Here is a 57,671-nt window from a genome sequence, read left to right as displayed (position 1 = left end):
AAACCGGTTAAAAATGCGGTAATTAAATCGGTACGAGGGAAGTTTGTTGGTGCTAATGTTTCAAGGTTAGCGCCAAGTGTTGTATTAACAGCATCTTTAAATAATATGTTTAACAGTTCAGGAAGAGCAGGATGCGACACATAATCTAAAAACTGACCATCATCCTTAGGATGTGCTGTAGAGAACGTATCTTTATCTTTTATACCAATAACAAGCTCATTAACCAGTGGATTACCTAGACGTGATACTTGGGTAAGTGCACCACCATTAACTGCATTATTAGCAAATTTAGCATTCGGGTTTAGTATGCGAGCTTGCGGCAAGCTTGCAGTGGTCCACGAACCAACAACGCCATTACCTTCGCCTACAATACAGCTTTTTGGTACTTCAATCGCAATGGATGTTACGTTTTTATCTGCCAGGTCGTCATTGTCAGCCGATTGAGTAATGCCTCCAGGAAAACCGCCTGCATCGCCAGCACCTGGTGCACTGTCGCCCTCTACCGGTACGTAGTTTACTAAATCGAACGTTTTACCAAGGTTAACGACAAAGGCGTCTTTTCTTTGGCCAACAAACACTTGTGCCATGCTTTCACAACCGGGAATAGACACGTTATATACAAATTGATCCGCATAAGTTTGATAGTCAGCTTCAGAGGTAAATGTTTTATTACCAATATAATCAAGTGGTTTGCTAAATGTAGATGTGCCAGTGGTTGTATTATTTAATAAGGTTGCAGCGCCTGTACGTTGTGGCCCATTAATCATACTCAGTGTGTAAGATTCACTAAAATTAGTTGCGCTGTTATCACCCGCGGAAACGCCGCCCACATTTTTAAGCGGAACAGAAACGGTACGCTTGTTGCCTTCAGGGCCTACAGCTAACTGCACACCTTGATTATCATTTGGTAACATGCTTTGAAAATTAAAAGCAAAGGTAATGTCTTCAATTGCATCACCATCGTTATCTATGTGTATGTTGTAAGTTGCATCCGGGTCCATAGCAAAATAATTAGGGCCGCCGTAGGCATCCTGCAATGGAATGTAGTTAGCAATTAGTGTGACGTACTCTTCTTTTCCTTGTTCATAGCTATTAAATACATAAAAATCGGTAGAGTCTAACGTTGGGAAGCGACTGATATTAGGTGCTTCTCGATGGCTTGATGCGTTAATTGGTGCGCTTATAAAAGTGCTGCATATTACTACTGCGAGTATTGACGGTGTTAAAGCTTTCATGACTTTTTCCTTTAGTTTTAAATAGAAGTCATAGCTAATAACGGCGGGCAATTTAGATTGGATGCAAAAAAGTTAAATTTTATTTAAATAAAAAATGGCTGCTTATAAAAGCAGCCATACAGGAGATTATAGTAACACCAGCTCGGTCGTATAAAGTACCTCGGTAGGTAAGCCATTCGGCGAACCACCTAAAGGCTCTAAACTGACTGCTAGCAGTGAGATATCATCCGCATTAAAGCGTTTATCTTTTAACAAAAATTTACCACCTTGTTTAGGTAATATCCCTAACGAAACCGGTAAATCTTGTCCTTTTAAGATCATCCATAGTTGATAATCTTTGTCTCTTTGGGCAACTAATTGACTGCTGGCTTTTATAGTTAGTGCATCTTCGTTTACTTCAATAATCCATAATGACTGCTTATCTTGATTTTGTACGAGTGCAATTTGCTGATATTGCGATGCCTCTTCGGTCGGCTTAACGACTAAAAATGCTAATACAATACACGCGGCGGTCGCTATAAACGACCATGTCTGCCAAAGCGACGGCTTAGTTTGCACCACTGTTTTACTTGGCTGTGGTTTAGACTCAATGCCTTGCAAAATGTTTTCCCAAACAGAATCGCTAGGTGCTTGAGGTGTAATTGCACTTGCTAAATTATTGAGGTTTTGTTCCCACATAAATATTGCCTCACGTGCTTTGCTTGAGCTAAGTAATAAACGCTGAAAACGCTTTCGTGCCAGCCCTTTAAGTGTGCCCAATACGTATTGCCCTGCGAGCGCATCTAATAAGTCGGGTTTTGTATAATTCATAATGTTAAACAGCTTTGAAGTTGCGTAAGCCCGCGCCTGATCCAACTTTTTACTGTGCCCAATGGCGACTCTATATGGTCAACTAGCTCACTGTGACTAAGCCCCTTGTAGTAAGCTAAATGAATAGCCTGCTTTTGTTGAGGTTCAAGCTGCTCTATACAGTTTACTAATTTAGTATTTTCGTCGTAGTTAACATCGACGCTCTGAATATCGAAGTCATCATCTCCCATTGCTTGCTCTTTTCTTACTTTATGGTAACGCAACGCATCAAGACTTCTATACCTGACTATACTTATCATCCAACTAATAACCGTGCCTTTAGAGGCATTGTATTCTGAGGCGTTATGCCATATTTTAATGAAGGCGTCTTGCAGCACTTCTTCGGCATGGGCTCGATTAGAAAGCATATTTAAGCTAATGGCAAAAAGCTTTCCGCTTGTTTGTTGGTACAAGGTTGAAAATGCATGCTTATCGCCTTGCGACGTATCGTATAACAAAGACAGTAAATTATCGTTTTCCATAAATATCCTATTTATTTTTATTCTCTTTTTATAAACGTGTGTGGCCTAAATTTGGATGCAAAAAAGTTAAGTAGCATGTAACAGTATACTTTTCGTCCTTTTTTGCAATAAATGTATTCGTTATAGTTAAAACTGATTGAGTCTTTAAATCTTCTGAGGGTAAACATGCGAGGCCCTTTGAACTCAATCGAGAAGCGACTTATAAATTCTCAAAGGGGGCCGATAAGGAGCTAAGCAGGACGCGAAAGCTTTGAACAGCTTTTATTTAGCTCACTAGCTTATAGATCACGCGCCGCAATTAAGTTGCCTTTAGGTAAGATAAATTTAATCCTTAAAAATAAACAAGCTCTAGTTAGTTCCTTTAATAGTCATTATAAAATCAGATTCGTTTTAATATTCTAAGTGTGAAAAATTAACATGCTTGTTGTGTAAAAAACGCAAAATAAAGTAATTTAAAATACGTAAATAAAAATAGCTCTATAATTCAATGTATTAAAAGTGTTGCGAGTGCCTTTTTATGGCGTGTTAATTGCAACTATACCTATAAAAGCTGCTTGCTATAGAGTGAACAGCAATAAATATAAATGGAGATTTTATGTGGGCTGCAATTAGTTATTTGATACTGGCATGTATACTGATTTTGATAGGGTGGGAAATAAACTCGATTTATTTTTCACTATTTTTTTACTGGACCGCGCTTTCGCTTTTTTTGGTCAGTGGGGCCTACATTTTTAATATAGGTAAAATTTTTAGAAAACGTGAAAGTGGTGTTATTCCATTTTATATACGTTGGGCGTTCATTCCTTTTCTATTAGGTGCACAAGTTTATAACGCGTGGTCACGCAAGCACGATAAGGTACCGCCTATCCAGCAAATTAACGATAACCTTTTTTTAGCATGCCGTTTATTTCCCTCAGATATAGACACATTAAAAAGCAACGATATAACCGCTATTTTAGATGTTACCTGTGAGTTTGACGGTTTAGAATGGAGCTCTACACAAGAGCGTATTAATTATTTGAACATTCCAGTGCTTGATCATAGCGTACCAACGCATTCACAGCTCAATCAGGCAATAAATTGGATCCATCATCAAATTCAAAAAAATAATAAAGTCGTTGTCCATTGTGCGTTGGGTCGAGGCCGTTCAGTGTTTGTTATGGCCGCTTACTTGCTAAGTCAAAACAAACACGCCGATGTACACGATGTGCTTGCCCAAATTAAAGAAACGCGTGAAACCGCTAACCTAAATAAGCGCCAATTACGTCACTTAGCAAAGCGACATAAAAATGGTGAGTTGACGATTAAAAATCGTGCATGTTTAATTGCCAATCCCGTATCGGGTACAAAAATATGGCAAGACAAAGAGCAATTTATAATTGCCCGTTTGTCTACTTATTACGATTTAACCGTAATGACCACAAGTCCAGACATTAACGGGATAGAGCTTGCCAAACAAGCGATTGCAGAAAAGCCTGATATTGTTATTGCTTGTGGTGGCGATGGAACAGTAGCCGAAGTCGCGAGCGTATTAGTTAATACACCATGTAAATTAGGTATTATTCCACTGGGGACCGCAAATGCGCTAGCCCATGTATTGATGGGAATAAGTTCAAAATTTATACCTGTAGAGCAAGCATGTGATTTAATTATTGATGGTCAATCTACGTTAATCGACACCGCTTATTGTAACGACGAGCTAATGCTACTTTTAGCAGGCATAGGTTTTGAACATGCGATGATTGAAAAAGCAGACCGTGAATTTAAAAATAAATTTGGACAACTCGCTTATTTAACGGGTTTTTTTCAGGCATTTTCTGAACAAAAATCGCAACAGCTTAACGTTAAGTTGGACGATAATGACTCGATGACTATAACCACAAGCAGCTTTGTTGTCGCTAATGCCGCACCGTTTACAACGCTGCTTGCTCAAGGGGGAGGGCAACCCAATCATAGCGATGGGCTTCTTGATATAAATTGGCTTATACCCAATAAAGAAAACTCCACCACGGTATTGAGTATTGCGGAGCTTATGTTCAGCAGCATAACGCAAAGTCACTTAGCGATTAACTCCCAACACACAAATGCTAAAAAAGTCGAAATATCTTCAGAGAATGGGATTAAATACGTCATTGATGGCGAAGTGAAAACGGCTGATAGGCTTGTGATTGAAATACAGCCAGCATCGCTTAATGTGATCAGTAAAGAAATTTAGTAAAACTAAAATATAAAGGCGCATTAAACTGCGCCTTTATTTATATTTTTACTTTTTTATTGATGGCCAAACAAAGCCAGTTGTATCTGGAGCCTTGTTTGTTGTTTTACGAGGTGCGCTTTTTGGTTTACGAAGTGGTTTGTTATTTATTGTATGAATATATAACGCTTCAACTTTGTCTCTTGCCCAAGGCGTTTTTCGTAAAAATTTTAAACTAGATTTTATGCTAGGCGACTCTGTAAAACATTTAATTTTTACTTGTTCTCCCAACGTTTTCCAGCCCAGTCGCTGCTCTAACTCGACCAAAATTTGTTCTAGTGTGATCCCATGTAATGGGTTTTTAGGTTGATTATCCATAGCCATACTGCTTATTTAAACTGTGTGTATTGTAGCTTAAATAAAATTTGTAGGCTAATTCACTGTAATTTTTTTAGGTTGCTTAGGGTAAATAATTTTCCCTTGTTCATTAAGCTTAAGCCACATTAATGCGCCACTGGTCTGATTGGGATTTTTAGCACTGCATAGTAAAGTAAACGTCTTAACGCTAATTAATGCGCCTTCACTGAAACGTTTGTCATCGTACCAACACGTTGTTTGATGTTGAGTCAACTGATTGGCGTTTACAAATTTGCGGCTGTTATGTGGCTCTGCATTACAAAATAACGATAGTGATAAGCTTAAAAAACAGACGGATAGAATAATTAACGTACGCATAATATTCTCCTACAATAGACTCTAAAAATAGTACGTAATGCTAAAAAACATGCTAGTGTAATATTACACACTAAGAAATACACAGAACAATAAGAAGGTGAACACACATGAAATTTAACCAAATGATGATAGATGAATTCACATTACTTGCAAAGTTTCCGCTCGATAGCAAAATGCAGGGGATTAAATTGCACTCTGACGCAGAAGCAAGTTTAATTGATGCTGCACAACGATTATTTGATAAAGGCGTTATAGATAGCCCTGATGGCGGTTACTTGACTGATTTGGGTTTAGATTTAATTGAGCACGTTACGGTTATTCATAGCGTGCTCAAAAGTTAAGCTTAGCGGTACTCAGTTCGCATCGGGTTGATTTTGCGGTGCGGCATCATTAAACGCAGCTAATTTATTACATCGCTCATAAATGGCTGCGATTTTTGGGTAGCGACTCATATCCACATTAAAACGAATAGCATTAAATACCTGCGGTACTAAGCAAACATCAGCAAGGCTTGGTTCGTCCCCAATACAGTAATTATCGTCTGTGAGCATTGTTTCTATTTTATCAAAACCAACTTCAACCCAATGCCTGTACCAGGTGTTTTTAGCGTCATCGTCTACGTTTAATTTATTAGATAAATACTTGAGTACACGCAAATTATTAACAGGATGAATATCACACGCTATTGCAAAGCTTAAATTTCTAATTTGTGCTTTTCGCCAAGGTGAGCCGCTAATTAATGGTGAGTGTGGGTATGTTTCATCAAGCCATTCTAAAATAGCTAATGATTGACCAAGCACGCCTTCGTCTGTTTCAAGGGCTGGTAAAAGCCCTTGTGGGTTTAATGCCAAGTAGTTCTCATCAAGCTGTTCTGATTTTAATAAGTTAACAATTGCCAGCTCGTGATCAATTTTTTTTAGATTTAACGCAATGCGTACACGGTATGCAGCAGATGAGCGAAAATAACTGTATAGCTTCATAATTAATCCTTGTTGCCTGAATAGTGTTTTTCGATTGTTCGCCAACAATCCGTGTAATTATGCTGACGCTCTTCACCTTCTAATGCGTATTTAGTCGGTGAAATGATGAAGCGTGATTCGAACATGAAGGCGAGCGTATTTTCATATTTTTGTGGAATAAGCTCTGCGTTTGATGCTTTTTCGAATACGTCAGCTTCTGGACCGTGTGGTGACATACAATTATGTAAACTGGCGCCTCCTGGTACAAATCCGTGCTCTTTAGCATCATATACGCCTTCAATCAAGCCCATGAATTCACTCATGATATTTCTATGGTAGTAGGGAGGGCGAAAAGTGTTTTCAGCGACCATCCAACGGGGTGGAAAAATAACAAAATCAACATTAGCCATCCCTTCAGTGGCTGACGGCGAGGTTAAAACGGTGAATATAGAAGGATCCGGATGGTCAAAGCTGACTGTATTCATGACATTAAATCGCGATAAATCGTACTTATAAGGGGCGCTATTCCCCGTCCAAGCAACAACATCGAAAGGAGAGTGTTTTATTTCACAGCTGAATAAGTTGCCATTAAATTTTGATATCAGTTCAAAATCACCTTCTTTGTCTTCAAAAGCAGCAACTGGATAGTGAAAGTCACGGTCGTTAGCATAGCCGTTTGCACCAACCGGGCCCCGCTCTGCAAGCTCCAAAGCATGACCATAGTTTTCGCATATATAACCACGGGCGGTTGATTGTATTAAATCAACTGAAAATTTCATTCCTCGCGGTATGACTGCAATTTCACCTGGCTTTACAAAAAGCTTACCGCACTCTGTATGTAATAGCAGCTCGCCTTGTTGTGGTACAAATAGCATTTCACCATCAGCGTTATAAAAGTAGCGATCAACCATCGATTTATTAGCAACATAAACATGAATACCAATGCCAGATTGCCCATTAGCGCTGCCGTTTGCAGCCATTGTTATAAGGCCATCGATAAAATCAGTTGGCTTTGTAGGAATTTCAACGGGGTTCCAGCGCAGCATAGTAGGAGGAGTTACGGCTTCTGTAATAGGCGCGGTTCTTATCAGGCCGTTATCAATTGCTTGGTAGTCACCTTGTACTACCGAAGGGCGCAAGCGGTATAGCCAGGTTCTGCGGTTAGCTGCGCGAGGTGCGGTAAATGCTGTAGAGCTAAATTGTTCAGTATAAAGATCATACTTAACTTTTTGAGGAGTAAACTGCCCTATCGGCAAAGCACCGGGTAGCGCTTCGGTTTCAAATTCATTACCAAAACCGGTCATATAGTTTAATTGTTCTGCCATTGGTGACTCCTGTGAGAGAAGGCTAGTTTTATGTTTTATTTATTTCAGTTAAGATACTCTCAAGTGAGAGTAATTTCAAATTACTCTCTGGAGGCGTTTGTAAATAAAAATGAACAGTCAGTAAATCTATTTAACGGAACAACAATGAAACTCGATTTAGATACTTTTTTAGCGTATCAACTAATTAATGTTGCAAGTTTGGTGAGTAATGATCTTGCAAAGGTATATCAAGCCAAATTTGACTTAACAATACCTCAATGGCGAATTTTGGCTAACTTAGCGCAATTTGGTCAAAGTAATGCTAAAAGCTTATGTGAGCAGGCAAATATGGATAAGTCGACCGTGTCGCGTGCAATAAAAATATTAGTAGAAAAAAAGTTGTTAATAACTCAAATAAATTCAGAGGATAAGCGCGCAGCAATACTTTCATTAAGTGAATCGGGAAAGGAGTTGTATAAAAAAATAGTACCCGAAGCGCTAAAGTGGGAAAAAGAATTATTGGCTTCGTTAAACACTCATGAACAGAGCTTATTAGTAAGTGTACTTAATAAGCTAAAAAATAACTTACAGGCATAAAAAAGCCCATCAAATGATGGGCTTTTATAATTTTGACTAATCTAACAAGTTAGATTAGAAAGTGTAACGTACACCTACACGCATTTCCCATAATGACGCACCAGTTTGCACTGAAGTATTTGCGTTATTACCGTTAAAGCCTGAGTAAACGTAACGACCTTGGTCATCAATAGATGTTGAGATCATGCTTGCGCCTACGAAAGGACCTTTCTTAAGTACGCCCCAGTCATCATTTAGCATGTTTGTAAGGTTGTCGATTACGAAGAATGCTTCACCTTTATGGCCTTCCATAAAGCCTGGTAGTTCTTGTGTAATCTTAAAGTTAAACTTAACAAACCAATCTGAATTTTGCTGGTTACGACCTGCAATTTCACCGCGTTTAAGTCCTTCAGAAGCAATGAAGTCATTGAATTCATTGATTTCATCAGCCGACATGTTGTAAACAACGTTTGGATCGTTTTCAAGTGGTACGTAAAGTAATTGGCGATCACCATTCCAGTTACTATCACCGAAGGCACCATCGCTACCGTCAAACGTAAAGCTGTAAGGTAGGCCTTTGTATGCTTCACCGTAAAGGTTAAAGCGTGTTTCAAAGCCATCTACAAATTCGTGTTTGTAACCAAGCGTCATAGTGAAGCGATGCGGGATTTCATAATCTGAAGACGCAACACCTGGGTTACCAGGGTTAGTAAGTGCGATGTTACCGTAGTTAGACCCGGCTACAGAACTAGTCATTGGGTTTACATCGTCTGAGTCAGTGTATGCATAACCAAAGCTAAAGTTGATGCCATTGTCATACATTTTGCTGATTGCAGCAGAGATAACAGAAGAGTCACCACTATCACCACTAACGTTAGTTAATAGATACTCATTATCGCGACCTTCGATTGATTCGTAAATAGGACGGCCATCAAATGTAGTTTCGCCTGAATCTTGAAGTGCGATGTCGCGCACTAACGCAGCATCTTTCTTTTTAGAGTATAAGTAGTCTACAGAAATTACGTATTCGTCTTCAGTTGTGTATGTTGCACCAAGTGAATATTTCCACTCTGAAGGAATTTCAAAATCTGGGTCTACTGCATTTACATCACCATCACCACTACCAGGAACAACAGCTGCTACTTTATCAAATTGAGACTGAGGGATTTCAAAACCAGGAGAACCACCATTTACATTAGGTGTAGCAAATAAGTCGATAGCACCAAACTGGTTTGCACTAATATTAGTAATACCATCATTTGAGTACGAGTTAGACAGCCATACGTTCGGGTTACCACCAGAGAATAAGCCAACACCTGCGCGTACTTCTAGCTCGTCTGTTGCATACCATTGGAATCCAACACGTGGTTGAAGTAAATCAATACCGTCAAACGTACCTTGGTTACTAAAGCCGTAGCGTTCAGTGAAGTTCTTGTTAAGGTTAGGAACGTCATCGCTTGTGTATTTGTCATAACGTAAACCAAACTGAATGGTTGCATCTAAGTCAGTAAACGCGTATTCATCTTGAACATAAAACGTATGCTGAGCGTATGAGAAACTTGCAGCAGCATCGTTTGGATCGTTAGTTGTTGCAGCATTATTATAGAAAATGGCGCTTGCTATACCGTTTTCAAAATCATCGACTGAATTAAAACGATACTCACCTTCTGTATGCTGTACGAACAAGTTGAAAACAGATAGCTCTTCGAACTCGTAACCAGCAGTAATTGTGTGTTGATCTAAGTAATAAGTACCAGCAACTTTAAATGTAGTTGTGTCGTAATCAAGATCGTTTGATTGACGAGAATCATCTGGACCAATGAATACAGTACCGCCATTATCAGTACGAATCTGCATTTCACCAAAGCTGCTTGCAGCATCTAGTGACTGAACCGTTGCATCTAGCTCTGATTTACCTAAACGAATTTCAGTAGAAAAATCGTCTGACCAATCAGAATATACAGAACCAATGATTGAAGTAAACTCAGCACTTTGATTGTAGAAGTGATTTGATAAAGAAACACGGCTAGAACCAGTATCAGACTGAGAAATTGTATTACCGTCGTTGTAGTTATAAATTAAGTTTGCACGGTGATCTTCGTTGATGTTCCAATCTAGTTTTACTAAGATTTTTTCATCTTCAACAGGCATACTAGATGGCATACCGCCAACATCGTAACCATATAAAGATTGAGCGATGTTAGTGATGCGTGTGATGTCATCAGCTGTTACGCTACCAGTGTTTAAACCGTCGTAGTTAAACTGGCGAACACCTTCAAGTTTTTCATATGAAGTGTACAAAAATAATGTATCTTCAATAAGCGGAAGGCCTACGTTGAAACCGTAACGTTTTTCAGTGTAGTTACCGTTATCAACTTCATCACCTTCAATTTCGTCGCCTTTCATTGAATCGCTTGTGTAATCGAAGAAAACACCACCGTGAACGTCGTTGCCACCCGATTTAGTTACAGCATTGATGTTACATGATGTAAAGCCACCGTATTGAACGTCAAAAGGAGCTAGCTCAGCTGAAACTTGTTCAATAGAGTCGAAAGAGAAAGGGGCACGGATAGTTGGGTAACCGTTTGAGCTTAAACCGAAGTTATCGTTCATGCGAACGCCGTCAAGCGTTAAGCTGTTGTAACGTGGGTTACCACCACCACAGTTGATTGAGCCACGGCTATCATCGATTGTGATACGTGGGTCAATACGAATAATATCTTTTAAATCACGGTTAATAGCTGGTTGGTTTTCAAGATCAGTTAGCGTAAAAGTAGACGCAGGACCTGTACCACCAGACATAGCACTGATAGGAGCACCTGTAACTACAATTTGCTCAATGTTAGAGATATTCTCTAAAGAAGCATTTACAGGGTAATCGTTACCAATATTAAGAATAATATTATTGAACTCTTGGTCTGCATAAGTGTCAGAATCTACAACTACTTTATATGGACCACCAACACGCAGGCCTTTAGCTGTGAAATAACCAGCGTCATTAGTTTCAGTTGTTTTAACTGAGCCTGAAGGAACGTGTAAAATTGTAATTTTAGTGCCAGCAGCAGGATTGCCGTTAGGACCAGTGATTTGACCTTTAATTGCAGATGTTGTTTCATTTGCAATTGCAGCGCCACTAACACCAACACATGCTGCAATAGCAAGTGATAGGGCCGTTTTGCGTATTTGAGTTTTCATTTAATTTTCCCGTGTAGTTAATAATTAAATTTTTATATTTTTATTTTTCGGTTTTCAAAAAATAAACTAAATGCAGGTTTATAATTTAAAAACCATTGCTATTGTACCCCAATTGTTTGTTACAAATAAAATACAACTGCAATGTTTTTTTAATAAATAGTACAAATTTTGACTATTTTTTACGTTTTTTTGAGTAATCACTCTATTAGCGAGCTCATACTACCGATGTTTTATGACAAACTTGTGAAATGTAAAACAAGCCTTTACAAAAAATCCCCGTGTGTAGGTTTTATGTGTCACAAATTACATAGATACTTTTTTTAACGCTGTTTCCAGCTCTTTAGCTGAAGGGTCAAACAGTGCGTTTAACAAGCCAGCCAATCGAACACCTGCCTGCAGCAGGCGTGTTTTTACAATAGGTGTATTTTTGTAGACATAGCTGTAGCCAACTTCTTCATTTGTAGACTTATAAAGTGCATTTGCTAAATTGTGAGACTCTTCAATCCACGTAGTTGGTGTACTTTCTAAATATTCTGCGATTAGTTCGCTGTTGTTGGTGTTTATAAACTGCGCGTATTCAGTAAATGATAAGTTTTCGTTTTCAACTAACTTGGTATCCCACAAGCTGTGTAAGTTTGTATCTTGACCAAAAAACGACACTTTAATACGGTTTCCGCCTCTATCTTCGCTTCTTCCTGCATGGAAGGGTTGATGGCTATCACCGACCAAGTGAACTAAAAAACGTAAACTGAACTGTTTTGAGTCTAAACTACTGTTTTCGTCTTTGAGTGTTTTTATAGAATAGTGGATGCCTTCAAGAATATTGCTAACCGATTCTTTATTATTGGTATGGTCGTGATTGATTGTGAAAGACTTATTGGGTGCGGCATTAATATAGTGCCAACGAGAAGATTGCTTTTGCCAAAACTTGCCTGGATTTGAGCGCATTTCATCAGGCCAAGTTGAAACTTGTGCGAGTGATTCTCCCGCTAAAAATGGTTGAATAGCTGATTTTGTGGTGTCTGTTATATGGGATTCAGCAATTTTACCTACAACACGGTGACCGTTTTGGCCCCAAGCAAGTGAATCGCTACTTGTAAAAATGGCACTTATTAAAAGCGCTGACGTTACCGAATATTTTACATTGCTACGCATTAAAGATCCCTTAATGATTTTGTAGTGGTGTACTGCGTTGTAATGAGGTCAATTGTCCTTACTTTTTCAGTAATTAGGAAGGACTCAATAAAATTCATAATTTCTTATTCATATTTATTATTAATCAGTAGTTTAGCTATTATAGGTAAAATTACTTGTTGTAATAAGTAATTAATATTGTTCAAATGAGAGAGTGATCTACTTTAGGGTGTCTTTAGTTTGGATATTAAAAATAAGCTGTTGCATAAAACTACAATTGTTACATTTTTGTTTACAGTGATGGTTTTTGCTTGGATGTGTGGTCAATTAATTGTAAACGATGACGAATTAGTATTTCCTATACTTATTGAAACATCAACAGTATGTAGTACCTCGGCGACCGCAAACGACAATGAGTTGATTGTATTTACACCGTCTAAGAACATTGCAGCTGAGCTTTCACAGAAGTTATGTGGTGATAGTGTGGTTGCTAAACAGTACGGATCGGTTATTGGTTATTGGGGGTACAAAACATCAGACAGCTTAGAGTTTGTAGGTAAAGGAATTGCAGATCTTATTCTCGCAAAAAACAACATCATGACGGCTTTTAAGGCTGAATCTACCTATAATTATATGCCAGTTGTCGGTTTTTCTGATTACACCGCATTTTTCATATCTTCAAAAGAAAAACCCATCATTTCAAAATCGTATTTTTTAGACAAAAAAATAGGACTGCTCGATTACCCAACGAGCCGCTCTGGGCATATTCTTCCAAAGCAAGTGTTTAAAGATCTTGCTATAAATATTGCAAATTTAAATATAACATACGCAAGTTCTCACAATGAACTGCGTGACTTATTAGCCAATGGTAAAGTAGATATTATTGCGTCGTTTTGGAAAGAAAGCGATAAAGACCGTTTCTCAAAAAACTATATAACCCCACTTAGCAATAATATAACAGGCACACGTTGGTATTTAAAAATGCAACAAAATAATACTGATTTGTTGTGTTCGGTGCAAAATCACTTAATGAATATGTCTAAAGGGCAAGCCCTACATTACTATCAAAATGTAACCGCATTTTGGCTGTGTGAAAATAATACTGCTGTTTTTAAAGTAGGGGAAAATAATGAGTAGGCGTAAGTTTTTATTAACGTTCTCGTGTATATTTTTAATGATATCGTTTGTGTTTTATATATCTGTAGTGAATAAAACCGAGCGTGCCACTAAACAACAAAAGGCTCAAATTGAAAAACAAATTGCACTGGATTTAACATTACTCGATTTGCCCAATGAGCTTTATAAGCATGCAGGAAATAAAGAGGCGGTTGTAGCTTATATAGACTCGCTGAATAGTTATTTAAAAACAAGTAACTTGAAAATCGACAACATTACCTCAGGCGTGATCAATGACAACGAGTTAAGAAAAGCTCAATTTACAAGCCGTTTAGCGACAAGCGAAGGTCCTGTGATAATTGTTTTTAGTATAAACGAGCATTACTTCACGCCTAAAAATAAGATGTTTTTTTTATTTTTTTTACTTATCAGTCTTTTTGCAACTGTGTGGTTAAAAGTTGTAGAGAGTAAAAAAAGCAGTGTAAACTTAAATAAGAGCATTAACCCCGTTGCATCAATGCCGATGCCTTTAGCGCTCATTATTGACTTACGCAATAAAACACTTTCACATAGTTATGATAAAGAACAAAGTGTTCAATTAGCTAATAAACCATTGTGTTTTTATCTCGCCCTTGTTGAATACTGTTCAGCGAATAGTGAGGTTACGTTGAATCACAACAAAAATGTCCCTGATGAGCTGATTGAACTTGCTAACAAGTATTTCTACCGTTTAACAGAGCTTGGACATACGATCAGGAAACGCCCGAACTTTAATAATAGCCTTGAGAAAACGTTGAGTGAAATAAGAGCGGGGCTTGACGATGTATTGAATGAATACCCTGAGGAAAAAGAAATTTACTACCCACCTAAAGCGTATGGAGAAGGTTCACGCTCTCGTTTGCACAGTTACGGGCTTATAAATATAGCGAAGGGAAATATTGAAATAATAGGGAAGTAATTATGCTTCCCTATTATTATAGGCGTTTATTTAGGGGCAAACTCAGCCGCTTTTATTGGGCTGTGTTGCGATATAAACGTTTTAAGTGCTTGGGCGTCCGTTTCGTCAGTACTTACAAAGCCTTTTAACGTATTTATAGTAGGGTAACCATCACCACCAGAAGCGTTGTAACTATTTAAACTCATACGGTATGTTTTGTTTTTATCAAACGGTTTACCATTAATAAATACGTTTGTAAGCTTGCCATCTTTGCGTTCAAACGAAAGCTTGTGATATTGCAAGTAAGCGCCAGCGTCAGCAGGAAAGCTTGTAACTGTGTTTAAGTAATCCCATAGCTCAGCGCCTTGCCAGTCCATATAGGTTATACGATTTTTAAAAGGGTGAACTTTTAATATGTCTTTATAACTTATTTCACCCGCATTGATTGAACTGCGAATACCGCCACCACTTATTAACCCAAAATCTGCACCCACAACGTTCATCTGTGCTTGGATAATAACGCGAGCAAGGTTAGTTTGTTGATAGCGTACTTTGTTTCTATCGCCTTCTAATCTAGCATCTACCGAGCCAATAGTGCCTTCAATTTGCTTTGCGCCAATCGCTTGGTACTTAGCTAAAAACGATTTTAATTCAGGGTCTGGCTCAATATATTCGTTCGCAAGGACTTCTTTTAATGTGCCGTCAGCTTGTGTTTTTTCAACATATAAATTAACTGGCATTAACTTATAATCCAGTAGGCTCAATTCACCATTTTCTAATTTGAACTCAGCTTTACCAACGTACTTACCCCATTCATGAGCTTGCATGATCCACGTGCCATTTTGCTGATCGGGTTTACACGCTAGACCAGGTTTAAAATTATCATCGTTTACATTGTTTGATGCCATACAGACGGGTTCTTGAGAGTGACCACCGATGATCATGTCAAGCGTGTTAGTAGGTAATGAGCGGGCAAGTGTTACATCCCCTGGTGCATTGATACCATGGTTAGCATCAATAAAATGGCCCATGTGCGTTACAGCAATAGTAATATCTGGGTTGTACTTTGCTTTTATTTCTTCAGCTAATTTAGCAGTTACTGAAACGGGGTCTATAAATTCTAAATGACCAATATATTGAGGGTTACCTATTTTGGCTGTGTCGGTTGTCGTTAGGCCAATAACAGCAATTGACAACCCATTTTTTTTAAATATTTTGTAAGGGGTAAAGGCATTTTTACCAGATGATTTTTCAATTATATTTGCTGATAAAAGAGGGAAGTTAGCCCAAGTTTGCTGTTTTTCTAATACACTCAGCGGGTTATCAAATTCATGATTACCTAATGCCATTGCATCGTATCCAAGTAAAGACATACCTTTAAAGTCAGGTTCTGCATACTGTAAATCAGATTCTGGTATACCTGTATTTATGTCGCCACCTGATAGCAGTAAAACGGCATGACCTTTCTTTTTAGCTTCACTGCGTAATTGATCCAGTAGTGTTTTGCGAGCAGCCATACCGTATTCGCCTTTTTCGTTATGCCAAAAGCGACCATGATTATCGTTAGTATGAAGCACGGTTAAGTATTGTGTAGAAGATGTTTTTTCATTAGTTGTGGCAGATGTGCATCCCAGTACACCCAAAATGATCGAAAAAATAAAAATTATGCGCATAAAATACCTGTGTATTAAGTTGTACTTAATGTTGTAGGTGGCTAGTTTAAACTAGTTTGAAATATAAAAAAGGCAGATATTTATATTTTTGGCTAATTACGGCTCGTAGCCGCATTTTCCCTGCGTTTGAGTTCTTGGCTAGCGTAATGTGACTTTTCGTGTTTTGTAGCAACCATCCAATTTAAAAAGCTTGCTGGGAGTTTGGTGTATGCTTCGCCTTTGTGTAGGCCAAAGTCGCAAATTGTGTGTGGTGTGTGTGTCATGTGTATCCGTTATCTCTGTTATTTAATAATTAACAATGAGCAAAGTTAAACATTTACTCGGTTTACATATTCATAGAAAATATAAATCAATATTGTGTAATTGAAATGTTACCAGAACGGTCTAATTTGTATCAACTATCTTAATGCTATCGATTTTTTGAGTCAGTAACCTTAACCTAAACAAAACTTATTTTAAAAAATATAATAATAGGATCTAACATGAAAAAACGTTTACTGGGTTCATTGCTCGCTTCATTAAGCTTTGCTAGCCATGCAACCATAGTCGAAATGCAAACCAGCCAAGGCACAATTGAGATTAATTTATTTGACCAGCAAACACCAAAAACTGTAGAAAATTTTTTAAGTTATGTTCAAGACGACTCATACAATGAAACAGTTATTCATCGTTCAATAGACAATTTTGTTATTCAAGGCGGTGGTTTTACATTTTCAGACACACTTGACCCAATAACAACTAAACCTGCTGTTATCAATGAACCTGTATTTTCTAATGTCAAAGGTACTATTGCCATGGCTAAGTTAGGGGGCAACCCTAATAGTGCTACTAGCCAGTGGTTTTTTAATATGGCTAATAATAGCGGGGGAAGTGCGGCACTTGATACGCAAAATGGTGGTTTTACAGTGTTTGGACAAATCACAGCAGAAAGTCAGGAAACGCTTGATAAAATTGCGGCCCTTGTTCATTGCGGTGAAACACCAGTAGTCGATATAACAACAGAGCAATGTGCCAGCAGTGATGTGTCTATTAGTAGTGCTAATTTAGTAACAATCCAAAGCGTTACAGTATTAGATGACGATCCTAATTCGGCAGCCGGATTGACTGTTGTTGAAAATACGCTGATTGATGCCGATAACTCTGATAACTCTGATAACTCTGATAACTCTGATGGCTCAGGCGGTAGCTCGGGTGGGGCTTTAATATGGCTTCTGGGTGCTTTTTTGTTAGCTGTACCACGCCTTAAAAAGAAGTAACCTTACCCACAGCAATATAATGCGCAGCTAGTATATAGCTGCGCCCTATATTAAATAAATAGCCGCCAAATCATCGCAAGCCACATCGCAAATACAGACACGCAGCCAATTAAAAACACGTTAAATCGAGCTCTTACGTTATTTGTTCCTAAATGAATAATACTATGTAAAATGCGTGTTGCTACAAATGCGCAGGCCAAAATTGCAACCACTACGCTTGCACTGTTTAATTGCAAAGCTAATAAGCAACCTACATAAAATAAAACCGGTATTTCAAATTGGTTGGTAAAGTTTCTATCGGCCACCCTTACATGGTCACCTGCGTTATCTAATCGCATCGTTGCAAAATCTTTTAAATTGAGCTGCTTATTTTTAGCTGCTGCAAAGCGTCTTCTCCCCATAATAATCATTACAGCTAAAGAGAGGGTGACTTGCACAAACATGGCAAGTATTATTATTTTTTCCATTGTAGTTCCTTGTTATTGTTTTAATTAGTAAGTATGCAGGCATTTTTCACAATGTGTTACACAAAATAACGCTAATTGCTAGAAACTGATCAGCACAAAGTGTTAGTTTATACTATTAAACTTGCTTTTGAATTAGCATAACCTATTTTGCATCATGCTTTTAATGGAAATAAAATGAAAAAAATTATTTGTCTAAGTGCCATTGCACTCGCTGTTCTTAGCGGTTGTTCGAATACGCCTTCATCGGTAGCAACCTCGCCAAAAGCATCATTATTGTCAGACACCTTAGTGGTAAGCCCAAATGATAATAGAGAATATAAAACACTAAAGCTTGCTAACGAGATTGAGGTTATTTTGGTTTCTGATCCAAGTGCAGAGAAGTCAGCAGCATCGTTAAGTGTTGGTGTGGGTTTACTGCATGACCCTATGTCTCAACAAGGTATGGCGCATTATTTAGAGCATATGCTTTTTTTAGGTACAGAGCGATACCCTGACACAAAAGGGTATTCAGATTTCATGACCAAAAATGGTGGGGCGCATAACGCCTATACATGGCTTGAAATTACAAACTATATGTTCAAAATAAATAACGATGCCTTTGATGAAGGGCTTGACCGTTTTTCTGACTTTTTTAAAGCCCCTAAGTTATACCCAGAATATACAGAAAAAGAAAAAAACGCAGTAAATGCTGAGTGGTCAATGCGACGTGAAATGGACTTTTTTGGCCAATTTAAATTAGCACGTAAGATGATGAGTGAGCATCCAGCTAATCGTTTTTTAATTGGTAACCTAGAAACACTAGGCGACAAAGAAGGCAGCTCGCTTCATCAAGAAACTGTCGACTTTTACAATAAATATTACTCGTCGAATATTATGAAGGTGGCGCTTATTTCTAATTTGCCAATTGCAGATATGGAAATAAAAGCGCAAAAGTACTTTGCTGATATAAAAAATAAAAATATTGAAAAACCAACTGTTACGGCCGAACTTGATTTTGATAAAGCCGGTGGTAAACGCGTATTTTACTCGCCAAATGAAGATGTAAAACAGTTAAAGCTTGATTTTACTATTACCAACAACAGCGATGAGTTTGCCGTAAAACCAAACCGCTTTGTTTCATACTTACTTAGTAATGAAATGCCGGGTAGCCCTGCGCAAATACTCAGAGATAAGGGCTGGGTTTCACAGCTATCGGCATCAGCTTCACCTACACAATATGCAAACTATGGTGCGTTGACGGTTGATATAGAGCTTACTGATTCAGGTATGCAAAACCGCGAAGCAATTGTTGCAGTTGTTATGCAATATATTGATTTAATTAAAAAGGAAGGGGTCGATAGCAAGTACTTTAACGAAATACGTACGTCGCTCAATAACCAATTTAAATTTTTAGAAAAGGGTGACGAGTTTAACTATGTAAGTGCCCTTACGGGTAGCATGCAGGTTTACCCACTTAATCACACGATTAACGCACCTTACCACTATGCAAAATTTGATGCCGACGCTGTTAACAATGTGCTAAACCAGCTTAATGCAGATTCGCTACGTATTTGGTATATTTCACAGCAAGAGGAAACAGACTCTCAGTTATATTTTTACGACGGTAAATATCGTATAAACGACATTAGCACTGATGAAATAGCAAGCTGGAATAAGCCAAGTGAGTTTAAATTAGCGCTCCCTAGTGTGAACAACTTATTACCTGAAAGTTTTGCAATTAAAACGGCTGAATTTAAAGAGCAAAAACACCCAAAGCTTGTTTACGATAAACAAGGCATAAAAGTATGGCGTCAAGCTAGCCAAAAATTTGCCGAGCAACCTAAAGGGTTAGTTGAGGTATACATAAATACTCAACCAGGTCTGAGCGATATCAGTGCTGAAGTACTCTATTCTGTGTGGGCAGATTTATATAACATTCAGCAAAGCCAATTAAGTACTGAAGCTGCGGTCGCGGGTATGGGCGTAAGGCTTGCACCAAGTAATGGGCTTGTATTATCACTTAATGGATTCACTGATAAGCAAGATGTATTGCTTAAGCAGGCATTGAGTGGATTAAACGTTGAAGCTTCTGCGCAAGCATTCGAGCAAGCTATTGATCGTTACACTCGTGACTTGTTGAATCAACAAAAGCAATTTCCTTATGCTCAAGCCTTTGGTGCTTACTCTAAGTTAACACGCACGGGTAGTTTTGATACCGATGAATTAATTAAAACTGCAAAATCATTGCGTGTTGCTGACTTAACAAAGTTACAACAAGCCACATTTTCTAACAATGATTTACGCGTATTTAGCTACGGTAATTATAACCAGCAAGATATAGAGTCAATAGCAGGCGAACTCACAGCTGTTTTACCTAAAAATCATACGGTAAGCGAGTTTGCTCGTAGTAAAGCGTGGTTGCCACAACCTGGTGAAACGTTAGTATTACAAAAGGATATAGATGTAGCCGATGTTGCTGTGGTTGATATGACCGTTCACCCAATACCGGGTTATAAACAAAAAGCTCAAGCTGCTGTATTACGTGATCACTTTAGAACGATCGCATTTGACAAAATGCGTACCGAAGAGCAACTAGCTTATGCAGTAGGCGCTATTGCAAGTCCAATTGAAGATTATTCAGCGGTTGGTTTGTTTATTCAAACGCCTGTAAAAGGCCCTAAGGAAATTCAAGCTCGCTTCGACCAGTTCAAAAAAGAGTACGCGGTAGAGCTTGATAACATGAGCACTGATACATTTTTACAGCTTAAAAATGCGACTGTGGTGTCACTTAAAGAGCAACCTAAAAACTTAAACGATGAAATGGGTCCTTTGATCAGCGATTGGTACCGAGAAAACTTTAATTTTGACTCCAAACAAAAGCTAATTGATGAAGTAGAAAAAGTAACGCTTGCAGATATAAAACAGTACTACAAGCAAACCATGCTAAACCCACAAGCAGCGCGCTTAAACGTGCAGCTGCGCGGTACTAAGTTTATTGAAAGTGACTTTGCTGATTTACCTGATCAAACCAAAATCACTACGCTTGATGCTTATTACAATGGTATTAAGTTACAAAAATAAGATTGATAAATAGATCAAAAAATAAACCCCCAGTGTATTGCTACATTAGGGGTTTTATTTATTTCACTCTACCTATAAGTATTTATGCCATAACAATAAAGCCAAGAAAGCCAATAAAGCTGTTATTAATGTGTACGGCAATTGCGTTACTGCATGGCTCATTAAGTTACAGCCAGAGCCTTGAGCTGCAAGTACAGTAGAGTCTGAAAAAAACACGTGGCTACAAATTATGACACAGATAATAACAATGTTTATTAGTGTCTATTATTAAAGTTAGATTTTAACAGTGTAGGCAAGGCGGTTATTAAAGTCGTGCTTGCTCTATCGCTTTAGCCACATCTAAGTTTATGTTTAGCCATGTTTGTTCAAGCGTGGCAACTAAACTATCGTAGCCATCGTCTTTTATGGGGAGCACGCTAGAGAAATTATGCACACTAATCAAGCGGCGGCCGGTTTCTGGGTGAGTATAATATAAGCGCCATAGTCCAGAGATATCAGCATTGCCTTGCATATCACCATTAAAATGGTGAATTTCGTACTCCAGCTCGTAAAACGTTTGCTGATCAAGCTCGGTTATTACAGGTAGCCCTTTAATAACCATCCAAGAGGGCATATTTTTAAATAAAGTTTGTTGGGCAGTGGCAGTAAGCATAACGTCAGGAGACTCGCCCCATAAATGATAGTTTGCAGCATGAATTTGATTATTATCAATTTTCATCGCTATGCCTAAATTATTTAATGCGCCTCTTAATACCACAGTTTGTACTCTCAACTGTGCGCTGGTTTCACTAACATTACGAGACGATGATTCAATAGGCTGTTCAAATTGGTAGTACTGCGTTGTGGTTTGTATTGCTGAACTACAGCCCGACAATACTAAAAGCACACTTGTTATTAGTAATAGCGTTTTCATTATTGCTTCCTTGGTATTGGATCTGCGGGCAGCGCTTTGTCAAAAATCAGCATGTTTGGTTGCTCATTTAAACCGCGTGTCAAAGGTTGTATTTCTTCACTTAAGCGCTTAAATTCACGCAGTGTTTGTTGCAATTGGTGGTGGAATTCAGACCCAGCTTGATAACTTGCCATAGTTTTGTCAAATTGACGCATAGTCACTTCAAACTGCTCCATGCTTTTGGTCATTTTTGCAAAGTTGCGATTTATATCACCAGGTAAGTTTTGAGTATCTTTTTCATTTAATAGCGTGCGCATTTCATTAGCAAGAGACTGGTAGTCGGCAAAGGCAACTTGTATTTGCGCTAAGCTTTCTTCAACTTTTAAATTATTTACTTTGTTTAATACATCAGAAACTTGGTCGGCAAGAACGGTAATCCCACTTGATACACTAGGAAAAACGGTGTACTGGCCCAGTTTTTCAAAGCCAGCTTCTGGTGCGTCGGGGTACATGTCAAAATCAACATAAACTGCGCCGGTTAGTAAATTACCGGGCTTTAAAGAGGCGCGCATACCAATGTCTATCCAGCCCTTTAAGCTATCTTTCCAAAAGTCTTTAGCGGTTGCGCTATGGTGATAAATACGTCCATATTCTATTTTTATCAGCACAGGCACTGATGTATTTGCACTTTTAAAGTGGGCTGGTTTGCCATCAACAATTATGTTTGCGGGGGCTTCAACCACTGTACCAATACGGATCCCTCGGTATTCAACCGGGGCGCCGGGTCTGAGTCCTCTAATAGATTGTTCAAAATCTATTATGTAATAGTCAAAGTCGTAAAAGCGTTCTTCGAGTGCTTCTTTATAGCTTTGACTAAGTGAAAAGTTGTGGCCATCGTTAGCTATTTCACCCGGTGTTTGGTTATCGGGTAAGCCAACTGAAATCCCTCCTTTTAAAAGCTTACTTAAAGAACCCGTATTAATATTTATGCCATCGGCAGATAAATCAATTTCTATACCGGCGTTGACCCAAAAAATCGAATTGTTGGTAATTAAGTTTTGGTAAGGCGCTTTTATAAAGATACCGTATTTCATTGCTTGGTTTTCCCAATCAAATGTAGCAGTCTCTATTTGGCCAATTTTATAATTTTTAAAAAATATCCCGGTGCTAACATCAAGTACCTCTGCGTTATAGCTAAGTAATTGGAAGCGACCGCCTTGCACGTCTTTGCCAATGAGCGCAGGCTCTTCTTGGAGGATGAAATGTTCTTTTAGGTTTTCACTTTCACCAGGTGCAAACTCTAAGTAAACTCCAGATAATAAGGTGCTCATTCCACTTATACCGGTTTCATCAATACGTGGCTTTACTACCCATATTTTAGCGTCGTCGGTGAGTAGGTCGTCATAGTTTTTATCTATTTGAGCCCGCGCAATAACACTGTCTTGAGAGTCGGATAAACGTACGCTGTCAATTTGTCCTATTTTTACACTGCGCACTTTTATCTCTGTTTTACCTGCAATAATGCCCTCGGCTTGCGGCATTTCTATATATATAGTGGGGCCTTTATTTGCTTGGTATTGATAAAGCATCCATACACCGACAAAAAGCGCTATGGCTGGAATAATCCAGATAGCAGAGATTTTTGGTTCATCTGTTACTTGGGCGGTTTCGGTCATGTTTTGGTCTCTGATGATTTATTTTTAGGTGAATCCCATAACAGGCGTGGATCAAATGAGTGAGCAGCCATCATTTGGCATATTACCATAACGGTGAAAAATGCAATGCCTAAACCTGGTGTCACTGACATTAAATTACCCAGCTGCACTAGCGCTACTAAAATGGCGACAACAAAAACGTCTATCATTGACCATTTACCAATAAACTCAGTGAGTTGGTAAATTCTAGTATAGCTTTTAGTATGCCTGTTTGCGGGTTTTGTTACCATAATACACAAAAAGCTTAGTACACATGCTTTGGCTAAAGGAACAACAACACTCGCAAAAAAAATAATACCCGCAATAGGGTAAGAACCACTTTTCCAGAGTAAAATAACCCCGCCGATAAGTGTCGATGGGGTTTCATCACCCAAGCTCGTGGTATTCATAATAGGCAATACGTTTGCTGGTATATAGCAAACAATAGAAGTAATGAGCCAAGCGGTTGCTTTTTGAACGCTATGAGGGTTACGTACATGTGTTTTAGTGTGGCATCGTTGGCATATGTTACTGGTACAAAGCTGATGACACACATGGCAGGCTTTAATATTTTCGTCAATTGCACGCTTAGCGTGTTCAACACCCTCTAACTTCTTTTCGGGTTTAATTTGTGCCCATAGCCTTGGGCGATTTAAGTGCACTAAAGCGGCAATATATAAAAAAACAAAGCCAGCGTAGGCCCAAAAACTTGCGCCAAAGCTTATATCAGCTAAAGACATAATTTTAACCATGCTGACTAACACACCAATTAAAAATATCTCAGACATAATCCATGGCTCAAGTGCCAAAGTAAACTTAAGTAACCGACGAGCAATACCCTGTGGTAATGTTTTTAAAATACCTAAGTGAAGCGGGATCAAAATAATTAATAAACTCATTGGCAACGCAATAATGCTTAAATCAATAAAAAGCCCCAATAATTCACTATCGTAATTGAACAATATTCGGGCTGCATCGGGTAGGGTAATCGTTTGGGTTATGCCATTACTACTAAAGGATAAAAAAGGGTAAAACATACTGCTTAATAGCATGAGTAGGGCACTAAAACTCAAGGCCACTATGCGATTATCGTGGTTTACGTTTGCTTCGCACAATTTATGATGACAATGCGGGCATATCGCCATTTGCTTAGCAATAACTCTTGGTATATCGATGATCAGGTCGCAGCAGGGGCAAACAGTTTGCAAATTAGTACCAACCAACAAGGCATTTACTTGATTTTGCAATATTTGGGGCTGTAATACAACGCGAACAATTAATTTTTGGATACAGGCCAAGCAATAAAGTATCTGATTGGACTACTTTTTTATATATGGGTTTGTTGACCTTTCAAGATTAAGTTTGCTGCACCAGTCTGTTTGGTATTCAGGCAAGGCAGATCCTATGTAGTGTGGTTATTCACCATAAATTGGCGATAACGCAGTATTAATACCAAACAGGCGCTGCCCAAGGTGGGCTTCCTAGGGGCTATTTACGCTTTGCTGCCTACATAGATGTAAGCCAGAAGAATAAGACAAGAGCAATTACCGAGCCCACTGGGTTACAAACCTGGCGCCGCGATTAAATAGCCTCTAGTTTGAACACATTTCAATCCGCAAAGATCAATAGACCCTAATCAAAAACGGCAACCGTTTGGCGTGTAAGGGCAATAAGCTCACCTGATTGTGACCAAATACACCCATCTTCTAAACCATACCCATCTTTAGAGTGATGCGTGATCGCTTCAAAACCAAGCCACTCGCCAGGCGTTAAATTGGGGGATTGAACAAACTCTAAATACCACGACATACTACTTGCAGGCCCGGGTTGCTTAAACATTTGTAATAACGTGGGCGGCCATGCATCGGTTAATGCAATGATATGCGCCTCTGTAATGGTCTCGGGTGTGTGTTTAAGTCGCATCCATCCACCTAAATGTGATGTGTCTGCCCCTGTAAAAGGCATTGCGCCTTGTTGCGGGCATAAATCCACGTGTTGAAAAAATTCAGGCATTTGGCCTTTTATAAAGGGTAGCTTATGGCGCTCGTTAACGGGGCTTAAACCTAAGGTCTTTGAAACAGGAACATCAATAGCTGACTCTCTATTTTTAGCAAAACAAGCCTGAACAATGACGGCTACTTGCTCATTTTGAATAGCTTTAGCGAGTACTTGCGTACTGTTTTTACCCTCACGTAATATTTCAACGTAAAGTGAAAAAGGGGTATCGGCTAATAAAGGCCCCACAAAATTGGTACTCAATGAAAGAAGGCGGCGGTCATTACTCACTTGGCCTCTAATAGCTTGATATAACAATGCAGCTGATAAACCACCAAAAGCGGTTCTTCCTTGACACCAATTTTCAGGAAATTGCATGGTAAGCGTTGATTGTTCGATTTTATCTGATTGACCTATTTTAGCGGCTTGCTCAAGTAGTTGGTCAAAGTGCATGGGAAATATCCTTTAAAAGTGCAATTTAATAAATTTATAACACAACCAAACTGGTCAGGCCAGTAATTAAAGGCGTGTCAAACGCTCTAAAAATCATCATTCCTTACAATTATTAGGGTTATTTTGTAAATAAATCATAAAAAATGAATTTTTTTTCATTTTTACAGTTGAATTAGTTTTATGGCATCCCTATTTACTAGTCATCGAACGTATTAACGAATTTTGAAGTTGGAGAAGTTTCATGGGTAAAATTATCGGAATCGATTTAGGTACTACAAACTCTTGTGTTGCAGTACTTGATGGTGACAAAGCACGTGTTATTGAAAACGCGGAAGGCGATCGCACAACCCCGTCTATTATTGCTTACACGCAAGACGGTGAAACATTAGTAGGTCAATCTGCTAAGCGTCAAGCGGTTACTAACCCTACAAACACATTATTTGCAATTAAGCGTTTAATTGGTCGTCGTTTTGAAGACGAAGAAGTACAACGCGATATCGGTATTATGCCGTTTAAAATCATTAAAGCTGATAACGGCGATGCGTGGGTAGAAGCAGGCGGCGAAAAACGCGCTGCACCACAAATCTCTGCTGAAGTACTTAAAAAAATGAAAAAAACAGCTGAAGACTTCCTAGGTGAAGAAGTAACTGAAGCTGTAATCACAGTACCTGCATACTTTAACGATTCACAACGTCAAGCAACGAAAGATGCTGGCCGTATTGCGGGTCTTGAAGTTAAACGTATCATCAATGAGCCAACTGCTGCGGCACTTGCTTACGGTATGGATAAAAACCGTGGCGAAAACATCGTTGCAGTATATGACTTAGGTGGCGGTACTTTCGATTTATCAATCATTGAAATTGATGAAGTTGAAGGCGAGCACACTTTTGAAGTACTTGCTACAAACGGTGATACTCACTTAGGTGGTGAAGATTTCGATAACCGCGTAATCAACTACTTAGTAGCTGAATTCAAGAAAGATCAAGGTTTAGACTTAAAAACAGATCCTCTTGCAATGCAACGTGTTAAAGAAGCTGCTGAAAAAGCAAAAATTGAACTGTCATCTGCACAATCAACTGAAGTAAATCTTCCGTATGTAACTGCTGATGCATCTGGTCCTAAGCACATGAACGTGAAACTAACACGTGCTAAGCTTGAATCACTAGTTGAAGATTTAGTAACTAAATCTTTAGAGCCACTTAAACGTGCACTTGCTGATGCTGATTTATCAGTAAGCGACATCAACGATATCATTCTTGTTGGTGGCCAAACACGTATGCCTTTAGTACAAAAAACAGTTGCTGATTTCTTCGGTAAAGAACCACGTAAAGACGTAAACCCTGATGAAGCAGTTGCAGTAGGCGCGGCAATTCAAGGTGGTGTACTTGCTGGTGACGTTAAAGATGTACTATTACTAGACGTTTCGCCATTATCTCTTGGTATCGAGACAATGGGTTCTGTAATGACAGCACTTATTGAGAAGAACACGACGATTCCTACTAAGAAATCGCAAACTTTCTCAACAGCAGAAGATAACCAGTCTGCCGTAACCATTCATGTGTTACAAGGTGAGCGTAAACGTTCAAGCGACAACAAATCTCTAGGTCAATTTAACTTAGAAGGTATTCGCCCAGCACAACGTGGTACACCACAAATCGAAGTAACATTTGATGTTGATGCGGATGGTATCTTACATGTATCTGCTAAAGATAAAGATACAGGTAAAGAGCAAAAAATCACGATTCAAGCCTCTTCTGGTTTAAGCGATGAAGAAGTTGAAAAAATGGTTCGCGACGCAGAAGCACACGCTGAAGAAGACAAAAAGTTTGAAGAGCTTGTCGCTGTTCGTAACCAAGCTGATGCAATGGTTCACGGTACACGTAAGCAAGTTGAAGAAGCGGGTGATGCACTACCAAACGAAGACAAAGAAGCCATTGAAGCTGCAGTTGTAGACTTAGAAGCTGCAATTAAGAGCGACAATAAAGAAGAAATTGAAGCTAAAACGCAAGCACTTGCAGAAAAGTCTCAAAAGCTAATGGAAATTGCTCAAGCTAAAGCGCAGCAAGGCCAAGCAGATGCAGGTGAGCAACAACAATCAGCTAAGCAAGATGATGACGTTGTTGATGCAGAGTTTGAAGAAGTAAAAGACGACAAGTAATTGTTGCTGACGCTTCTAGCTAACCAAAAACACTTAACTCGGTTAGGTGTTTAGGTTAGGATGAACAAATGAGGCGCGCGAGCAATAGCTTGTCGCGCCTTTTGCATGTATTTAAGGTTCATAATTCAATGATAAATCGATGAGATTTATCGGTTTATCCCGCAGCTTACGCTGCAAAATAGAAAGAGTAGTGTGATAGATATGTCAAAACGCGATTATTACGAAGTCCTCGGCGTAAGCAAAGATGCGAGTGAGCGAGACATAAAAAAAGCGTATAAACGCTTAGCGATGAAATATCATCCAGATCGTACCGCAGGCGATAAAGAGCTTGAGACCAAGTTTAAAGAAGTTAAGGAAGCGTACGAAATACTAACTGACGACCAAAAACGTCAGATGTACGATCAATATGGTCACGCAGCCTTTGAACAAGGTGGTGGCGGTGGTCATGGCGGCTTTGGTGGCGGCCATGGTGACTTTGGTGATGTATTTGGTGATGTGTTTGGTGATATTTTTGGTGGCGGCGGTGGTCGACGTCAATCTCGTCAACAACGTGGATCTGATTTACGTTACAACATGGACTTAACGCTTGAAGAAGCGGTTCGTGGAAAAGAAGTAGAAATTAAAGTACCTACATGGGTAAGCTGTGATCCTTGTGATGGTAGCGGTGCAAAAGCAGGTTCTAAACCTAAAACGTGTACAACCTGTCATGGTGCTGGCCAAGTACAAATGCGTCAAGGTTTCTTTGCCGTTCAGCAAACGTGTCCTACGTGTCAGGGGCAAGGTCAAATTATCTCAGACCCTTGTAATAGCTGTCATGGTCAAGGTCGTGTAGAAAAAACTAAAACACTGTCGGTTAAAATACCAGCAGGCGTTGATACGGGCGACCGTATTCGCTTATCTGGTGAAGGTGAAGCCGGTGTGCATGGCGCACCAGCAGGTGACCTATACGTACAAGTGTCAGTGAGAGAACACGAGATTTTTGTACGTGAAGGTAATAATTTATATTGTGAAGTCCCTATTAGCTTTACTACATCTGGCTTAGGCGGTGAGATTCAAGTACCGACCCTTGATGGTCGTGCAAAACTTAAAATACCGTCAGAGACACAAACGGGCAAAATGTTCCGTATGCGTGGCAAAGGTGTTAAGTCTGTTCGAAGCGGTGCGCAAGGCGATTTAATTTGTAAGGTGGTTATTGAAACACCTGTCAATCTCAACGAGCGCCAACGTGAACTACTTAAAGAGTTAGAAGAAAGCATGGGCACAGATAGCTCAAAAAACCGTCCTAAAGAGCAAGGCTTTTTTGATGGTGTTAAAAAGTTTTTTGATGACTTAACTAAATAAACATGATTATGGTTTTAAAAACGGTGCTTTACAGCGCCGTTTTTTTTGCTTTAAATTTGCTAACTCCTCAGTAAAAAGTGAAAACGAAATGACGCCTGCAATCGCACTACTAGAAAAACAAAAAATAAAGTTCGAAATACTGAGCTATGAGCACGATGCAAAGAATGGTCACTATGGTTTAGAGGCGGTTGAAAAACTTAATTTAAATAGCGAGCAGGTATTTAAAACACTGGTACTAGAAACACATGAAGGCCAGTTAATACTGGCTATAACCCCCGTATCTAAACAAGTTAATCTTAAGCTGCTTGCTAAAGTAGTAAAGACAAAAAAAGTGGCCTTGGCCGCGCCTCAAAAAGTAAATGCAAGTACCGGTTATATACTTGGAGGTGTAAGCCCGCTTGGTCAAAAAAAACGCCTTCAAACCTACATACATAATAGTGCCATAGAGTTTGATAGTGTATATGTAAGTGCGGGTAAGCGTGGGTTGGAGTTAAAGTTAGCCATAGACGATATAGTTGAATTAACACAAGCCACGTTTGCATTGTTTTAATTGTTTGTAGTTATTTAAGTGTCGGTTACATTTTAGTATTTGCTGCTTTAGTTAATATTAACTACATTAAAAAGACGTTAGGATTCAGGAAACTTCAGTGCAGTATGAATTTCTCGGATATTAATTTCATTTCAATACTAGTAGCCGCGCTTTCATCGTTTACGCTAAGTAATGTTTGGTATTCAAATATGTTATTTAGACAAGCGTGGTTAGAAAGTTGTGGACTAACAGAGCTAGACTTTCAAGGCGCTAGCAAAAATAAAGCATTTGTGGGTACGTTTTTGTTCTCGTTTGTATCTGCTTTTTTACTATCGATATTTTTAGGAAACGATTCAGATATAGGTTTAAGCGTGGTTACTGGATTTTCTATTGGGTTATTTTGGGTGAGCAGCTCTTTGGGTTTAAGTTATATTTATGAGCAGCGTCCAGTGAAACTTTTTTTGATAAACAGTGGTTACTATGTAAGCCAATTTTCGTTAATGGGATTAATTATAGGTGGTTGGCCTTAATTGATTTATAAATACAAAACTGTTTATCTTTTTACTTATTCAGGCAACTATATAATATGAAAATACTCGTTGTTGATGATATGCCACTGATGCGACATGTATTAATTAACATGCTTAGAAATTTAAAATACCTTGATTTAGTTGAAGCAACAGATGGTATGCAAGCGCTTACATTATTAAAAAAGCAGCCGTTTGATTTAGTTATCACAGATTTATATATGCCAAAAATGGATGGCAAAGATTTACTCAATAGAATAAGAAATGACGAACAGCTTACCTCAACCCCTGTCTTAATGGTGACATGCGAAGATAATTCTAAAACTATAAAAAATGTAATTGCAGCTAAAGTATCAGGCATTATTGTTAAACCCTTTAGCCTTAAATGCCTCGCTGATCACTTAGACCATGTTTTAGCTACTGCCAATAAGTCGTGAACTGGGCGGTTTAAACACTTTCTAGTCATTGCGGTTGTTTTAATTTACAGGCAACCAAATTAAACTTACCTTATTTAACCTTAAATATAATTGTCAATTACGGAGGTGTTTTGGCACAACCAAACAAAAAAGGCCCTACAAAAACCGTTGATATTTTTTGCTCTTCATGTAAAGCGCAGCTTTTTAAATACCGAAAAGGAGGCAAAGGAGCACTTGTTAAATGTTTTAAAGAACGTATATCTCAAGACTTCACAAAAACCCCGTGTATTTGCCCAAGTTGTGAGCGGGCTTTTGCAAGGCCCGCTTTAATTCGCGGTGCACCTGCCTATAAAATGATTGGTGGAAAAGTTACATTTAAATAAGCTAAAAACATAAGCGGACATATGCCCTTGTTTGAATCTACTTTGTTGTTATGATCGCCCGGTTTTGCTGTTTCAATGAATGAAAATATACCCTCCCCATGGACTGGGCCAGTTTTTTGGGTTATTTAAAAATGGATAAAGGATAGTTTCGTGATAGCACTCTTATTTGACATCATCGGTATGACAGGCACTTTTTTAGTTGTAGGGTCGTTTTTTTTACTTCAGTTAGGTAAAACAACACCGACCAGCCTGACATACAACATGATGAACTTAACAGGAGCGATTTTATTATTAATTAGCCTCTGTTATAACTTTAATTTGGCAAGCTTTGTGATAGAAATATTTTGGATCGCAGCCTCATTAATTGGTTTATATAAGTACCTAAAAAATAGATCAGCATTAGCGACTAGTTAATTTTGATATGTTCGCCGTAGGCCTTTTGTTTACGGCGTTTCTTTAAATCCCCTTTTTGATTTTTTTATTCCTTAAATTTTTACACTCTCACTAAACGCTTTAAATATTTTACTTTATATTTATTGTTTTGGCTGATGTGTATCCATTTGACAAGTCCTCACCATCTTATTTACTGTAACGTCTGTTAAAAAGCTTTTGGCGCAGTAATGTTAAGCAATCTAAACAATATTAATCAAACATATTCAATTATCCGAAGCTTGTGGTTATGGCTTGGCCCCATTGTCATGCTGTTAACCTGTTTATTAGAGCCGCCAAGTGGCCTGTCTAATACAGCCTTCAAAACAGCCGGTTTAGCGTTTTGGATGGCCTCTTGGTGGGTAACTGAGATTGTGCCTATTCCTGCGACTTCATTGTTACCGCTCGTCATAACGCCACTTGTAGGTATTGCTCCTATCAAAATTACAGCAGCACCTTATGCACATCCACTCATATTTTTATTTTTGGGTGGTTTTTTAATATCAATAGCTATGGAGCGTTGGGGGCTACATAAACGAATTGCGTTAACCACTATGCTCTATGCGGGTAAAAAGCCTAGCTTACAAATATTAGCCTTGATGCTAGTAACAGCATTTTTATCTATGTGGATGTCAAACACAGCAACAACGGTGATGATGTTGCCCATCGCGTTATCAATTATTCATTTAGTGAGTAATTCTGATTCTAGTGAAAATGAATTTGCAAAAGCATTACTGTTATCAATTGCCTATGGTGCCAGCATTGGTGGTATTGCTACGTTAATAGGAACACCGCCTAATGCCCTTATGGCAGCTTACTTATCTGAAAGTTACCAAATTGAAATTGGCTTTGGGCAGTGGATGATGGTAGGTGTACCTTTAGCAATTGTCATGTTGTTGGTGTGCTGGATATGGCTTACTAAATTTAGCTATCAAGTTGATAAAAATGCAGAAGACATACTAGACAGTAAAACCATGTTTGTTGATGAGCTTGCAGCACTCGGATCGTTGCAACGCGCAGAAAAAGGGGTGTTTTTAGTATTTGCACTGGCAGCGCTCTGTTGGATTTTTAGACCGCTATTAGCTGACTTATCGGGTCTTGGCATTTCAGATACAGCTATTGCGATTGCAGCAGCCTTGGTGTTATTTGTCTTGCCAGCTAAAAAGGGTAGTGACGAGCGTATTTTAGATTGGGCGAGTGCGTCTAAAGTGCCTTGGGGTGTGTTATTACTTTTTGGTGGGGGCTTATCATTAGCATCACAAATTAAATCTTCTGGTTTAGCGCAATACATTGCACAGATGATAGAAGGTACGAGTGCTATTCCGTTAGTTATGGGAATTTTTGTGGTTGTTGCGCTCATTACCTTTTTAACTGAAATAACGAGTAACACAGCCACGGCAGCTGGCTTTTTGCCGTTATTAGGCCCTGTTGCTGAAAGTGTTTTTGGTTCGCCCTTAGTATGGGTTATTCCTGCTGCTATAGCATGCAGTTGTGCGTTTATGATGCCTGTTGCAACACCACCAAATGCCATTGTGTTTGGCTCGGGTAAAATTAAAATTCGCGATATGATCAAAGCAGGCTTTGCACTTAACCTAGTCGCTATCGTGTTAATTACATTTGTAACAATAACGCTCGCAAAAACAGTATTTAATTTTTAAAATGGAGTCCCTATGCACCTCAAGCAAAGCGACTCTTAATCAGTATGTATGTTGTTGTAACAGGTAAATTAGTGTTATTGCTCGAAAAACAGAACAAGGTTATAGTCGACAATAACTTTAAAAATCGAGTAACCTATTTTGACGACAGACACAGCACAAACAGCTTCTTTATTAACGCAGTTTAATAGTTTGCAAAATGCGTTTTTAGATAACCCTTATCCTACAGTTCATTCTCGATTAGCCATTTTAAAAAAATTACGTTCGGGCATTGTAGAGCTTGAAGAAGAACTTATCAGTGCGGTATCTAAAGACTTTGGTTATCGTACTGCGTTTGATACCTTACTGGGGGATATTTTACCTACCGTGCAAGGGCTTTCGCACATAATTAAAAAGCTACCTAAGTGGTCAAAGCCTAGTAAACGTTCTGTGGGGCTTAGCCTATGGCCTTCAAAAGTGAGTGTTACCTATCAGCCAAAAGGCGTTGTAGGCGTTATCGCACCGTGGAATTATCCAATTCAACTTGCAGTTGTGCCAGTGATCACCGCAATTGCTGCGGGTAATAAGGTTATGTTGAAGCTGAGTGAATTTACTCCTCATACCAATGCTGTTTTAGAAAAGCTTTTTGATAATAAAATGAGCCAGCACGTATGTGTGGTCCAAGGTGGTAGTGACGTTGCAAGCGAATTTTCGTCCCTCCCTTTTGCACACTTATTATTTACCGGCTCTACAGGGGTTGGCAAATTAGTAATGAAAGCCGCCAGTAAAAACTTAACCCCCGTTACTTTAGAGCTTGGCGGCAAGTCACCAGTTATTATTACCGAGCAAGCCGATGTTAAAAAGGCAGCGCACGCACTTTTATTTGGAAAAATGGCGAATGCCGGTCAGATTTGTGTCGCGCCAGACTATGTATTTGTGCCTAAAACCTTAGAAAGCCAGCTCATTAAACAGCTATGTGAGCTTTATAAAAAGCATTTTAAGCAAGGTGTTGAAGGTAAAAATTTAACCTCTATTATTAGTGATTCGCATTATGCGCGTTTATCCGAATATTTGGTACAAGCACAAGCACTTGGGGCAAATGTCATTAAGCCACTTGAGCAAAATCAACAAGATGCAGATAAGCATCGTATGGGCCTGCATTTAGTCACAAACGTGAACGATGACATGCAACTTATGCAAGACGAATTATTTGGGCCTATATTGCCAATTAAGAGTTATGGGAAGTTAGAAGAAGTTCTTGATTATATTAAACAGCATCCTAACCCACTTGCTCTTTATATTTTAGGTCAAGATAAACAAGCGCAAGAGTACATTATTAAACAAACGCTCAGTGGCACCGTTGCCGTTAACGATACTCTGGTGCAAGTAACCGCTGACGACGCGCCATTTGGTGGCGTAGGTCACTCAGGTATGGGGCACTATCATGGTAAAGAAGGGTTTTTAACGTTTAGCCACGCTAAAAATACACTGGTTTCTGGTTCTTTTAACCCCCGTATAGGGTTGTTACTCAAGCAAAGCAAACTGCTAACTAAACTATTAAAGTGGCTATATATTAAGTAAAACAAATTTAAAAAAGCTGAACTCGTTATGCGCAATGACACTAAGTTCAGCTTTATTTGTATTGCTTGACTTAAAACAGACGCCCTTCGCCTGCATATGTGCCTGCAAGAATTTTAGTGTAAATTGCGTCGGCTTTTTCTTTTGCTTCTTCAATTTCTTTTGGTAGCATGGAACGCTCATCCAGCTTACGACTGTGGCTTGCTTGCATGTTGCCATTGTATTCGGCAATCGTATTCCATATGTATGACTTTTCGAGGTTTTTTGGCATTCCTAACCCCTCAAAGTACATAAGCGCTAAATTAAATTGCGCTAAAGAATAGTTATTACCTGCGGCTTTTTCGTACCATGTTTTAGCAAGTTTGTAATCGTGACTAACACCGTCACCATTTGAATACATAACACCTAAGTTAAACTGTGCGGCAGGCATGTTTTTTTTGGCTGCTTTTTCGAATAGAGATAAAGCCATTTGTTTATCTAATTTAACGCCTTTACCTTCATCGTATAATACCGCTAATGCAAACATTGAGTCTGCGTGGTTCTTTTTTACGCCTTTTTTGTATAGGTCGGCTGCTTTGTAATAATCGCGTGTAACGCCGTGGCCTTCTTCGTATAACTTAGCAAGTTCGTAAATGCCAGGTGCAAACCCTTTGTCGGCAAGGTATTCAAATTCTTTTAAAGCGAATTCAAAGCGACCTTCGTTTGCCGCAATAATACCTTCTTCAAGAGTCGCATTGGCAAAAGGGCTAGCAATTAAAGCACCCGTAAGTAATAACGTTTTTAAATTAAACTGTGACATAGCGATGTCTCCAACAAGTAATCGTTTCACTGTGAGTTAAATAAAACCATTTTCTTTGCAATACTATTGCACTCACACGTAATGAAGGGCGTATAACATTGCTGTATTTTAGGTTTATTGTATTGCTACAAAAAAATTAGCGTGCATTTAGGTTTAGATAAACACTGTGTGCCATTATAGCATAGCTCAAATCGGGGTTGTTTTACCTAACCCGTTTGATGTAATAAACGTAAGATACAGATATAACAGAAAATTTAAAAGAAATAACTAGGTCAAAGCACGGCTAAAAACGTGTTACTTTAATTTTATACTTTCGAGCTTACGTGCGATTAAAAAGAGCGTGTTCGTAATACGCAAGGTCATTATGTAAGTGCTTAGCTACGTTAAGCGTTTATGTTTGCAGAGGTGAAAATGTTTAAAACAATAAAAAATAAGTTGTCACATATAACTATTGCGTTAAGTGTACTGCTATTAACGAGTTGTTCTGCTTCGTTTACTTATAATAATTTAACATGGTTATCATCATTTTGGGTTGATGACTACGTCGATTTAAACAAACAACAGAACAAACAACTAAAAGAAATTATTAATACCACACAGCAATGGCACCGCGACACACAATTGCCAGCATACAAGCAAGATATTGAAAATTTAAAATTGTTGTTTAATCAACAACTCAATCATGCCCAATTAAAAGAGCAGGTTGTATTTGCCAGAACGCATTGGAAAAACCTTCTTGAACATGCGCATTACCCCCTTGCACAGCTAGGGTATACGCTTTCTAAAGAGCAACGCGACGAATTTATACAAAATATACAAGATCAAATTAACGAAGATCGTGAGCAATATAACGAACAATCTAGTAAAGAGCGCAAAACTAAACGCCTAGAAAACCAGCTAGACTACTATTCAGATTGGCTTGGTAAGCTCACTGACCAGCAAAAGCAACTCATTGCAGACGCAAATAATGAACACACAGAATCAGGGGCTCTTTGGCTCGATTACAAACAAACTCGCTTAGATGCGGCTAAAGTAATAATGCATAATAAAAGCTTACCAGAAAACGAGTTTGTAAATAAACTGAGCCACGTAATAAAAGAACGTGAGGCCTTTATGAGCGAAGAACAATTAGCTATAAATGCAACCAACCTCGATTTATATGTCAATTTATTAATCGAACTCGCTCCTACATTGAGCAACAAACAGCGCGAAAGTGTTAATGATGAATTTGACAGCCTGATTGAAACTCTAAACGATTTAATGGAATCGTAAATAGTAAACCTTTACAGTGGCTGATAATGCTTTATTTTATATAATATAAATATGATCTTATCGATTGGGTTCAACGTAAGTAAGGCGTTTTAAAGTTAGTCAGTTATTCACAGTAATATTTGTATATTTTGAAAAATACATAATTAAAGGACTCTAATGGCACATATATGGTAACTGATTTAAAAAGCATGCTGGCTACGTGGCACCCTTTGCGAGACGAACAGCAATGGGTATTGGCAACATTGTACAAAATTGAAGGCTCCAGCTACCGCAAGCTAGGCGCTATGATGCTTATTTCTAGCCTAGGCCAGCGTTTAGGTATGCTTTCGGGGGGGTGCCTAGAGGCAGATATTCAGCGCCACGCCAAACAAGTGATGACCTCTTTAAAATCAAAAACCATTACTTATGACGCAACTGATGAAGATGATTTAACTTTTCAATTAGGCATTGGTTGCGGTGGTATTGTTCATATTGTTTTACAGCCAGTGAATGCTGCCAATGAATACTTAAGTCTCGATTCAGTTTTTAATGCTCTAAAAGAAAAAGTGTCAGGTTACTATTCGCAACCAGTCCAACCTGTTTGTGCGTTGGGGCAGGGTTTTTTTTCAAAACGTAATATTTCTGATGGCCTTTCTGTTAATCGTAAAGCACAAATCATTGAAAAAAATAATCAGCATTGGCTACAAGTAGCCGTATACCCAGCCCCCCATATTTTAATTGTGGGTGGCGGTGCCGATGCTGTTGCAGTTTATTCGATAGCAAAGCAACTAGGTTGGATCGTGACCGTATGGGATCCGCGCGCAGCTAATGCTAAAAGGCAATATTTTCAGCAGGCAGATGCTATTTTACGTTGTCCCTCACAAGAGCTCACTCAATATTGTGAAATGCAAAAGGTAGATGCCAGCATATTAATGGCGCACAGTGTTGAGCTTGATGCAAATGCACTTTTTGCGTTGAGCCAATCTCATTTAAAATATATGGGATTGCTGGGTCCAAAGCACCGACGCGCACAGGTTTTTGAGCAAGCCAATACAGCTATTGAGGATGTTAAAGCACCTGTTTTTGGTCCTGTAGGACTTAATTTGGGTGGCGACTCGCCAGAAAGTATTGCATTGTCACTTATTAGTGAAATCCATGCTGTGCTTTCTAATAAAGATGCTAAATCCCTCAGTAATTGGGGCCAATAAAGTATGCGCATAGCAAAAGTATTGTTAGCCGCCGGGCAATCGTCTCGTTTTAATGGGTGTAAATTAATAGCTAATGTGGGCAACAATAAAAGCATGATCGCGCGTGCAGTTGAAGTTTTACAGCAGTTAGACGCAAGCCCTGTTTATATTGTTTCTGGTGCTTGGCATAGCGAAATTACTCAAGCGCTTAAGCACTGTAATAACATTGAAATAATCCATAATTTACATTGGCGGCAAGGTTTAGGTAAATCAATTGCGCTTGCAGCCAATCATTTAAAGCATAGTGGCGATTGGGATGGCATTTTATTTATGCTAGCAGATCAGGTTGAATTAGAGACTTGCGATATTCAGCTTTTAGTCACTCGATTTCAGAAAACTCCCACCCGATGGTGTGCTAACTACGGAAAGCGCTTAGGTGTGCCAGCAATATTTCCTTATGATGATTTTGATTTACTCACCACTTTAACGACTGACAAAGGTGCGCAACACTTACTTCGTGGCTCGGGTGATATTGTAAACAGCATTTTAATTAACCAGGCAAGCACAGATATAGACACTGTTGAGCAGTTAAAGCGCTATGCCTCTAAAATAGGGACTTAGTTGCTAACGTACACTATAGCTAATAAATCTATCGCAAGCAGGTTCGGGTTAAATAGAAAAAACAAACTAGACTTTAATTGAAATTTTTTAGATGCCTTGCAAATATAAGACGTCATTAATATTTGTAAGCGCAAAGGCATACTGCGCAGCGTGTAAACTTGCGTGCACTACTTAAGAGCAATGTTGAAGGGTCAAGTTGCTTTAATTTTAATGGTACTCCAACTGTTCAGCACAACTCGCGGTGCAGTTGATTGAAAGCTTATTCAAGGGGCGAGTTATGGTAACGTTTACAATTAATGGCAAAGTGATTGAATCACATGCAAGTGAAGATACACCTTTGTTATGGGTTATTCGCGATGAAGTTGGGCTAAAGGGCACTAAGTTTGGTTGTGGCATAGCAATGTGTGGTGCTTGTACTGTGCATTTAGACGGACAGGCTACGCGCTCATGTGTATTACCTATTGCTGCTGTAGCAGGTAAAAATATTACCACTATTGAAGGTCTTAATAACGAACACCCGCTGCAAAAAGCATGGGTTGATGAGCAAGTACCGCAATGTGGATATTGTCAGTCTGGCCAGATTATGCAAGCAGCAACATTGCTTGCAGACAATCCATCACCAACTGATGAAGAAATTGTCAATCATATGAATGGTAATTACTGTCGTTGTATGGCTTACAAACGTATAAAGTCGGCAATAAAACGTGCGGCTGATGAATCGCAAAGCGCAGTACAAATGTTTAACCCAAATGAGCAAGACGTTTAATTGGAGCGGATAATGAAAAAATTATTTCAAAAAAATAGCGAAACCGTCAACTTAAATCGTCGTTCATTTATGATTGGCAGTGCTAGTGCGGGCCTAGTGATGGCATTTGCACCTGCTTTATTTACAGGGTCTTTGAGCGCCAAAGAATCAATTTCACAACAGGCGTTTTCACCCACTATTTGGTGGACAATGGATACCAATGGTGGGGTAGAGGTTAGTATTGCAAAGGCTGAAATGGGCCAACACATTGGTACTGCTTTAGCACGAATAGTGGCCGACGAGTTAGAGTGTGATTGGGATAAAGTATCAATTACTTACGTAGACACCCACGAGAAATGGGGATATATGGTTACAGGTGGTTCGTGGTCAGTATTTCAAAGTTTTAAACCGCTATCGCAAGCGGGTGCCGCAGGTCGCTTAGCCCTTATTGATGCAGGGGCTAAAATGCTAGGGGTTAAACCAGAGCAATGTATTGCACAAAAAGGGCAAATTATTGCGGGTGGACAATCAGTAAGCTACGCCGATATTGTACAAAAAGGTGAGTTTAATCGTACCTTTACAAGTGAAGAGGTCGCACAGCTCCCTTTAAAACCAGCCAATAAACGTCATTTAACGGGCTTAAATCAAGATTTTAAAGCATTAGATATACCCGCTAAAACAAACGGTACAGCGGTGTATGGTATTGATGTTGAAATAGAAGGGATGGTGTATGCGCGTCCGGTTATTCCTCCAACACGATATGGAAGTAAAGTAACAAGTGTTGATGACAGTGGCGCAAAAGCAATTAAAGGTTATCGCGGTTTTGAAATATTAAACGATCCTAGTAATACCGTCGAAGGATGGGTTGTTGTACTGGCTGACAATTATCACAGTGCTATTAAAGCGGTTGATGCGTTAAATGTAAGCTACCAGGTAGGCAAAACGGCCAACGTCTCCGAGGCAGATATTCAGGCGCAGGGTAAAAAATTATGTGACGATAGCGCATCCGGTACTTTATTTGTAGATGAAGGCAATACGCCTCAGGTTTTGGCCGATGCAAAAAATAAATTTGATGCAACCTACACCACCGCAACAGCAAGTCATTACCAGTTAGAACCACTTAATGCCATAGCTGAATTTAAAGACGGAAATTGGATTGTGCATACGGGTAACCAATGGCAATCACTTACGTTACCGGCGTTAGCTAAAGCCCTTGATATAGAACAAAATAACGTAATAATTCGCCCTTATTACTTGGGGGGCGGTTTTGGCCGTCGATTATTCGGCGATTGGACGGTACCCGCTGCGTTAACAGCTAAAGCAATAGGTAAACCGGTTAAGCTCGTGTTTACTCGCGCCGATGACAGTTTATTTGATCAGTCTCGCTCGGCATCTACGGCTAAGTTAACAGCCTCGTTTAGTGAAACGGGTGAGCTTAGTGCGTTAGAACATGCCTTTGCTGCAGGTTGGCCAACCAAAGCAATGGCGCCAGGCTTTTTAGCTCCGGGTGTTGATGGTAATGGTAAATTTGATTCGTTTTCTGCCTCTGGTGCCGATCACTGGTACAGCATGAGCAACCATCGTGCTCGTGCTATTAATAACGAGTTAGCACAAAGCACTTTTACGCCGGGTTGGTTACGTTCAGTTGGACCGGGTTGGATTGTATGGAGCCTTGAGTCTTTTATAGATGAAATAGCTCACAAACAAAGTGTTGATCCGGTTAAGTTTCGATTATCAATGCTTGACGGTAAAGGCAAACAAGCGGGTAAAGCACCCGAAAGTGTGGGTGGCGCGCGCCGATTACATGATGTGCTCAAAAAAGTGTCAGACAAGGTCAGCTCAATAAAACTCAACGAAAATGAAGGCATTGGTTTTTCAGTTAGTTCAGGGCAAGAGCGCCATATGCCAGCATGGATTGGCACCGCAGCCCATGTTCACGTTAACAAAAGCGATGGTAAAATCACCCTTAAAAAGTTATACGCTGTTGTTGATGCCGGTTTAATAGTGCATCCTGATGGCGCATTAGCGCAATTAGAGGGGTCATTATTGTGGGGAGCCAGTATGGCCTTAAATGAGTCCAACTCATACAAAAACGGCCAAGTAGCTGCTACAAACTTTAATACTTACCTTCCACTGAGAATGCAAGATGTACCAGAAATGGACATTGAGTTTGTGCAAAGTGATGAGTTTCCTGTAGGGTTAGGGGAGCCAGGTGTTATTGGCGTTGCGCCAGCAATTGGCAATGCCGTTTACAATGCAGTAGGTGTGCGTTTACGCGACTTGCCAATGAAACCAAGTGCAGTTTTAAAGGGTTTAAAAGCCTAATTAAATGCTAAAAGCGTGTAAAGCTTTAGTTTACACGCTTTTGCAGTGCGATTTATTAGAGATGTTTAATTTTGAGAGGTATTTGCACCCTCAGAATTAGTTTAAATACGAGTCAACCCATGTGGTACTGTGTAAGCATAAAGCAATTCAACGCTCAAGGCTCAACGGGCTCTGTTTAAAAAAGTAAGGTTAAGGTTTATTTATGCTCATCGACCCAGCAGGGCGAAAATTTAGTTACTTACGTTTATCGATCACCGATGTGTGTAACTTTAAATGTGTTTATTGTTTACCCGATGGCTACCAATGTGACCATGATAGAGAGTTCCTTTCACTGAATGAGATCAGTAATACGATTAGTGCTTTTGCACATCATGGTATTACTAAGCTGCGTATTACCGGGGGTGAGCCTACCCTCAGGAAAGATTTTATAGATGTTATTCGTGCAGCAAAAGATACCTCAGGCATTACAAAAATAGCGGCCACAACAAATGGCTTTTCGATGCATAAACACATTAACAATTGGGTAGATGCAGGCCTTAATGCGATTAATGTGAGTATTGATACACTTGATGCAAGAATGTTTAACACCATTACTGGTCACGATAAATTTAATACAGTGATGAAAGGCATCGACACCGCGTTAGACAGTGGTATTGAATCGGTAAAAATAAACAGTGTGCTAATGAAGCAATATAACGGCCAAGAGCTCGATACCTTTTTAGCGTATTTGAAGCACCGCCCAGTTACTATGCGCTTTATTGAGTTGATGCAAACAAATGACAACAAAGCATTTTTTGATGCAAACCATATATCGGGTCAGTCAATTAAAGCGCGATTGCGTGCAGCGGGTTGGCAGCCAATCATTAGAAGTGTCACAGCGGGCCCAGCTGAAGAGTTTTATCATCCAGATTACCAAGGCCGAATTGGTTTAATAATGCCCTACAGTAATGATTTTTGTAGTTCGTGTAATAGGCTAAGGGTGTCGTCTTTAGGTAAGCTACACCTTTGCCTGTTTTCAGAGCAAGGCATCTCATTACGAGAGTACATGAATGAAAGCTCAAGCCAAGCACTTATAGATCAGCTCTCTGTTTATATTAAAACTAAAAAACCAACACATTTATTGCATCAGGGTGAAACCGGGGTCACAACAAACCTTTCGATGCTAGGTGGTTAGCGGTTAAAATTACTACAATGTGGCCGAATAACACTCAGTTACACTTGTTATATATTTATTACACGGTAGAATAATCCCTTAGTTCGACATTACTGAGTTAATTGAATGGATATCACTGCTCTAAATAGTACCAAAGCATTAAGAAAGCATGTTCTTGTATGGATGTGTTTGTTTTTTGGCTCTGTGTCACTGTTTTTTAGCGTTTTAAACGTATTTAGTGGTGTGTTCTTCCTCGGTTTTTTAGAGTTGTGTTTTTCAGTTTATTGCTTATATACCATTTATCACTTAAACAAACATGCATTACGGTTTTGGCAATCAGTTGTCATGTGTGTGTTGGTGTGCATTATAGTTCTTTACGCTAACCTTATATCTGCCCCCAAATATGGATTATTTGTTTGGTCTTTTGCCTTACCCGTATTGTGTTATCTGTTGATGGGTAAGCGTTACGGTATCTTCTTTTCAGGCACAGTACTTGTTGTTCAATCGTTAACTCTATTTAGTAAATATACTGGCGAATCAATTGTTAATTTTAATATGGCAATTAATTTACTATTAGCGTACGTCAGTATTTGGACTGTATCGCATATTTTTGAGGGAAGCCGTGCGCTTTCATCCAAACGTTTAAAAAATCTAGCGCTGCTTGACCCACTAACGGGGGCGGGTAACCGGTTATCAATGAATCATTATTTTGAAGTGGAACTTATTGATAAAACAAATACCTATTTATTTTTACTCGACTTAGATTATTTTAAACAAATAAACGACAAATTTGGCCACGACGTAGGGGATAAGGTACTTACTGAGATTGCTACGCTTTTAAGAATAACCTTAGCAAAGGGTTACGTGTTTAGGGTTGGTGGTGAGGAATTTGCCGTTATTCATTCGTTTGATTCAAAAGAGAACGCTTTACTTGCTGCTGAAAAACTAAGAGCGACAGTAGAGAAGACGGAGTTCAATATAGACGGTAAAAAAATAAAGCTCACCATTAGTGTGGGTGTGGCAAGTCATCAGGTTAACTCTTCGCTCGAATCCATTTTTATTGAAGCCGATAAACAACTTTATAAAGCAAAACGTTTAGGTCGCAATAAAGTGTATGCTAATTCGAAAGAGCATAAAAATTCTGAACTAATACCTGCCTAATACATTTGCTCAAAGTTTGGAATACCGTGCTCCCATACTGGTTTATCTTTTCCTAAATATTCGCGTACTGCATCAAAAAATAATCGTGTACGTACAGGTAAATCTCTGTGCGGATAAACAGCATACATTGCACTGTAATCCATTAACTTTACATCCGTTAATATAGGTATTAATTTACCGTCGGTAATTTCGTCACCGATTATAAATGCCGGCGCTACAAAATAAGCTGTACCAGAGATGGCTTTCATAAGTAGTGCTTCAGCATCGTTAGCGCGATATACACTTTTTATTTTTTGCTCACATGGCTCACCAGAGCTATTGTAATAGTCCACTGTTTCAACTCTCATAGAGTTGCTCGCATAACTTGCCGCAGGCAAATCTGCTAGTTCTTCCATTGTGGCTGGCATACCATACGTGCTGATAAACTCGGGGGCGGCAACAATTAACAAGCGATTACGGGCAATTTTGCGGGCGATAAGGGATGAATCCTTTGGCTCACCAATTCGAAATGCTAAATCGAACCCTTCAGATACAATATCAACTAATCTGTCATCAAGTCTTAATTCAACTTCAACTTGAGGGAAACGCTTTTGAAAGTCATTAAGTACTGGTTGTAAGTAGCGCCTACCAATGAGTGTTGATGAGGTTATTTTAAGGACGCCACGAGGCTCTAAGTGGTAGTTTTCGGCCATGCGCACGGTTTCGCCAAGCAGCTCTCTGAGCTCACCGGCTTTTTTTATCATTTCTGCACCCGCGGCAGTGAGTGAAAATGAGCGAGTAGTGCGGTTTAGTAATCTAACTCCTAGTTCATCTTCTAAACGACTAATTTGTTTTGAGATCACAGAACGGTCGATATTACGTAATTCAGCAGCCTTAGCAAAAGAGCCTTGCTCAACCACTTCAAGCAACATTAAAAGCCGACTTGTCGTATCCATAAAACCACCATAAATACACTATTGATGCCATTTTGGCATTAATGAATTTAAAAATCTATGGTTTTTGTCCGCAGGTATAAGCCGTAGTATGCGTTCTTAATCAATTAAAGGAGCGTCTTCATGAAAAAACACCTTATCGCTGCTGCATTTGCAGGCGCATTTTTAACACTTGCCGGCTGTGCAGATGAAAGCACACCGCCTTCGGCTCAAGCGCAATTTCTTCAACCTATCGATGTTGCTAACGTACTTGTTAAACCAGTACAAAGCTGGCACACCTATACAACTCGCTTAGAGTCACCGCAAGAAGTTGCACTCATGCCTCGAGTGTCAGGTGTTATAGAAGCGATTACATTTAATGAAGGCGACCTAGTTAAAAAAGGCGATGTATTATTTAAGTTAGATGACCGTCCGTTTGCGGCAGTGGTTGCCAGTTTAAAAGCGCAGGTTAATAGTGCGCAAGCTGCACTTGAACAAGCAAAAAGCGAGGCTAAACGCGCTGAGCGATTAACTGAGCGTAAAGCAATTTCAACGGAACAAGCAGAGTCACGCACGTCTGTATTACGCCAACGCGAAGCACAACTTGCAGCGTTACAAGCGCAATTAACCTCAGCCAAACTTGATTTAGAATTTACAGCCATAGTGTCACCAATTGATGGTGTGATTTCGCGTGCCAATATAACTAAAGGTAACAACATTATTGCAGGGCAAAGTGTGTTAACCAGTATTGTTTCTAACGAAAAAATGTATGCCTACTTTGACGTAGATGAGCGCACATGGAACAGCGACTTCAGCAATGTAACCGCACAAAGCCGTCAACCGGTAGTAATGCAAAAAGTAGGCGAGCGTGGGTTTGCTTACAAAGGTTACATTAACTTTATTGATAACCAAATTAACTCATCAACCGGTACGCTGCGTGTACGCGCCGTATTTGACGAAGATAACAGTCACCTACGTGCAGGTTCATTTGCGCGCATTAAGCTTGCTGCTAATTCAGTAACAGAGCAGATAATTGTCCCAGACAGAGCAATAGGAACTGATTTAAAAAACCGCTTTGTTTTGACTGTGGGTGAAAACAATGTGCTGCAGTACAAATTAGTTACAGTGGGTGAGCGTTATGGCTCTCTTCGTGCTATCACCTCAGGTCTTGCAGAGGGCGATGTAATAGCCGTAAATGGCCCTGCTCGTGTTGGACCAGGTATGCCTGTAGCACCGAACAAAGTAACCATTGATAGCAGTGATGTTGCGTTCACCATGAACAATGACGATTCAAGCTTAGTCGCAAAGCAATAAGGTTTTTTAGATGAAATTTTCACACTTTTTTATACAGCGACCCATTTTTGCGGCCATGCTGTCTTTGGTTATATTAATTGCCGGTGGTATTTCGTTATTCCAACTGCCGGTAAGTGAATACCCAGAAGTCGTGCCGCCTACCGTGGTTGTAACAGCAAGCTACCCAGGGGCCAACCCAACGGTAATAGCGCAAACGGTAGCAACGCCGTTAGAGCAAGAAATTAATGGTACAGAAAACATGCTGTATATGTTTTCTCAAGCAACCAGTGATGGTCGTATGACGCTGACGGTTACATTTGCACTAGGCACTGATTTAGACCGCGCCCAAGTACAAGTACAAAACCGTGTTAACAGTGCCTTGCCACGTTTACCTGAAGAAGTGCAACGTTTAGGTGTGGTGGCTGAAAAATCGTCACCCGATTTAACCATGGTGGTGCACTTGTACTCACCAAAAAAATCGCACGATACCGCGTATTTGTCTAACTATGCAGACCTATATATTAAAGACGAAATAGCACGTTTACCGGGTGTGGGTGATTTGCGTTTATTTGGCGCAGGTAAATACGCCATGCGTGTATGGTTAAACCCAGATGCGCTAGCAGCACGCGAGCTAACAGCAACCGATGTAGTAACCGCACTCCGTTCACAAAACCAACAAGTAGCAGCGGGTAGCTTAGGTGCACAGCCGGTTTCTAACGACAGTCAATTTCAAGTACTGTTAAATGTAAAAGGGCGTTTAAACAGTATTGAAGAGTTTGAACAAGTAATTATTAAAGTGGGTGATGAAGGCCAAATAACACGCCTTACAGATATTGCCCGCGTAGAGCTTGGTCAAGACAGCTATTCTTTGCGTGCTGAGCTTGACTCGCAACCTGCACTTGCAATGCCTATATTTCAACGCCCAGGGTCTAATGCCATTGAGCTTTCTGACCAAGTACGCGAAACCATGGCGCGTTTATCACAAGACTTCCCTGAAGGTGTAGAATACGACATAGTTTATGATCCTACTGTATTTGTTCGTGGCTCTATTGATGCTGTTATTGCCACTTTGCTTGAAGCTATTGTACTGGTAGTTATTGTTGTCATTGTGTTTTTACAAACATGGCGTGCTTCTATTATTCCACTTATTGCGGTGCCTATTTCACTCATTGGTACGTTTGCGGTAATGCAGTGGTTAGGCGTATCTATTAACACCTTGTCGCTGTTTGGCTTAGTACTTGCCATTGGTATTGTGGTCGATGACGCCATAGTTGTAGTTGAAAATGTTGAGCGTAACATTGAGCAAGGGCTTTCGCCACTTGAAGCAACACGTGTTGCTATGAGCGAAGTGACAGGGCCAATTATTGCCATTGCACTCGTATTGTGTGCAGTGTTTATTCCTACGGCATTTATTACCGGACTTTCAGGGCAATTTTATAAGCAATTTGCCTTAACAATTACTATTTCAACGGTGATTTCAGCAATTAACTCGTTAACGCTGTCGCCAGCATTAGCGGCACTGTTGTTAAAGTCTCACGATACTAAGCCAGATGCATTTACGCGTTTATTAAATAAACTATTTGGCCGCTGGTTATTTAAACCCTTTAACCGTGTATTTGACCGAGGCGCCAAAGGCTACGAAAGATTAGTTAAAAAACTAATTCGTATGAGCTTTATTGTAATGATCGGTTATGTTGCCCTAGTAGGTGGAACCATTAAGCTGTTTGATGCGGTACCAGGTGGGTTTATTCCACAACAAGACAAACAGTACTTAGTTGCCATTGCACAACTACCTGATGCAGCAAGCCTTGACCGTACTGAAGATGTGCTTAGACAAATGCAACAAATTGCACTTGAAGTACCAGGTGTTGCTAATACGGTTGCATTTCCAGGTTTATCAGTGAATGGTTTTACCAACAGCCCAAATAGCGGGATTGTGTTTACTCCGTTAGATGCATTTGAAGATAGAACCGATCCGAGTAAATCGGCCATGGCTATAGCCGCGCAGTTAAATCAAAGGTTTGCAGCAATTGACGAAGCGTTTGTGGCAGTATTTCCGCCGCCGCCAATTCAAGGTTTAGGTACTACAGGTGGCTTTAAACTTCAAATTGAAGACAGAGCAAACAAAGGTTTTGAAGCGTTATTTAACAGCCTACAAACAGTGATTGGCAAAGCGCAACAAGATCCAGCACTCATGGGGCTTTACTCAAGCTTTAGAATTCAAGTTCCACAAATGGATATTGATATTGACCGTGAACAAGCGTTAATTCAAGGCATTCCGCTTGACGAAGTGTTTAATGCTTTACAAATATACTTGGGTTCTGTGTATGTAAACGACTTTAATATGTTTGGCAGAACGTACCAAGTAAATGCGCAAGCTGATGCTGATTATCGTCTAGACCCTGATCAAATTCTTAACCTCAAAGTAAGAAACCGTGAAGGTAACATGGTGCCATTAGGCTCAATCCTAACGGTTACGCCAACAATTGGTCCAGACCGTGTAATGCACTACAACGGTTACCCAAGTGCAGAGCTTAACGGCAGTCCTGCACCTGGTTTTAGTTCTGACCAAGCTCAACTGGCAATTGAGGCTATTTTGGCCGACAACTTACCCAGTGGTATTGAATACGAATGGACTGAAGTAACGTACCAACAAGTATTAGCAGGCAACACTATGGTGTATGTGTTCCCATTAGTTGTGTTACTGGTGTTTATGGTATTGGCTGCACAATATGAAAGCTTACGCTTACCATTGGCAATTATTTTAATTGTTCCAATGACGATATTTTCAGCATTACTTGGTGTTTGGTTTGTAGGTTCAGACAACAATATATTTACGCAAATAGCGCTTATTGTGCTGGTGGCCTTGGCCTCTAAAAATGCGATATTAATGGTTGAATTTGCAAAAGATAAAAACGATACAGGCTTATCGCATATTGATGCAATATTAGCGGCATGTCGTATGCGTTTACGCCCAATACTTATGACATCAATCGCGTTTACAGCGGGTGTTATACCACTTGTACTAGCAACGGGTGCAGGGGCTGAAATGCGCCATGCAATGGGTAATGCGGTGTTCTCTGGGATGATTGGTGTAACCGTGTTTGGTTTATTGTTTACTCCGGTGTTTTACATGCTTGTTGTAAAGAAAAAAGGTAACACACAGGAGTTATCAAATGACTAATCAAATAGCAAAGCGGTTTAAAACACAGTTAACCGTAGCGTCTGTATTAATGGTCACGCTCATATCTGGCTGTGCAAGTAAGATTGACGTGCTTGACGAGCAAAAAACAATTAACGAATTTGTTGCCAGTGCTGCAGTTGCTGACCAGCTAACTGGTGCAGATGAAACTAACTGGTGGCACGCTTTTGAATCTGAGCAGCTAAACCAATTAGTATCAGATGCACTCGCTAAAAACTACGACCTAAAAACAAGTCAGCTTGTACTAAAAAGTGCATTAGCTAGGCTGGGCGAGCAAAAAGCACAATATTTACCGCAAGGTGGTGTTGAGGTTGGCGCTCAAAGAAGCGGCTTAGGAGATACAAACTCACGCCAATCAAGTGCTAATTTTGCACTTAATTGGCAGCTTGATTTATTTGGCCGAGTTACTGCTTTAGTTGATGCGGCTAATGCATCGGCTATGAGCCAAGCAGAGCAAGTTCGTTTACTCCAAATTGAAGTTGTTTCAGCGGTTGTTAAAGGGTTTGTTAGCTATCAAGGCAATGCTGAAAAACAGCGCATTATTAGCTTACAAATACAAGCGCTTGAGCAAAGTATTGATGTGTTACAAGCGCGAGTTGATGAAGGTGTTGCAAGTGAGCTTGATTTAAACCGTACCCTAGCGCAATTACGCCAGCAACAAGCGTTAATTCCTGCCATTGAGTTTGCTAAGTACAGTGATTTATCAACGCTTGCTGTTCTTACAGGGCGTTTAACTCAAAATATTGAATTAACAAATGAACTGAGTGTGTTACGCAATAAATTTGACGTAACACTTAGTAAGCCAAATGCCGCTATTGCACTGAGGCCAGATATTAGCCGTGCAATTTATGACTTTAGCCAAGCCAATAGTTTAAGTGTGGCAGCCAGTAAAGCTTTACTACCTGATGTAAGCCTAAGTGGCTTTGCAGGTGTGTTAAGTCTAGGTAGTAATGGCTTTAGCGATACACAGCAGCAATGGCAAATTGCGCCTAAGTTGCAATGGTCAATCTTAAGCTATCCTGCTCTTTTAGCACAACGAGACGCACAACAGTTTTTAAGTGAAGCCGCTTACAGCGATTATCAAAATGTGGTGCTTAAAGCACTTAGTGAAAGTGAGCTTTCGTTGCAGGGGTTAGTTAATCAGGCACAGCAAAAACGTTTTGCAGATGAACGTTATGACTTTGCTAATAAGGCCTTTTTACAAGCAGAAGCCATGTATGAAGAAGGCCAAATCCCTTATCTAGAGTTGTTAGATGCCCGTCAGGATGTTTTAATAGCACAAGAAAATGCAGTTGAAACAACCATTTTATCGTTACTTGCAAAGGTCAATGCGTACCAGTCATTTAACGGGCGTTGGAGCTATGCATTAAGTAACACAAATAAGTAGAGTTTAACGATGTCTGATACTGATATTTTAGCGCAAAATACTATACCGCAAACAATGCGTGCCATTGTATTAGAAACGCCTAATGAGCAAATAAGTTTAGCTGACATTGAGATACCCGTACCTGAGTGTTCAGATAACGAACTATTGATAAAGGTAGAATATGTTGGCTTAAACCCTGTTGATGGGCATTTTGCAAAATCAGGTTTTTGCTTGTGGCAGTACCCTCATATTTTGGGGCTTGATGCGGTAGGTGTTGTAGTAAAAGCAAGTAAAGGGATTTTTCCTAATGTTGGCGAGCGAGTCATGTGGCACGCCAACGTAGGTGGGCAAGGGGTACTGAGTGAATACACAAAAGTGCCTAATTTTGCAGTGTCTATTGTACCGCAAGAGTTAAACCCAGCGGTTGCTGCTTTGCTGCCTTGCGCCGGAATGGCAGCACTAATTAGCTTAGATAAAATTAGTATCACTGAAGGTCAAACTGTTTTTATTGAAGGTGGGGCAGGTGCAGTGGGGCAGTTTGCTATTCAGTACGCTAAACAGCGTGGCGCTGATGTATTTGCAACAGCCTCTAAGAAAAACCATAAACTCGTTAAACAGCTTGGCGCGGATGTTGTGTTTGACTACAACGATAAAAAGTTGTGTGAAAAAATTCGTAGAGAGCTAGGGCCGCAAGGGTTCGATGCAGTAATCGATACCGTGGGTGGTGAGTCGACAGCGCGTAATATCGAACTCATGCGATTTTGCGGCAAAATAGCCTGTTTAAATCCATTGCCATGTTTTGACCAAAATTTAATGTATAGGCGTGCACCTAATATTAGTGTTGTGTCGCTTGGTGGTGCATGGTTGGCTAATAGTTTATGTGCCCAACAGCGTTTAAGTTTTATGGGCAATTTATTACTCGAAGGCGCCACTAATGGTGATATTAAAGCACCGACCTTAACGCCTGTTGAGTTTAACGCAAACGCGGTATCTAATGCCTTAAACACGCAGCTCGCGGGTGGTTTTACAGGCAAGCATGTCGTAAAAATAGGCTGTTAAAAAACTCTGATTAATACAAAACGCAGCCTGTTTAAGCTGCGTTTTTTATGCCTTTTTTAGGTGTCATTCACTTGCTCTTTTTTATACATTTACACTAACAAGCAAAAGTATTTTAAAAAATTCGAGTGGCCATAAATCACGTATTTAACGTGTCAACTTACCCTGTTCAATACAATAAATCAGGCTTAAATTTCAAAAATTAAAACAGTCTGTATTTAAAAAAATACCCCAATCCGTTACCCACTTTACAGATTATTGACTAGTAGGTGCCTTAGCACGACGTTTTATCCATCAATCTTAAAAAATTTATCATTTTCAGCGTACAGGTGTAAGCCTTTGTGTTTCAACAGTTTACGTTCGGGTAAAGAAAATAATTTGAAAAAACTGTTAATTAATTGAATAGAGTAATTGATCTAAAGCGATTTTTATGACGTAATGTAGGTATTATTTATCTGGTCGGATGAGTTCAATCATGAGTTTACGTACAAAGTTAAAAAAAGTTTTACCAAGTATTTCTATCACTGAGCAAGAAGCGCTAGACGCGGGTGATGTTTGGCTTGAAGGTTCTATCTATCAAGGTAAGCCTGATTTCAGTGCATTACGCGATGTACCAGCAGCTACATTAACAGCTGACGAACAAGCATTCCTTGACGGCCCTGTACAAGAGCTACTAGGCATGATTGACGATTCAGTAATTCAAAATGGCATTCACTTACCGAATGACATTTTAGAGTTTTTGAAAAAAGAACGTTTCTTCTCGCTTATCATTCCTAAGTCATTTGGTGGTTTAGAGTTTAGCCCTTACGCAAACTCAACAATTGTTGGCACAATTGCGACTAAAAGTTCTGCAGTAGCAGTAACAGTAATGGTACCTAACTCATTAGGTCCGGGTGAACTACTTCTTCATTTTGGTACGCAAGAGCAACAAGCGCATTACTTACCACGCTTAGCAAACGGCACAGACATTCCATGTTTTGCCCTAACAAGCCCAGAAGCGGGTTCTGATGCAGGCGGCATTCCAGACGTTGGTAAAGTAACCAAAGGCATGCACAACGGCGAAGAAGTTCTTGGCCTTGAAATTACATGGGACAAGCGTTACATCACACTTGCACCAATTGCGACTGTTCTTGGTTTAGCTTTTAAAGTTGTTGACCCTGATGGTTTACTAGGTGGTAAAGAAAACTTAGGTATTACCTGTGCACTTATTCCAAAAGAGCACCCAGGTGTAGAACTTGGTAACCGCCACGATCCAATGGGTATCCGTTTTTATAACGGTACTACACGTGGTAACAAAGTCTTTGTACCAATGGATTTTGTTATCGGTGGACAGAAAAACATCGGCCGTGGTTGGCAAATGCTGGTTAGCTGTTTAGGTGCTGGCCGTGGTATTTCATTACCTGCGCTAGGTGTAAGTACAGCGCAAGTTGCACTTAAATCTGCATCTGAATACGCAGCAGTTCGTGAGCAGTTTGGCCTATCAATCGGTCAGTTTGAAGGTATTCAAGAAAAACTAGCTGACATTGCGGGTAAAACATACCTACAAGAAGCAATGCGTGTACTGACAACTGAAGGTTTAGGCATGGGCTTAAAACCATCGGTAGTAACTGCAATTGCTAAATACCACATGACAGAGCTTGGTCGCGACGTATTAGACTCGGCGATGGACATTCAAGCAGGTAAAGCGATTCAAAATGGTCCGCAAAATACACTAGCAAGTGGCTATGTTGCACAACCTATTGCAATTACTGTAGAAGGCGCAAACATCCTTACTCGTAACCTGATGATATTTGGTCAAGGTGTTATGCGTTGTCACCCATATTTACAATCTATGGTTGAATCAATCCACAGCGACGACAAAGGCGCTGATGCAGAATTCAACGGTATTTTACGTAAAACAATTGGTTACAGTACAGCTAACAGCTTACGTGCATTCCGTTTAGGTGTATTACCATTTACAGCTGGCGCAAGCTCAGCATTACCAGAAGTACGTGACTACGAAAAAGCAGTACACAAGCTATCTGCAAAACTTGCAGTATACGCTGACTTCTCGTTGTTAGTACTTGGCGGTAAATTAAAGCAAGCTGAAATGCTATCAGCACGTTTAGGCGATGTAATGAGCTTCTTGTATGCAGCTATGGCATCAATCAAATACTACGAGCAAAAAGTAGCGAGCAGCGAGCGCGAGCAAGCAGCACCTTACTTCCATTATGCAACTCGCTTTGCACTACAAAGCGCAGAAGAAGCATTGCACAAGTTCTTAGATAATTTCCCTGCAAGTGGTACTCGTAAGTTTATTCGTTTTATTACGATGAACTACTCAACTAAAATGCCAAAAATCAGCGATGATTTAATTCGCGAATTAGCTGAGCAAGCACAGCTTGATACAGCCTTTAAAGCGCAAATAACGCATTTAGTTAAGCCTATCGAAGGTGACGGTCATCACATCAACGAGCAAGCTTACAAAGCTAAAATCGCATCACTAGCTGAACTTGCAAAAGTTAAAAAAGCACTACGTGCAAGAACTATCAAGCCAGGTGCTCGCTTTAGCATCACCCTTGAAAACGCACTTGCTGCAAACGTAATTACAGACGCTGAGTTTGCTCAGTTAATTGATTACAACAAAAAGCGTGAAAAAGCGATTCGTGTTGATGAGTTTGATTTTGATATGAACATATTAGATGACAACGCACAACCAGTTAACCCACTTAAAAGTGTTGTTAACCAGTAAGCTATAAAGTTAATTCAATGATGCAAAGCGCCAGCAAAATCGGCGCTTTTATTTTTGAGCAAATAATTAGTGTGGAGCCCCGTTTGATTAAAACTAAACGGGGCTTTTTTGTGTGTTATTCAAAGTAGCAATAGATAGCGATATTGGTTTGAAAGCAAATATGTAACGGTAGAGGATTAAAAAGAGGCACTCATAATCTTGAAAAAGGGCTAACAACCCCATTAGCACCTTGCTGCAATACATGAGTATATATCTGCGTAGTACGTACATCGCTGTGGCCTAGTTGTGCTTGAACTGTGCGGATATCAGCGCCGCTTTGCAGTAGATGAGTAGCAAAAGAATGGCGCAAAGTATGAGGGGTAACATGTTTATTAATCTTTGCATCAAAAGCGGCTTTTTTAACAGCGCGTTGTAATTGCTTTTCATCAATATGATGGCGCCTTAATTGTTTACTTTCGGGATCAAGACTTAATTTATAAGATGAAAATAAATATTGCCAGCCCAGCTGCTTATTATGATTTGGGTATTTTTTACGTAACAAATGCGGCATATACACACCGCTATACAAAGGGTTTTTAAGATCTAATTGTAGATAACTATCAACTAATTGTATTTGAGAACGTAATTGCGGTGTCAGCTCTAATGCAAGTGTTACAACACGATTTTTGCCTCCTTTGCCATCCCAAATTCGAATGCAGTTATAGTCAAAGTCAATATCGTGAACCCGTAAGCGCAATACCTCCATTAAGCGCATACCACTACCATAAAGTAGTGCACACGCTAAATAATGCTTTGCTACACAGTGTTTAAATAGTTCTGAAACTTCTGTTTGAGTAAGCACAACAGGTAGTTTTCTTGGGCGTTCACTTTTTACAAAGTTTAATGATAATGAGAGGGGGGTCTTGATTATTTCTTTATATAGGAAGCTTAGCGCATTTAGTGCCTGCGCTTGTGTGCCTTGCGCTACGTTTTGCGAGTTTACTAAATGGTTTAAATATAATTCAACTTGAGTGTCCCCCATAGAGGTTGGGTGCTGCATATTATTAAAGCGGATATAGCCACCTATCCAAAAAAGATAAGCTTCAATAGTGCTCTTTGCATACCGCTTTTTATACATAAGGTCTTTAATCATGGTTAGAAAGGGAGATTTCATAAATGATACTCAACTTTTAAAGTGCACTGTATATATAGACAGCTATTTGTATTATGTCCAATAACATTATTAAAAGTCGTTTTGGTGTATTTTAACGACAATAACTTTACAATATACGTAATTACTTGTTTACATTGAAGTTGTTTAGTGGAATTATTAAGCAATGTAATATACGCCGTTTTGGGGTGTTATAAACCCCCAAAGTGGTGTTCAATAAGCTGTTATATTAGCAAAGGAAGCTATGCGTACATTTCTAGCATTTATGTTTTTAATTATTATTCAAGGGTGCAGTATTTACCCTGGAACATATTATGCCCCGCATTCAAAGTTAGGTGATGTTGTCTCAGTTGGTCATTGTGGAGATAATTCGCCATCCAAACTTATTTTCGATCAAGGAAACGTTAAGGTATCTACTCAAGCGGGTGATGTTCATATTAATTATGATCAAACATGGATTTGGTTTGAGGTCGAATCAAAAGAACTATTCGATTTAAAACTACCTCCGCAAAGCATTTTATTTCTAGTCGATGGCGAACAAATCCTTCCATATGAGGTAAATTATTTTTATCGTGTATCTGACAATGAATGGTATTCCAATGATTTAAATTCATTGGCAGAGTTGCCAACTTCTAACCATAGAGCTACTCACTTTAGGTTAGTTTTTAAATTTAAAAAGCAGAAAAACATCAATTTAAAAATGAATGTGCTCCAAATAAATAAACTCTCACAACCTGTTGAAGTAGAATTTAAAACGGTAGAAAAAATTCGGATTTCGGCATTAAATTGCTAATATAACAAGCAAATTAACAGGACAAATTACAGTTGGCTTTTGCTCCTGCGTCGCTTATTTTAGCCAACAATAATTTGCCCGTTATTAGGGCGTTGGTATGACTCCCACTGTCAAGTTAAACACACTGATCCTTGCCTAACTTCTTAAGCCATAATTACTTCAGCTCGAATTAGAGCGAGTTAATACATAGGATGAAGCAAGTAATGTCGTCGGTTATCTTGCTGATATTCGTTGGTTATTACTATTTCTAGTAACAGAGCAGACCTTACTTATTCCGTCGTGGCACCTGTCTTCAGTCTATGTTCGTGGTTCAATGCAGCGTTAGCTGCATTGCCATCCTAACGCCGTCGGTGGTTGTGCCACACCCGATGCTTGATCCTATGCATTAACTCTAATTCGTTTATCATGCGGGTACTCTTGCCAATCTAAGTTTTGTATTCACTGGCGTAAGCACCACTTCTTTTGCAATAGCCCATATGTACGCAATCATTTCTCGGGCAATGGCGGTGACAACCAGGTTGTAGTGTTTCCCTTTGGCTATCATTTTTTTATAGCGCTTGCAGAGCCTAAGTTGTGCTTTCCACGCAATATCAATAATGTCCTTTGGTAAACCTTCTTGTCGTTTTTGCATATCTGTCGATATATTTGCCGCATACCGATAAGTGTGTGCACCTTCAACGAGAAGGCGTCTTGCTCGGCCGTTTCCGCATTTTGTGATGGCGCCAA

Annotated in this window: 48 protein-coding genes and 1 pseudogene (1 of these 49 running past the window's edge); 29 read left to right on the top strand and 20 right to left on the bottom strand. The window is 39.5% G+C overall.

Annotated features, from left to right (window positions below; all coding sequences use genetic code 11):
* The 3 genes from ATS76_RS16770 to ATS76_RS16760 all read right to left on the bottom strand — a co-directional run.
* On the bottom strand, positions 1-1,235 hold the 5' portion of the coding sequence (locus ATS76_RS16770; protein ID WP_058552987.1) for a DUF4331 domain-containing protein. Its footprint begins 358 nt before the window's first position; only the first 1,235 of its 1,593 coding nucleotides appear in the window; the start codon lies at positions 1,233-1,235; its stop codon lies off the left edge, out of view.
* Between the two features lie 126 nt (positions 1,236-1,361).
* Positions 1,362-2,045, bottom strand: a complete 684-nt coding sequence (locus ATS76_RS16765; RefSeq protein WP_058552986.1) for an anti-sigma factor — start codon at positions 2,043-2,045, stop codon at positions 1,362-1,364.
* Complete coding sequence (locus tag ATS76_RS16760) at positions 2,042-2,566, bottom strand: sigma-70 family RNA polymerase sigma factor (protein WP_058552985.1); 525 nt, start codon at positions 2,564-2,566, stop codon at positions 2,042-2,044. Before ATS76_RS16760 ends, ATS76_RS16765 begins: the two co-directional genes overlap by 4 nt.
* A 595-nt stretch (positions 2,567-3,161) precedes the next feature.
* On the opposite strand from ATS76_RS16760, the gene ATS76_RS16755 reads away from it, so the two are divergent.
* Positions 3,162-4,781 carry a diacylglycerol kinase family protein gene (locus ATS76_RS16755; RefSeq protein WP_058552984.1) on the top strand — a complete coding sequence of 540 codons (1,620 nt, stop codon included), beginning with the start codon at positions 3,162-3,164 and terminating at the stop codon, positions 4,779-4,781.
* A 48-nt stretch (positions 4,782-4,829) separates the two neighbouring features.
* Here the strand turns inward: ATS76_RS16755 and ATS76_RS16750 are convergent, their stop codons facing one another.
* The gene (locus ATS76_RS16750; protein WP_058552983.1) at positions 4,830-5,138 is read right to left on the bottom strand and encodes a VF530 family DNA-binding protein; all 309 of its coding nucleotides are present in this window, start codon (positions 5,136-5,138) and stop codon (positions 4,830-4,832) included.
* 54 nt (positions 5,139-5,192) lie between these two features.
* Positions 5,193-5,495: a DUF1496 domain-containing protein gene (locus ATS76_RS16745; RefSeq protein ID WP_058552982.1), complete on the bottom strand. Its 303-nt coding sequence runs from the start codon at positions 5,493-5,495 to the stop codon at positions 5,193-5,195.
* Positions 5,496-5,602: 107 nt separating this feature from the next.
* Here ATS76_RS16745 and ATS76_RS16740 point away from each other — a divergent pair, with 107 nt between their 5' ends.
* Positions 5,603-5,836: a TIGR02647 family protein gene (locus ATS76_RS16740; protein WP_058552981.1), complete on the top strand. Its 234-nt coding sequence runs from the start codon at positions 5,603-5,605 to the stop codon at positions 5,834-5,836.
* Between the two features lie 12 nt (positions 5,837-5,848).
* Here ATS76_RS16740 and maiA read toward each other — a convergent pair whose 3' ends face one another.
* Together maiA and hmgA are read right to left on the bottom strand one after the other, a co-directional pair.
* Positions 5,849-6,475, bottom strand: a complete 627-nt coding sequence (maiA, locus tag ATS76_RS16735) for a maleylacetoacetate isomerase (RefSeq protein WP_058552980.1) — start codon at positions 6,473-6,475, stop codon at positions 5,849-5,851.
* A gap of 2 nt (positions 6,476-6,477) precedes the next feature.
* Positions 6,478-7,779 (bottom strand): homogentisate 1,2-dioxygenase, encoded by a 1,302-nt coding sequence (gene hmgA / locus ATS76_RS16730; RefSeq protein WP_058552979.1) that lies wholly within the window; start codon positions 7,777-7,779, stop codon positions 6,478-6,480.
* A gap of 144 nt (positions 7,780-7,923) precedes the next feature.
* On the opposite strand from hmgA, the gene ATS76_RS16725 reads away from it, so the two are divergent.
* Positions 7,924-8,355 carry a MarR family winged helix-turn-helix transcriptional regulator gene (locus ATS76_RS16725; protein WP_058553099.1) on the top strand — a complete coding sequence of 144 codons (432 nt, stop codon included), beginning with the start codon at positions 7,924-7,926 and terminating at the stop codon, positions 8,353-8,355.
* A 54-nt stretch (positions 8,356-8,409) separates the two neighbouring features.
* Here ATS76_RS16725 and ATS76_RS16720 read toward each other — a convergent pair whose 3' ends face one another.
* Positions 8,410-11,529, bottom strand: coding sequence for a TonB-dependent receptor (locus ATS76_RS16720; RefSeq protein ID WP_058552978.1), 3,120 nt, complete (start codon positions 11,527-11,529; stop codon positions 8,410-8,412).
* A 303-nt stretch (positions 11,530-11,832) separates the two neighbouring features.
* Complete coding sequence (locus ATS76_RS16715; RefSeq protein WP_058552977.1) at positions 11,833-12,684, bottom strand: S1/P1 nuclease; 852 nt, start codon at positions 12,682-12,684, stop codon at positions 11,833-11,835.
* 219 nt (positions 12,685-12,903) lie between these two features.
* Here ATS76_RS16715 and ATS76_RS16710 point away from each other — a divergent pair, with 219 nt between their 5' ends.
* Positions 12,904-13,800, top strand: a complete 897-nt coding sequence (locus ATS76_RS16710; protein ID WP_082664367.1) for a hypothetical protein — start codon at positions 12,904-12,906, stop codon at positions 13,798-13,800.
* On the top strand, positions 13,793-14,737 hold the full coding sequence (locus tag ATS76_RS16705; protein ID WP_058552976.1) for a hypothetical protein: 945 nt from the start codon (positions 13,793-13,795) through the stop codon (positions 14,735-14,737). The genes ATS76_RS16710 and ATS76_RS16705 overlap by 8 nt, the downstream gene beginning before the upstream one ends.
* 26 nt (positions 14,738-14,763) lie before the next feature.
* On the opposite strand, the gene ushA is transcribed toward ATS76_RS16705, so the two are convergent.
* Both ushA and ATS76_RS19325 read right to left on the bottom strand, forming a co-directional pair.
* Positions 14,764-16,389: a bifunctional UDP-sugar hydrolase/5'-nucleotidase UshA gene (ushA, locus tag ATS76_RS16700; protein WP_058552975.1), complete on the bottom strand. Its 1,626-nt coding sequence runs from the start codon at positions 16,387-16,389 to the stop codon at positions 14,764-14,766.
* A 92-nt stretch (positions 16,390-16,481) separates the two neighbouring features.
* On the bottom strand, positions 16,482-16,652 hold the full coding sequence (locus tag ATS76_RS19325; RefSeq protein WP_006791686.1) for a hypothetical protein: 171 nt from the start codon (positions 16,650-16,652) through the stop codon (positions 16,482-16,484).
* 219 nt (positions 16,653-16,871) lie between these two features.
* Between ATS76_RS19325 and ATS76_RS16695 the strand changes: the two genes are divergently transcribed.
* Complete coding sequence (locus ATS76_RS16695; RefSeq protein ID WP_058552974.1) at positions 16,872-17,645, top strand: peptidylprolyl isomerase; 774 nt, start codon at positions 16,872-16,874, stop codon at positions 17,643-17,645.
* Positions 17,646-17,695: 50 nt separating this feature from the next.
* Here the strand turns inward: ATS76_RS16695 and ATS76_RS16690 are convergent, their stop codons facing one another.
* Positions 17,696-18,112: an MAPEG family protein gene (locus ATS76_RS16690; protein WP_058404074.1), complete on the bottom strand. Its 417-nt coding sequence runs from the start codon at positions 18,110-18,112 to the stop codon at positions 17,696-17,698.
* Between the two features lie 174 nt (positions 18,113-18,286).
* On the opposite strand from ATS76_RS16690, the gene ATS76_RS16685 reads away from it, so the two are divergent.
* Positions 18,287-21,172, top strand: coding sequence for an insulinase family protein (locus ATS76_RS16685; RefSeq protein ID WP_058552973.1), 2,886 nt, complete (start codon positions 18,287-18,289; stop codon positions 21,170-21,172).
* Positions 21,173-21,476: 304 nt separating this feature from the next.
* On the opposite strand, the gene ATS76_RS16680 is transcribed toward ATS76_RS16685, so the two are convergent.
* The 4 genes from ATS76_RS16680 to ATS76_RS16665 all read right to left on the bottom strand — a co-directional run bounded on the left by ATS76_RS16680 (position 21,477) and on the right by ATS76_RS16665 (position 26,206).
* Entirely contained in the window at positions 21,477-22,085 is a 609-nt protein-coding gene (locus ATS76_RS16680; protein ID WP_058552972.1) for a PqiC family protein, read from the bottom strand.
* Positions 22,085-23,740, bottom strand: a complete 1,656-nt coding sequence (gene pqiB, locus ATS76_RS16675) for an intermembrane transport protein PqiB (protein ID WP_058552971.1) — start codon at positions 23,738-23,740, stop codon at positions 22,085-22,087. The genes ATS76_RS16680 and pqiB overlap by 1 nt, the downstream gene beginning before the upstream one ends.
* Positions 23,737-24,903 (bottom strand): paraquat-inducible protein A, encoded by a 1,167-nt coding sequence (locus ATS76_RS16670; protein ID WP_235590947.1) that lies wholly within the window; start codon positions 24,901-24,903, stop codon positions 23,737-23,739. The genes pqiB and ATS76_RS16670 overlap by 4 nt, the downstream gene beginning before the upstream one ends.
* Before the next feature lie 487 nt (positions 24,904-25,390).
* Positions 25,391-26,206: a thioesterase family protein gene (locus tag ATS76_RS16665; protein WP_058552970.1), complete on the bottom strand. Its 816-nt coding sequence runs from the start codon at positions 26,204-26,206 to the stop codon at positions 25,391-25,393.
* Positions 26,207-26,447: 241 nt separating this feature from the next.
* Between ATS76_RS16665 and dnaK the strand changes: the two genes are divergently transcribed.
* From dnaK to ATS76_RS16620, 9 genes are all read left to right on the top strand, one after another.
* Entirely contained in the window at positions 26,448-28,364 is a 1,917-nt protein-coding gene (gene dnaK / locus ATS76_RS16660) for a molecular chaperone DnaK (RefSeq protein WP_058552969.1), read from the top strand.
* A 201-nt stretch (positions 28,365-28,565) separates the two neighbouring features.
* The gene (dnaJ, locus tag ATS76_RS16655) at positions 28,566-29,705 is read left to right on the top strand and encodes a molecular chaperone DnaJ (protein ID WP_058552968.1); all 1,140 of its coding nucleotides are present in this window, start codon (positions 28,566-28,568) and stop codon (positions 29,703-29,705) included.
* A gap of 88 nt (positions 29,706-29,793) precedes the next feature.
* Complete coding sequence (gene ybaK, locus ATS76_RS16650) at positions 29,794-30,255, top strand: Cys-tRNA(Pro) deacylase (RefSeq protein ID WP_058552967.1); 462 nt, start codon at positions 29,794-29,796, stop codon at positions 30,253-30,255.
* A gap of 104 nt (positions 30,256-30,359) precedes the next feature.
* Positions 30,360-30,764 carry a DUF1761 domain-containing protein gene (locus tag ATS76_RS16645; RefSeq protein WP_058552966.1) on the top strand — a complete coding sequence of 135 codons (405 nt, stop codon included), beginning with the start codon at positions 30,360-30,362 and terminating at the stop codon, positions 30,762-30,764.
* A 56-nt stretch (positions 30,765-30,820) separates the two neighbouring features.
* Positions 30,821-31,198, top strand: coding sequence for a response regulator (locus ATS76_RS16640; RefSeq protein ID WP_058552965.1), 378 nt, complete (start codon positions 30,821-30,823; stop codon positions 31,196-31,198).
* Positions 31,199-31,308: 110 nt separating this feature from the next.
* Complete coding sequence (locus ATS76_RS16635; RefSeq protein ID WP_058552964.1) at positions 31,309-31,560, top strand: hypothetical protein; 252 nt, start codon at positions 31,309-31,311, stop codon at positions 31,558-31,560.
* A 150-nt stretch (positions 31,561-31,710) separates the two neighbouring features.
* On the top strand, positions 31,711-31,974 hold the full coding sequence (locus ATS76_RS16630) for a CBU_0592 family membrane protein (RefSeq protein WP_058404086.1): 264 nt from the start codon (positions 31,711-31,713) through the stop codon (positions 31,972-31,974).
* A gap of 206 nt (positions 31,975-32,180) precedes the next feature.
* Positions 32,181-33,647 (top strand): SLC13 family permease, encoded by a 1,467-nt coding sequence (locus tag ATS76_RS16625; RefSeq protein ID WP_058552963.1) that lies wholly within the window; start codon positions 32,181-32,183, stop codon positions 33,645-33,647.
* 138 nt (positions 33,648-33,785) lie between these two features.
* Positions 33,786-35,204, top strand: coding sequence for a coniferyl aldehyde dehydrogenase (locus tag ATS76_RS16620; protein ID WP_058552962.1), 1,419 nt, complete (start codon positions 33,786-33,788; stop codon positions 35,202-35,204).
* A 70-nt stretch (positions 35,205-35,274) separates the two neighbouring features.
* Here ATS76_RS16620 and ATS76_RS16615 read toward each other — a convergent pair whose 3' ends face one another.
* Positions 35,275-36,000 (bottom strand): tetratricopeptide repeat protein, encoded by a 726-nt coding sequence (locus ATS76_RS16615; protein WP_006791705.1) that lies wholly within the window; start codon positions 35,998-36,000, stop codon positions 35,275-35,277.
* Between the two features lie 411 nt (positions 36,001-36,411).
* On the opposite strand from ATS76_RS16615, the gene ATS76_RS16610 reads away from it, so the two are divergent.
* From ATS76_RS16610 to ATS76_RS16580, 7 genes are all read left to right on the top strand, one after another.
* Positions 36,412-37,272 (top strand): DUF6279 family lipoprotein, encoded by an 861-nt coding sequence (locus tag ATS76_RS16610; protein WP_058553096.1) that lies wholly within the window; start codon positions 36,412-36,414, stop codon positions 37,270-37,272.
* Between the two features lie 167 nt (positions 37,273-37,439).
* Positions 37,440-38,459, top strand: coding sequence for an XdhC family protein (locus ATS76_RS16605; protein ID WP_058552961.1), 1,020 nt, complete (start codon positions 37,440-37,442; stop codon positions 38,457-38,459).
* Between the two features lie 3 nt (positions 38,460-38,462).
* On the top strand, positions 38,463-39,059 hold the full coding sequence (locus ATS76_RS16600; RefSeq protein WP_058552960.1) for a nucleotidyltransferase family protein: 597 nt from the start codon (positions 38,463-38,465) through the stop codon (positions 39,057-39,059).
* 277 nt (positions 39,060-39,336) lie between these two features.
* A complete protein-coding gene (locus tag ATS76_RS16595; RefSeq protein ID WP_058552959.1) occupies positions 39,337-39,825 on the top strand; it encodes a (2Fe-2S)-binding protein in 489 nt (162 codons plus the stop codon).
* Between the two features lie 12 nt (positions 39,826-39,837).
* Positions 39,838-42,129 (top strand): xanthine dehydrogenase family protein molybdopterin-binding subunit, encoded by a 2,292-nt coding sequence (locus tag ATS76_RS16590; protein ID WP_058552958.1) that lies wholly within the window; start codon positions 39,838-39,840, stop codon positions 42,127-42,129.
* A 202-nt stretch (positions 42,130-42,331) separates the two neighbouring features.
* The gene (gene moaA / locus ATS76_RS16585) at positions 42,332-43,303 is read left to right on the top strand and encodes a GTP 3',8-cyclase MoaA (protein WP_058552957.1); all 972 of its coding nucleotides are present in this window, start codon (positions 42,332-42,334) and stop codon (positions 43,301-43,303) included.
* A gap of 105 nt (positions 43,304-43,408) precedes the next feature.
* Complete coding sequence (locus ATS76_RS16580; RefSeq protein ID WP_058552956.1) at positions 43,409-44,443, top strand: GGDEF domain-containing protein; 1,035 nt, start codon at positions 43,409-43,411, stop codon at positions 44,441-44,443.
* Here ATS76_RS16580 and ATS76_RS16575 read toward each other — a convergent pair.
* Positions 44,440-45,378, bottom strand: a complete 939-nt coding sequence (locus ATS76_RS16575; RefSeq protein WP_058552955.1) for a LysR family transcriptional regulator — start codon at positions 45,376-45,378, stop codon at positions 44,440-44,442. The two genes, ATS76_RS16580 and ATS76_RS16575, sit on opposite strands and share 4 nt — an antisense overlap.
* A 120-nt stretch (positions 45,379-45,498) precedes the next feature.
* On the opposite strand from ATS76_RS16575, the gene ATS76_RS16570 reads away from it, so the two are divergent.
* From ATS76_RS16570 to ATS76_RS16550, 5 genes are all read left to right on the top strand, one after another.
* A complete protein-coding gene (locus ATS76_RS16570; RefSeq protein ID WP_058552954.1) occupies positions 45,499-46,668 on the top strand; it encodes an efflux RND transporter periplasmic adaptor subunit in 1,170 nt (389 codons plus the stop codon).
* A 10-nt stretch (positions 46,669-46,678) separates the two neighbouring features.
* Positions 46,679-49,831, top strand: coding sequence for an efflux RND transporter permease subunit (locus ATS76_RS16565; RefSeq protein ID WP_058552953.1), 3,153 nt, complete (start codon positions 46,679-46,681; stop codon positions 49,829-49,831).
* Positions 49,824-51,236, top strand: a complete 1,413-nt coding sequence (locus ATS76_RS16560; RefSeq protein WP_058552952.1) for a TolC family protein — start codon at positions 49,824-49,826, stop codon at positions 51,234-51,236. Before ATS76_RS16565 ends, ATS76_RS16560 begins: the two co-directional genes overlap by 8 nt.
* Before the next feature lie 9 nt (positions 51,237-51,245).
* Entirely contained in the window at positions 51,246-52,274 is a 1,029-nt protein-coding gene (locus tag ATS76_RS16555) for a zinc-binding dehydrogenase (RefSeq protein WP_058552951.1), read from the top strand.
* Positions 52,275-52,746: 472 nt separating this feature from the next.
* Positions 52,747-55,002 (top strand): acyl-CoA dehydrogenase, encoded by a 2,256-nt coding sequence (locus tag ATS76_RS16550; RefSeq protein WP_058552950.1) that lies wholly within the window; start codon positions 52,747-52,749, stop codon positions 55,000-55,002.
* Positions 55,003-55,192: 190 nt separating this feature from the next.
* On the opposite strand, the gene ATS76_RS16545 is transcribed toward ATS76_RS16550, so the two are convergent.
* On the bottom strand, positions 55,193-56,155 hold the full coding sequence (locus ATS76_RS16545) for an integron integrase (RefSeq protein ID WP_058552949.1): 963 nt from the start codon (positions 56,153-56,155) through the stop codon (positions 55,193-55,195).
* Between the two features lie 241 nt (positions 56,156-56,396).
* Here ATS76_RS16545 and ATS76_RS16540 point away from each other — a divergent pair, with 241 nt between their 5' ends.
* On the top strand, positions 56,397-56,945 hold the full coding sequence (locus ATS76_RS16540; RefSeq protein WP_058552948.1) for a hypothetical protein: 549 nt from the start codon (positions 56,397-56,399) through the stop codon (positions 56,943-56,945).
* 403 nt (positions 56,946-57,348) lie between these two features.
* On the opposite strand, the pseudogene ATS76_RS16535 reads toward ATS76_RS16540, so the two are convergent.
* Positions 57,349-57,671, bottom strand: a pseudogene (locus ATS76_RS16535) (IS110 family transposase); the annotation flags it as partial.

This window comes from Pseudoalteromonas sp. 10-33, from assembly GCF_001469195.1.
GTDB lineage: Bacteria > Pseudomonadota > Gammaproteobacteria > Enterobacterales > Alteromonadaceae > Pseudoalteromonas.
Note: the sequence above shows the minus strand (reverse complement) of the source record. Positions and strands in the feature narration are given on the sequence as shown.

Excerpts from the sequence above, each read along its gene's own strand:
- ATS76_RS16765 (WP_058552986.1), bottom strand. The coding sequence starts at position 2,045 with ATGAATTATACAAAACCCGACTTATTAGATGCGCTCGCAGGGCAATAC.
- ATS76_RS16760 (WP_058552985.1), bottom strand. The coding sequence starts at position 2,566 with ATGGAAAACGATAATTTACTGTCTTTGTTATACGATACGTCGCAAGGC.
- ATS76_RS16755 (WP_058552984.1), top strand. The coding sequence starts at position 3,162 with ATGTGGGCTGCAATTAGTTATTTGATACTGGCATGTATACTGATTTTG.
- ATS76_RS16750 (WP_058552983.1), bottom strand. The coding sequence starts at position 5,138 with ATGGATAATCAACCTAAAAACCCATTACATGGGATCACACTAGAACAA.
- ATS76_RS16745 (WP_058552982.1), bottom strand. The coding sequence starts at position 5,495 with ATGCGTACGTTAATTATTCTATCCGTCTGTTTTTTAAGCTTATCACTA.
- ATS76_RS16740 (WP_058552981.1), top strand. The coding sequence starts at position 5,603 with ATGAAATTTAACCAAATGATGATAGATGAATTCACATTACTTGCAAAG.
- maiA (WP_058552980.1), bottom strand. The coding sequence starts at position 6,475 with ATGAAGCTATACAGTTATTTTCGCTCATCTGCTGCATACCGTGTACGC.
- hmgA (WP_058552979.1), bottom strand. The coding sequence starts at position 7,779 with ATGGCAGAACAATTAAACTATATGACCGGTTTTGGTAATGAATTTGAA.
- ATS76_RS16725 (WP_058553099.1), top strand. The coding sequence starts at position 7,924 with ATGAAACTCGATTTAGATACTTTTTTAGCGTATCAACTAATTAATGTT.
- ATS76_RS16720 (WP_058552978.1), bottom strand. The coding sequence starts at position 11,529 with ATGAAAACTCAAATACGCAAAACGGCCCTATCACTTGCTATTGCAGCA.
- ATS76_RS16715 (WP_058552977.1), bottom strand. The coding sequence starts at position 12,684 with ATGCGTAGCAATGTAAAATATTCGGTAACGTCAGCGCTTTTAATAAGT.
- ATS76_RS16705 (WP_058552976.1), top strand. The coding sequence starts at position 13,793 with ATGAGTAGGCGTAAGTTTTTATTAACGTTCTCGTGTATATTTTTAATG.
- ushA (WP_058552975.1), bottom strand. The coding sequence starts at position 16,389 with ATGCGCATAATTTTTATTTTTTCGATCATTTTGGGTGTACTGGGATGC.
- ATS76_RS19325 (WP_006791686.1), bottom strand. The coding sequence starts at position 16,652 with ATGACACACACACCACACACAATTTGCGACTTTGGCCTACACAAAGGC.
- ATS76_RS16695 (WP_058552974.1), top strand. The coding sequence starts at position 16,872 with ATGAAAAAACGTTTACTGGGTTCATTGCTCGCTTCATTAAGCTTTGCT.
- ATS76_RS16690 (WP_058404074.1), bottom strand. The coding sequence starts at position 18,112 with ATGGAAAAAATAATAATACTTGCCATGTTTGTGCAAGTCACCCTCTCT.
- ATS76_RS16685 (WP_058552973.1), top strand. The coding sequence starts at position 18,287 with ATGAAAAAAATTATTTGTCTAAGTGCCATTGCACTCGCTGTTCTTAGC.
- ATS76_RS16680 (WP_058552972.1), bottom strand. The coding sequence starts at position 22,085 with ATGAAAACGCTATTACTAATAACAAGTGTGCTTTTAGTATTGTCGGGC.
- pqiB (WP_058552971.1), bottom strand. The coding sequence starts at position 23,740 with ATGACCGAAACCGCCCAAGTAACAGATGAACCAAAAATCTCTGCTATC.
- ATS76_RS16670 (WP_235590947.1), bottom strand. The coding sequence starts at position 24,903 with ATGGCGATATGCCCGCATTGTCATCATAAATTGTGCGAAGCAAACGTA.
- ATS76_RS16665 (WP_058552970.1), bottom strand. The coding sequence starts at position 26,206 with ATGCACTTTGACCAACTACTTGAGCAAGCCGCTAAAATAGGTCAATCA.
- dnaK (WP_058552969.1), top strand. The coding sequence starts at position 26,448 with ATGGGTAAAATTATCGGAATCGATTTAGGTACTACAAACTCTTGTGTT.
- dnaJ (WP_058552968.1), top strand. The coding sequence starts at position 28,566 with ATGTCAAAACGCGATTATTACGAAGTCCTCGGCGTAAGCAAAGATGCG.
- ybaK (WP_058552967.1), top strand. The coding sequence starts at position 29,794 with ATGACGCCTGCAATCGCACTACTAGAAAAACAAAAAATAAAGTTCGAA.
- ATS76_RS16645 (WP_058552966.1), top strand. The coding sequence starts at position 30,360 with ATGAATTTCTCGGATATTAATTTCATTTCAATACTAGTAGCCGCGCTT.
- ATS76_RS16640 (WP_058552965.1), top strand. The coding sequence starts at position 30,821 with ATGAAAATACTCGTTGTTGATGATATGCCACTGATGCGACATGTATTA.
- ATS76_RS16625 (WP_058552963.1), top strand. The coding sequence starts at position 32,181 with ATGTTAAGCAATCTAAACAATATTAATCAAACATATTCAATTATCCGA.
- ATS76_RS16615 (WP_006791705.1), bottom strand. The coding sequence starts at position 36,000 with ATGTCACAGTTTAATTTAAAAACGTTATTACTTACGGGTGCTTTAATT.
- ATS76_RS16610 (WP_058553096.1), top strand. The coding sequence starts at position 36,412 with ATGTTTAAAACAATAAAAAATAAGTTGTCACATATAACTATTGCGTTA.
- ATS76_RS16605 (WP_058552961.1), top strand. The coding sequence starts at position 37,440 with ATGGTAACTGATTTAAAAAGCATGCTGGCTACGTGGCACCCTTTGCGA.
- ATS76_RS16600 (WP_058552960.1), top strand. The coding sequence starts at position 38,463 with ATGCGCATAGCAAAAGTATTGTTAGCCGCCGGGCAATCGTCTCGTTTT.
- ATS76_RS16595 (WP_058552959.1), top strand. The coding sequence starts at position 39,337 with ATGGTAACGTTTACAATTAATGGCAAAGTGATTGAATCACATGCAAGT.
- ATS76_RS16590 (WP_058552958.1), top strand. The coding sequence starts at position 39,838 with ATGAAAAAATTATTTCAAAAAAATAGCGAAACCGTCAACTTAAATCGT.
- moaA (WP_058552957.1), top strand. The coding sequence starts at position 42,332 with ATGCTCATCGACCCAGCAGGGCGAAAATTTAGTTACTTACGTTTATCG.
- ATS76_RS16580 (WP_058552956.1), top strand. The coding sequence starts at position 43,409 with ATGGATATCACTGCTCTAAATAGTACCAAAGCATTAAGAAAGCATGTT.
- ATS76_RS16575 (WP_058552955.1), bottom strand. The coding sequence starts at position 45,378 with ATGGATACGACAAGTCGGCTTTTAATGTTGCTTGAAGTGGTTGAGCAA.
- ATS76_RS16570 (WP_058552954.1), top strand. The coding sequence starts at position 45,499 with ATGAAAAAACACCTTATCGCTGCTGCATTTGCAGGCGCATTTTTAACA.
- ATS76_RS16565 (WP_058552953.1), top strand. The coding sequence starts at position 46,679 with ATGAAATTTTCACACTTTTTTATACAGCGACCCATTTTTGCGGCCATG.
- ATS76_RS16560 (WP_058552952.1), top strand. The coding sequence starts at position 49,824 with ATGACTAATCAAATAGCAAAGCGGTTTAAAACACAGTTAACCGTAGCG.
- ATS76_RS16555 (WP_058552951.1), top strand. The coding sequence starts at position 51,246 with ATGTCTGATACTGATATTTTAGCGCAAAATACTATACCGCAAACAATG.
- ATS76_RS16550 (WP_058552950.1), top strand. The coding sequence starts at position 52,747 with ATGAGTTTACGTACAAAGTTAAAAAAAGTTTTACCAAGTATTTCTATC.
- ATS76_RS16545 (WP_058552949.1), bottom strand. The coding sequence starts at position 56,155 with ATGAAATCTCCCTTTCTAACCATGATTAAAGACCTTATGTATAAAAAG.
- ATS76_RS16540 (WP_058552948.1), top strand. The coding sequence starts at position 56,397 with ATGCGTACATTTCTAGCATTTATGTTTTTAATTATTATTCAAGGGTGC.